The organism is Sediminispirochaeta bajacaliforniensis DSM 16054, from assembly GCF_000378205.1.
Taxonomy (GTDB): domain Bacteria; phylum Spirochaetota; class Spirochaetia; order DSM-16054; family Sediminispirochaetaceae; genus Sediminispirochaeta; species Sediminispirochaeta bajacaliforniensis.
Window position 1 is genome coordinate 115,343 of the sequence record NZ_KB899412.1, and the last position, 56,110, is coordinate 171,452.

Consider the following 56,110-nt stretch of genomic DNA (forward strand, 5'->3'; position numbering starts at 1 on the left):
GGTACCGTTCTTAAGACCATCCCCGAATTCGAAGAATTATATGAGGATGAGTTTTATCCCGAGGTGCGCTACTATCTTGCGACCGAAGAATCGCGGGATACTGTTTTGAAACATACCGAGGTCGCCGATGTTGTCGTCGATTCTCAGGTGATTCCGCTTGAGGAGCTTACTTCCGCCATTCCGAAACAGAAAATGGAGGAACATCTTCTTTCGCCGTCGGATGCCGATAAGGGGCCTGAGAAAGAGCGTGAGGTCGATGCGGCCGAGGGAGAAGATCTTCAGCCTGAAAAGAGTGAAGAGGCCGAGCCTCGATCGAAGAAGCGTGAACAGGAGATACGGAAGCAATCTGCCGGTTCTGTCCTTCGTGTGGATTCCCGGCGGATCGATAATTTGTTGAATCTTGTCAGTGAGACGGTTATTACCAAGGCCACCTTTAATCAGATCAGCGTGCAGTTCGGGGAGGCTCAGCTTTCCCTTTCCAATATTGAAAAGCAGTACCGCGAAACCCTAAAAGAGCTTTTTGATTCTTTGCCGGACTACCTGGAAGAGATTCAATCGGGTACGGCGGTAAAACAGATCAAAGCGGAGCTTCTCGACCGTTTCGGTCATCTTTATTCCCTTCTCGATCCGCTGGAAGGTTCCCTGAAGAGCAGTGTAGCCAAATTCAGGAGTACGGCCCAGAACCTTTCCCGTACGACCAGTGAGCTCCAGGAAGGGGTTATGCAGATCCGGATGGTCCCCATCAGCCAGATCTTTAACCGTTTCCCTCGGCTGGTTCGGGATGTCTCCCGTGAGCTTTCGAAGAAGGTCAAGCTCGAAATCGAGGGAGAAGATACGGAGCTTGACAAGTCGGTAATCGAGGACCTGCTTGATCCTCTTATCCACTGTGTCCGCAATTCTGTGGATCATGGAGTGGAAACCCCGGAAGAGAGGGAGCGTGCGGGGAAAGAGAAAGAGGGGCTTGTTAGGCTCAAGGCAAGCAATGAAGGGAATATGATCATCATCGAGATCATCGACGATGGTAAGGGGATTGATGTCGACGCCGTTCGAGGCAAGGCCATTGAGCGGGGGTTGATCCACCCGAATAAGAAGCTTTCCGATATTGAGGCTTTCAACTTGATTTTCGAACCTGGTTTCTCTACGGCAAAGAAGGTAACCAATATCTCCGGCCGCGGTGTGGGCCTTGATGTGGTGCGGAAACAGATCGAAAAGCTGAACGGAAACGTCAGCGTCTGGTCCGAGCACGGCAAGGGGAGTAAAATTACCATTAAAATCCCGCTGACCCTCGCCATTATTCAGGGACTTTTGATCCGTGTCGGCAGCGAAGTCTACGCCATACCTATTACCTCGGTTATCGATAGTCACCGCATCAAACCTAAAGAGATTCGTATGATTGATAATTACGAGGTTTTTAATGTCCGGGATGATGTGGTAAGTCTTATCCGCCTTAACCGCCTTTTCGGAATCCCCACGCGAGAGGATCAGGACCATCATTTTGTGGTTATTGTGGGAACCGGAGATAAAAAGATGGGGTTAGTGGTCGATTCGCTGATCGGAGAAGAGGATGTGGTTATCAAACCGCTTCGTGATAAATATACCAACGCCCCGGGTATTGCCGGTGCTACCATTCTGGGAGACGGAACCGTCGCCCTGATTATTGATGTTAGCCAGTTGCTTGATCTCGGAATGCGTCAGGAGCTTGAGAACCGTCGCCGAAGGTCCGCCACCATCGGATGAGTGAAAAAAGAGGGGAGTTGGGATGAGTACCATTCGACAAAATATTAAAGAGGAAGAGGCCTCGCGCATCGAGAATATTGATTTCAAGATGGTCACATTTTCTCTTGCCGGTAAAGAATACGGTATCGATATCATGAAGGTGAAGGAGATTTCGAAGGCAAACCGTTTCACCTTCGTACCTAACTCGGCATCTTATGTCCGCGGTGTCTACAATCTTCGTGGTGATATTATTTCGGTAATAGACTTGCGGGTTATGTTTAATCTGCCAGCTCCGAAGGTTGCCGAGGGGGTCATGGAGGATATGATTATCCTTCGTTTGGACGAGATGTTGATTGGTGTTATTGTCGATTCCATCGACAAGGTCGTCGGCATCAACTCGGAGACTATACAGCCCCCGCACCCTATTTTCGGTGATATCAATATCAAGTTCATCAAGGGAGTCGTTGAAAACGATGATCGGCTCTATCTTATTCTTGATGTCGAGAGGATCCTTGGACAAAAAGGGGAAGATCCTTCTCGCGGGCCCCGACCGCTTGCCGCCGTTGCGCCGGTGGAAGAAGAGGCCTATCCGGAAGATAAAAAACTTGATGCCGAGCCTGTAACTTCCGAAGCAAAAGTCGATTTTTCTTTTGTCGTCGAAACCTTGAATACATTTCGGCATTTTGTTGTTTCGCCTCTCAATATTGCCTGGACCGAGCACCGTTTTGAGCAGTGGAAACAAGAAAGAGGGGCAGCGGTTGAGGCAGTACAGCTTCAGAATGCGGAAGATGCGGATACTTTTCTTTTGCCTTTCTATTCCGATGCTTCAGGCCATTTCTTTCCTGCATCGCTTAAAGACTCATATGCTGCCCTTTTCCGCGGCCTGAAAACCGATCGTGGGCAGATTGCGGTCTGGAATCCGGGTTGTGGGAGAGGCTATGAAACCTATTCGCTTGCTGCGATTCTCAAAGAGTTGTTTACCGATAAAGCCGTGAAGATTTGGGCCCATGATAAGGATCTCCTATCGATATCGACGGCTCCGAATTTAATTTTCCAAAAAGAACATGTACCCAATTACCTGCTTCCCTATGTTGTGGAGGGTAAAAATGGTCTCAGCGTTGGACCGGAATTGAAGGATCTTATTCTTTTTGAATACCATGATATTTTGCATGGTAATCCGTTTCCTGAGGTCGATTTGATCGTTGCTCGTGACCTTGGTTCTTTTTTTAGCAGACAGGATCAGGACAAATTAATACGAATTTTCACGGAAAAGATGAGAACAGGCGGATTACTTGTTCTTGGTAAAAATGAGGTAATATCAGATCCCGGATGGGAAACTGTTGAGCAGGCCGGGCTGACTGCTTACCGTAAAAAAAGATAGAAAGGAGCAGCCGATGAGAGTCGAGTATATTAATCCCTTTGTCGAGTCCGCTTTCAATGTATTGAAAGAGGTCGTTGGGTCTAATGTTGAGAGAGGAGAGCTTTTCCTGAAATCCAGTTCTCAGCCGGTACTTGGTGTTGCAGCTATAGTCGGGCTTGCCGGAGATGTGGAAGGCCGGGTTCTTTTCGATATGACCAAAGACACGGCTTTGGGAGTCGCTTCCGCAATGAATGGAGAATCGCTTACTTCCCTTGACGAGCTTGTGAAAGCCACAATTACGGAATTGGCCAACATGATAACGGCCCAGGCGGTAACAAAACTTCATGAACTTGGTTTTAAGTTTGATTTGACACCGCCTGCTCTTATTACGGGAGAAAATATGGAAGTAACCGATACCGAGGTTGAAGCCCTCATTGTTCCCGTTCAGCTTGAGCAGGGAAAGATTGAGATCAATGTTGCGATCCGTGAACGAGCATAGGAGGATGCGGTCCAATGAAAACAAAAATGGATTTTCCCAGCATAAATGAGCGCAAACCTGATGGAGTAAAGCCCGATGGAACCCCCTACCGTGTGTTGATTGTCGATGATTCAATGTTTGTCAGTAAACAGATTTCGCAGATTCTTACCTCGGAAGGTTTTGAAATTGCCGGAACTGCTTCCGATGGGGAAGAGGGGCTTGAAAAATACAAAGAGCTTTATCCGAACATCGATCTTGTTACCATGGATATTACCATGCCGAAGATGGATGGGGTTACCGCTTTGGAAAAGATTATCGAATTCGACAAAGAAGCACGGGTCATTATGATTAGTGCTCTTGGTAAGCAGGATCTGGTAAAGAAGGCGCTCATGCTTGGTGCCAAGAACTATATTGTGAAACCCCTTGATCGGGCAAAAGTTCTTGAAAGGGTATTGATGAGCCTCCAGTAATATGGTATATTCCTGCCAGCTGAGGGCGGCTAGCTCAGTTGGTTAGAGCGCATGCTCGACACGCATGAGGTCACAGGTTCAACTCCTGTGTCGCCCATTTTTGTTATCCCACCGTGGTTCGGTGGGATTTTTTTTCACTTTTCTTTCTTGCTGCTCTCGTGTAGACTTGAGAGAGGTCATTATGGAAGAACGCTTTACCATTATTGCGATAGATGATGAAGAAAATATTCTTAAGGCTCTGAAACGCCTTTTTCGCAACCTCTCCATGGTGGAATGTATAACCACGACCGATCCCTACGAGGCCGAAGAGATTTTAAAAAAACAACCTGTCGATCTCATTATCTGTGACGAACGTATGCCTAAGGTCTCCGGTCATGCTTTTCTTGCTTTTGTAAAGGAACGTTATCCATTTACGGTCAGGATTATTATTACCGGCTATTCAGATCCGGAGGTGCTCACTTCGGCAATAAATAGGGGAGAGGTATACCGATTTATCCAGAAACCCTGGGACGATGAGGAGCTGCTTGTTATTGTGCGCAGGGCTCTTGAACACGGGAAGCTTTTGCGTGACCATAACCGCCTGGAAGAAGAACTAAAGAGAAAGAATCATGAACTTGAACAAATGAACAACAAACTTGAGGCCTTGGTCCAACGGCGGACTTCCGAACTCCAGAAAACACTTGAACTCCTAAAAGACTCCAGGGACCGGGCTGTCGGTGGCTTTCGAAAGTCTGCAAATCTTCTGAGCAGCATGATCCACCTGTTTCAGCGGGATATTGGCAACCATGCCCGTCGTGTGGCTCTTTTGTGTGAGCAGATGATCCCTTTGATGCAGCTTCAGGGGGAGGATGCCCGCAATTTGATGATGGCTGCCTATTTTCATGAGATCGGCAAGGTGGGACGGCAGGATACCGGAGACGAGCCGGTGGCTCAGGAACATTATGCCGAGATCGGGGAGAACCTGATTTCACAAGGCATGGGGATGAAGGATATCGGGACGATCATTCGGCACCATCGCGAACATTTCGACGGATCGGGGCAGCCCGACGGCCTTGCAGGTGAGGCTATCCCTTTGGCTTCAAGAATTCTCAAGGTTTTGGCCGAATATGATTGGATGATACACAGGGACGGGAAGAGTGTGCAGGACGCTCTTGCCTTCTTACTCCAACATAGTGAACAACTATACGACCCCTTGGTTGTCACACGTTTTCACCAATTGCTTAGGGAGAGCGGTGAAACAAACAGTTCCAGTGTCCCCCTGAAAGATCTGAAGCCGGGAATGGAGTTGATGAGTGACATCTTTCTTAAAGACGGTGTTCTTTTTCTTCCCGGCAAGACTGTGATAACTGCGGAAATCCTTGAGCGCATAGATCGGTTTCGCGACCTGATAGAGGAGCGTAAAGGATATTACATTAGACCCGAACATGAAGGAAGCGACACACATGCAGGAGAACAAAAAAAACCTTGAAACAATTGATCATGAGTTTACCTCTTCTCAAAACCGAGCGGTCCTTGAATCTTCTGTAAGCGAGATTCGACCACAGGCGGTTATCGCTCACATTTCAGGGGCACTTGACGGAGAGAATTCCACCCTTTTCCTAGGGGCGGCAAAGAAACTTATCGATGTATGCCTTGAAGAAGGACGTGAAGAATTGGTTATTGATCTGCACAGACTTACCTATGCATCTTCTGCCGGGATCGGCATCATGATGTCGATTTTGACAATGGCACGGGCGTCAGGTGTGGTGCTTCTCCTTGCAAATCCCACCGAAAAGGTTAGCTCAGTTATGAACCTCCTGGGGTTTGAGTCATTCTTTTCCATCATTTCCCTTGAATAGAAAAAGCCTTCCACTTGCTTGCAATTGCAACCTTAGTAGTCAATAATAAGTATACGATGTCAGGCAACGGTGCATGTAAAAATCATAGATTCGGCGCTTGTATGCGACTCCTCCTCGGGATAGTTGTCCTTACTCTTGTGCCGCTTTTTGTGGATAGCTTCTGGGCCCCCTACCTCCCGGTGCTCGGTTCTGCTCTTGCAGTGCTTCTGGTGTTTGTCGGAGAACGAAAAAAGGCGGATGCCAAATCTTTGCCAAGTGATGAGACGGAGGGAGAAACAGGGTCTGCCATTACGGTCGAGACCGTTGAAGAGCTCCTTGCTGAGGAGCACGGGACTGAAGAGCTTGAAAGGCGACTGCTTGATCTTGAGGAGCAATTACGTGCGTATAAGGCCGCCCTTTCGGAATTTGTCTCTGCCGTTCCCATGGAAAAACGCCTTGCCGATGTCATCGTTGAAATGACCGAGGCATCAACCCTCGAGCTTACCGAACAGGTATATGCGCTGGCTGAAAAAAGCAACCTTCTCGGAAAACAGATTCGAGAGCAATTGGAAAGCCTCACCTCTGGTGAATCCAGTTTGATGGAAGAAATTCGAACGCTGAGAAACAGCGTATCGGAAACAAAACTTGTTGTCGAACGTTTTCATGAAATACAGGACCGACAGCAATCCGATATGGATGTCGTCTCTTCCGCAGTGGAATCGGTAGGAGGATATATAGCGACCATATCGGAATTGGCCGAACAAACGGGAATCCTCGCGATAAATGCATCAATCGAAGCGGCCCGGGCCGGAGGGGTCGGTAAAGGGTTTGCCGTTATTGCAGGAGAAGTCCACAAACTGGCGGATGCTTCTCGGGACGTTGCCCAATCGATCGGATCAACCTTGGAGCTTGCCGATGAAAAGGTTAAAGAATCCTTCGAACAGCAGCGTGAACGGATAGAAGGGGCTATTGCCCGCCTTGAGCGAGGGCAGCGGGAACAAGAACGCAGGGCTGATATTCTTTCTCCCCATATCGAACGCTTGAGGAAAGGTGTTGAAGCAACAACTTCGACAAGTAGCTCGGTACAGGAGGGTTTGGATCGGATTTCAGCCAGTCTGCAGAGCCAGGATAGTGTACGGCAGATTCTCGAGCACATGATTGAATTCTTTCAGGAGCTTCGCCATGATGCTCCCGTCGGGATCGAAGATGCCGGTTCCTCGATGCAAAAAGCGCTGGAAGATCGTCTTTCAAAACGCTTTACCACAAGAGCCGAGTGGAACGCCTTTGGGCTGCATCTTGACGAATCGTTTCAGGATAGTGAAAAAAAGGAAGAGGAAGGGGATATTACTCTCTTTTCTTGAGGGAAGGATGGCTGGCATGGAAAAGAAAACGGTACTCTGCGTTGATGATTCTCCGACTATTCGAAAGTTGGTACACAAAGCCCTTGAGCCCGAAGGCTACGAGGTTGTGGATGCCGCGAACGGAAAAGAGGCTCTTGATATATCTGATGGTCGACATATCGATTTTTTCCTTGTTGATGTTAATATGCCTGTTATGGACGGATTCCAGTTTGCTGAAAGTTTGAAAAAAAGAGATAGCGGAGCTACCGTTCCCGTGGTGTTTCTTACAACGGAAAGCGGAAGTGATAAAAAACAACGGGGAAAAGAGTTGGGCGTTCGTGGTTGGATCGTCAAACCTTTTGAGGCAACTTCACTTGTGAAGTTGGTTTCCATGTTGACCGGTTGATTTACTATGCGTCGTTTAGATGATCTTATTAAACAGCTAGAAGGCTTCTCTGAAGGTGATTTGGTAACGGCCTTGGAGGCAAAAGAGGCCGCTCAGACTTTGGAGATTGAGGAACGTGAACATGAGGGGCCCTCTGCATCGTTGTTCCATGAGATTGCCGAGGTAATGAATCGTATTCTCTTGGGGCAGGAAGGCAAAGGGGAGACGCTTATTGCTTCCTATCTTTCCCGTGTCAGGGAGCTGGAGGAGGCGCCTCCGGTAGGCGAGGCTGAAGAAGCCGTTTCGGGAGAAGACGGAATTGTTATCGACGACCCTGACATCCTTTTTTCCTTTCTCCAGGAAGCCAGGGAGCATCTGGATACCATCGAGGAAGATATCCTTACCCTTGAGAGGGAATGGAGCGAAGATCTCGTTCATGCCATCTTTCGATCGATGCATACCATCAAGGGGGTTTCCGGCTTTATCGGTTTGAAAAAGATAAAGCAACTAAGTCACCGCCTGGAAAATCTTCTGGACGAGCTTCGTGTCGGGACAATTACCGTTGATTCTGATTGTATCGATATATTACTCCAAGGCAGCGACCGTCTTAATGGCCTTATTGGAAGCCTTGAGATCCAGGCTGCCGGTTTCCATTCCGACAAGGGCGGGACCGTTTACGAAAGTGGTGCCGATATTGACGATATCATCGATAAACTTGATGCAATTTTGAAAACGAATAGCCATTCCGGTGCTACCGCCTCTCAGACGACGGCTCCCCCTCCTGAAAAAGAGCAGAAGATAGTAGAGCACAAGGCTCCTGTATATGATCCCTATGCCGACGGACTGATTACTCCGGAGATGGTGCAGAAATTTGTAGAAGAATCTTCCGATTTACTCGATACAGCGGAAAATGCCGCTCTTTCGCTGGAACGGGGTAACGAGACGAAGGCCAATATCGAAGAAGCCTTTCGCGTCATTCACACTATCAAAGGGAATGCCGGTTTTTTCTGGTTCGGCACCGTTGAGGGCATGTGTATGGCCATCGAGGGGGTTCTTGACGCCTTGCGTAAGGGGGATCGAAAGGTCGATTCGAAGGTTGTTAACCTGCTCCTTGAGGGGATCGACAATCTTCGAACCAGCCTGAAGCAGATCCAGAGTGGCGATTTGAAGCCCGGCGTAGATACTGAGCATCATATCATTGCCGAAAAGGCAATGAACAGTAAAAACGCCGGAGACTATCAACCGCTGGGGGATCTTTTAGTCGAGATGGGGGTTGCCTCCCGAGAGTCGGTAGATGAAGCGCTTGAACTTCAGCAGATGCGACTGGGTGAAATTCTTGTAAAGCAGGGAAAGGCAGAACCACAGGCGGTTGAGAAGGCGCTGGAAAGCCAGGGAAAGCCTGCAGGAAAGAATGATCAGTTTGCCAACTACCGCCTCAAGCGGAAGGACATTCGGGTTGATACCGAACGTCTTGATACCCTCTTTGATTTGATGGGGGAGCTGATTACCGCCGAGGCCATGGTGCTTAATAGTCCCGATCTGGAGGAGTTTGATCATCCTAATTTTGATCGATCTGCAGCCTATCTTTCAAAGATAAGCCGTGAGCTGCAGGAAATTACCATGACGATCAGGATGATCCCGATGGATGGTTTGTTCAATAAAATGCGGCGACTGGTTCGGGATCTTTCAAAGAAGTTTAATAAAGAGATTTCTTTGGTAGTCAGCGGCGAAGAGACCGAGATGGACCGCAATGTAATGGAAGAGATCTCAGATCCTTTGGTTCATATTATTCGAAATGCCATTGATCACGGGGTTGAGGACCCCGAGAGTCGGAAGAAGGCCGGAAAGGCCGAAGATGGGACCATCGAACTGCGGGCCCGCTATGAGGGAAACGAGATATGGGTCACCATTGCCGATGACGGCGGCGGGCTTAATAAAAAGCGGATTCTCGAGCGGGCAGTGGAACGAGGCCTTGTACAAGAGGATCAGGTGCTTTCCGACAAGGAAGTGTTCCAGTTGATTTTCGAACCTGGGTTCTCCACTGCCGAACAGGTATCGGAGATATCCGGCCGGGGTGTCGGCATGGATGTTGTCAAGAAGAATCTGGAGAAACTTCGAGGCAAAATCGATATCGAGAGCCAGGAAGGGAAAGGTACTACCTTTACCCTAAAAATTCCTCTTACGCTGGCGATTATCGATGCAATTAATTTTACCGTCGGGCGGCAGCTCTATGCCATCCCCATCACCGATGTCATTCAGTTTCATAAGGCGGTCGGTTCTGAATTGACCGAAACGGAAGAGCGTCGTCAGATTATTACCTTACGCGGGCAGGTACTCCCTCTGATAAAAATGAAAGAGTTCTTTGCCGTAACAGAGGGCAAAGAGGAAGCTGAAGAGGGAATTGTTATTGTGGTCCGCTCCGGCAATCATACGGCGGCCCTGCTTGCGGATGAAATCGTGGGATATCGCCAAATGGTTATCAAAGCTCTCCCTTCCTATCTTGGAAATTTGCGGGCCGTTTCCGGATGTAGCATAATGAGTGATGGAAAGGTAAGTCTTATTGTTGATACCGGGGCATTACTCGGCACTACACTTCAATAGCCGGAGCGGATTGTGGATGGGCTGATAGAGATAAGTGAAAAAGAGTTTCGGACTCTTGCGGATCTCATTTATCGTACGGTAGGAATACATCTCACCGATAAGAAAAAGATGCTGGTTCGGGGAAGGCTGAACAAGGTAATCAGAAGGCTCGGCTTCTCATCTTTTGAGGAGTATTTTCATGCTCTCGAGTCGGATACCAGCGGAAAGAATATCAGCGAACTTATTGACAGAATATCGACGAACCATACCTATTTTTTTCGTGAAAACGACCATTTTGATTTTTTTTGTGAAACCGTTGTTCCCTGGCTAAACGAGATTATGGCAAAGAAGGGAAATCGGGATCTTCGGATATGGAGTGCAGGATGTGCTTCGGGGGAGGAGGCTTATACCCTTGCCATGTTGCTTGCCGAAACCTATGGTTCCGATTATTTTTCTGCGGGTGCTCCTATTCTTGCTACCGACGTTTCTTCTACCGCCTTGAACGCGGCACTTTTGGGATCGTACCCCTTTGAGCGGCTGAAAGATGTTCCAAAGCTTTTTTTGCAAAAATACTTCACAAAGCTGGGAGGGGATCGTTATCAGGTTAAGGAAGTTTTGAGAAGATTAGTTCTTTTTAAACGATTCAACTTCAATAACGAGCATTTCCCGTTTCGAAACGCTTTTCACGTTATTTTTTGCCGCAATGTGATGATTTACTTTGACCCTCCCACAAAGGACAGGCTGATAACGAAATTTCAGCGTTTTTTGGAGCCGGATGGTTTTCTTTTTATCGGGCATTCGGAAACTTTGGGGCGAAGTCACCCTTCGTTTCGGTATATCCGGCCGGCTACGTACCGGAAAGGAGCGGTGTGATGGTACAGCACAAGATTCGTGTCCTGATTGTCGATGATTCGGCTCTTGTCCGATCGATCTTGTCGAAGGGCCTTTCTCAGGATCCTTCCATCGAGGTGGTCGGTGTTGCTCCCGATGTGTATGTCGCTCGGGACAAAATTGTGCTCTTAAAGCCTCATGTCGTTACCCTCGATGTGGAAATGCCGAGGATGGACGGTGTGGAGTTCCTCAAGCGCCTGATGCCGCAATATCCGATTCCGGTTGTTATGGTATCGGCCATGACCGCTCCCGGCGCCCGGGTGACCTTGGATGCTCTGGAAAACGGAGCTGTCGATTTTGTTTTAAAACCCTCTTCCAGTTTTGGAAATAATCTGGAGGATATGCTGGGTGAACTTATCGAAAAGATCAAGGCTGCCTCGGTTGTCGATGTAAGTCGATTTAAGGGCCGTTTCCATGCTAAACGGCTCCGAAAACAGGTAAGCGGGGTTTTAAGTGGTTCGACAGATAAGGTTGTCGCTATCGGGGCCTCTACCGGCGGAACCGTAGCGCTTCGTCAGATTGTTGAGGCTTTTCCTTCCGATATGCCTGGAACGGTGATCGTTCAACATATGCCTCCGAAATTCACAAAGATGTTTGCCGATAAGCTTAACGAGATTACGGATGTTGAGGTAAAGGAGGCTGAAAATGGCGATAGAGTACTTCGAGGCAGGGTTCTTGTCGCTCCCGGCGGCTATCATATGGAGATAGTCCGGTCCGGCGGCCGCTATATTGTTAGGATTAAGGAGGGCGACAAGGTAAACGGGCATTGCCCCTCTGTTGATGTTTTGTTTGATTCCGTTGCCGAACATGTAGGACCCAATGCAGTGGGTGCGCTTCTGACCGGAATGGGAAGGGATGGGGCGGATGGTCTGCTGCGGATGAAGAATAACGGGGCTCGTACCATTGCACAAGATGAAAAAAGCAGCGTGGTGTTCGGTATGCCGAAAGAGGCGTGGGAAAACGGTGGAGCTGAAAAACTGGTTTCTCTTGAAGAGATTCCGAAGACCTTGGTCTCCATTTTGAAGGAGCTCGATAGATGAGGTTGGATGTGGGCATCGGAGAATTTGGGGTTAGTGCTCGTCTCGAAGATGAGATTAAAACCTATGCCCTTGGTTCTTGTGTGGCTGTTATCGCCTATGATCAGGAACGACATGTTGCCGGTTTGATCCACATAGCTCTACCCGAAGCAAAGGTTAATCTCGATAAAGCCAAAAAGCGGCCGGGATATTTTGCAGATAGCGGCTTGCCGATTTTTCTTCAAGCCTTGGAAAGGCAGGGCGCAAACAGGCGAAAGCTCAGGATAAAATTGGCAGGTGGTGCCAGCATTATGGATGAAAATCGACAGTTTGATATCGGCCGGAGAAATATGATAGCCATTAAACGTTTTCTCTGGAAAGTTGGGCTCGGCGTGCTTCGCGAGGATGTAGGCGGTACGATCAGCCGGACTGTTCGGATCGAAGTTAAGACGGGAGAGGTGACTATTTCTAATGCGAAGTCAGTATGGAGTTTATAGTTTTCGTACCGAGGGGAGTGTGAAAAGATGCAGTTGAAAAGCATTCTTATTGTAGACGATTCCGCTACTTCTAGAATGATAACAAAGCGTTGTTTTATGATGGCGGGGTTTCAGGATATTATTTTTCACGAGGCAGAGGACGGACTGAACGCAATGACGTTTTTGAACGACCGGCTCGTTGATTTGATTGTCACCGATCTGCGTATGCCGAAAATGGATGGAAAGACCTTTGTTCGGAAGTTGAACATGGGAGAACGCACTGCTTCAATTCCCGTTATCGTGCTATCGAGTATGGGCAATGAGCAGATGGAAAAAGAGTTGGGGGAAGATCAAGTCCTTGCCATCATACGAAAACCACTCTCACCTGCCAAGATTGCCGAAGTTTTGGAAGGGGAGTAGGCATGGAAACACTCTGTACTTCAGATCGTATTGAGAAAGCCCTTATTAATGCTATTGCTCTGACGTTTGCCGATATGAGTTTTCTCGATGTTCAGCCGGCTTCCGATAGCGGTGAGCTTGAAGACGGCCAGCTTCTACACATTACCTTTGTCGCTCCGATATCCGGTGGAATGATATTAATGCTTCCTCTGGAGTTGAAACGGCAAATCGTTGAGAATGTTCATGCCGCTTCATGGGAAGATTTAACTACTGCCCAGATCGACGACTGCCTTCTTGAGCTGCTGAATGTTCTTGCCGGTAATTTTCTTCAGATTCTTTTCGGCGAAGAAACGAAGATAAATCTTTCATTTCCCGAAGTGCTTTTCGAACGGTCGGAAGTGAACCACTGTGAAAGGTATTCCGATTACTATTTTAGCGCCGAGGGAACACTTCTTGTCGTTTCGGTATATGCTCATGAAACTGGAGAGTGATCATGAAAATTTTGATTGTCGAAGATGATTTTGCAAGTAGAAAGTTGATGGAAAACCTGCTGAAAGAGTTCGGCGACTATGATTCGGTGGTTGATGGAGAGGAAGCCCTCCAAGCCTTCAGAATCAGCCTTGAGGATAAAACTCCCTATGATCTCATCTGCCTTGATATCATGCTTCCGAAACTGGACGGTCAGACCGTGTTGCGGGAGGTCCGAAGGATAGAAGAGGAACGCGGCATTTTGGGACTGGACGGTGCAAAGGTGATTATGACTACCGCTTTAGGTGATGCCGTGAATGTCATGACCGCCTTTCGGAGTCAGTGTGAAGGCTATATCCAAAAGCCGATTACGAAGGAGAAGTTGGTATCAATGATGCTCGATCTGGGGCTCCTTGCCCGCTGAAGTGGCGCCAGTTGATTCCTTCTCCGTTTCTTATCGGGCATACGGCTGTTCTTCCCAAAACAAGGTCCCAGAATTGTCCCGGAAGTCCGGGCCTCATATTGGTTTCGCTGCGAAGAAGCGCAATATTTTCCGTCGTAAAAGCTTCCTTCTCTTCAATAGTTTTAATCGCCATGATCGAACGGTTCGTCGTGGCATAATACCTCTTTTCCGACCTGCTCAGCACTTTTTTTCCGTTTCCCATTACCGCTTTGACCCTTTCGGTGCCGTATCGATCGGAAAGGGTTTGCAGTACCTCCTGTGGTTCCATGCTCTGTGATTTCCTGACCTGTAATACCATGGTTCGAAACTCCGCAGGATTAAGGGCTATCGGATCGTCGAGGCCCTTTCCCTTCTTATCCAGGGTGAAGTGTTTCTCTATGACCACTGCTCCGAGGGTTGTGGCGATGACGGGGATAAGGATGGGATCTGTGGAATGGTCGGAAACTCCCACGGGAACGCCGAAGAGGGAGGATAGGTGAGGAATGATCGCAAGATTATACTCGGCGGGATCGGCCGGATAGCTTGTAACACAGTGCAAGAGCACCGTCTCTTCGGTCCCGCAGATGTCGAGGGCGGCTTCGATATCCGAAAGGGTTGAGACCCCCGTGGAAAGTATCCTTGGGATACCGGCAAGTGCTCTCAGAAGCGGAACATGGTTGAGTTCCGGAGATGCAATCTTTACCGTCCGTACCCCGATCTCCCGTAGAATTGCGGCGCTTTGCACACCAAAGGGAGAACAGAGGAACTCAACCCCGTATTTGGTACAGCGTTCTGATAGCTCCCTATAGAACTCGGGGGGGCGCTCAAGTGCTTTGAACCGCTGAAAGATCGGTGTTGCCCCCCCGGGAAGGGTGATGGATCCGCTGTCGGGATGAAGAATCTCATCGGCAATAATGAGCTGAAACTTTGCACAGTCGGCTCCCGATTCTGCCGCCGCGGCGATAAGCTCGTCCGCTTTTACCATATCACCATGGTGGGCCGAACCAATCTCCGCAACGATCCAGGGGGCGGCGTTCGTCTTTATTTTCCGTTTTCCGGCGACCACTCTTCACTCTCTTCTATCATATGTAGTTTGAGCTTTTTCAAGGCAGATGTCAGCGATACCTTATAGATATGGGGATTAATGATACGCTTATAGGTTCTATCGAATTGAGAAAGCCCATCTTTTACCCTTTGCTGTATTTCCGGCAGTGTTTCCTTGGGCGCAATAACCTTGCCCTTTTCGATCTGTTTTTTGAGTAGCGGCTTGATAGTATCGTAGGAATCCAGAATGAAATGGGCGTTTTCATACATTGGATGGTAGAACCGATAGGCTCTCCCCGGGGCAATCTGCTCTTCGTCAAGGGCTATAAGATCGGCAATCGCCATATTCTCCGCATCAAAAAATCGCCAGACCTGCTTAATACCAGGGTTCGTGGTTTTTTCGGCGTTATTTGATAGCTTTATTGTCGGTACCATCTTGCCGCCGACCTCTTTCGCACCAAGTTTATACACGCCGGCAAGGCTTGCTTCCGAGCCTCCTGTAACCAGATGGGTGCCGACACCCCATGAATCGATCGGCGCACCATCGGACATAAGCTGATGGATGATTTCCTCTGTCAGATCGTTTGAGACGGTGATGGTACAATCTTCAAGGCCCTCTTTGTCGAGTCGTTTTCGCACCTTCTGACTTAAATAGGAGAGGTCTCCGCTATCAAGCCTGACTCCGATTGATTTACCTTTTTTCTTCATCTCTTTTCCCACTATGACGGCGTTTTCGATGCCGCTTCCTAGAGCGTCATAGGTATCGATGAGGAGTATTGCGTTGTCCGGATAGGTTTCTGCAAAGCTGCGGAAGGATTCAAGCTCATTGGGGAATGCCATCACCCAGGAGTGGGCCATGGTCCCTTTTACGGGGATATTGAAAAGCTTTCCTGCCAGGGTATTGCTTGTGGCCGCTGCTCCGCCGATGAACGCGGCCCTGCTCGCCGAAACGGCCCCGTCCCAGCCTTGGGCACGTCTGAGTCCGAACTCCAGGATAAGCCCTTCCCTGGATGCATTATAGATTCTTGCCGTTTTTGTTGCGATTAGGGTCTGGAAGTTGAGGATATTGAGAAGAATGCTTTCAATAAGTTGTGCTTCTATGAGATTCGCTTCGACCCTTACTATTGGTTCTCCGGGAAAGATAACCGTCCCTTCATTCATCGCATAAAGATCCCCGCTGAAACGAAATGTTGATAAATAATCAAGAAAATCCTTCTTAAAGATCCCCAGGGAATCGAGATAATCGATCGCCTCTTGGTCGAAGGAGAAACGGCTGAGGGTCTCGATCAGATCTCCAAGACCTGCAAAAATAGAATAGCCGCCGGAAAAGGGATTGCGGCGAAAAAACATGTCGAAAGAGACCTGTGGATTGTTTCCAAGCAGATAATATCCCTGCATCATGGTTAACTCATACAGGTCGGTAAGAAGTGCTGAGTATTTCATCTTTTTAGTCCTTGAATTAGTAATGATGGCTTCTATTATAACGCTCTTTTCTTTTTTTTTTCTACTCGACAGAGGCGCATAGGTTCAGTACTATTTACAAAAGATGTCCGCGAAACCTCAGACAAGGAGTGGAGAATATGATTTCTATCGTATGTGATGTCTGCAAAAAGGCTGTACCAAATGCCATGCCGGGGAAAAATTTTATCTATGTTACCGATAAGGCGATCTGCAAAAGCTGCGAAGCGGAGCTTGAAGAAAAAACAAGGGCCGCGCTTACAAAAGATCCCCAGTACTCCCTGGCGGGTTTCCAGTCTCACTATCTTGGAATCCTCAGAAAAATGTGCGGTTAAGCCTACCTGCTGACGCAAAAAGAGGCTGCTTCTTTTATGTGAAGCAGCCTCTTTTTATCAAGAATTTTTGTTGATTTATGTTTCGCGAGCCTTGATTTCCGAAAAACCGGTGTAAGGAACCAGTTTTTCCGGGATACGTATCGATCCGTCTTTCTGTTGAAAGTTCTCCAGGATGGCGATGATTGCTCTACTTACGGCTATCGCCGTACCGTTGAGCATATGGAGGTAGCGATTACCGCTTTCGGTTTTCATTCTGACACCGAGACGCCGGCTCTGATAGTCGGTACAGTTGCTGGTGCTTGTCACCTCTCCCCATTCACCGTCATCTCCCCGGCCGGGCATCCACGCTTCGATATCGAACTTTCTATAGGCTGGGGCTCCGAGGTCGCCGGTACAGGTATCGACGATGCGGTAGGGGACTTCCAAACCCTGAAAAATTTCTTCTTCTATGGCAAGCAGCGAATGATGCATTGCTTCGCTCTCTTCCGGGGTGCAGTAGACAAACATTTCAACCTTTGTGAACTGGTGCACCCGATAGAGTCCCTTCGAAAACTGTCCCGCGGCCCCGGCCTCTCTTCTGAAACAGTGCGAGAGACCTGCCAGTTTAATGGGAAGCCTCTGCCCGTCAATCAGCTCCCCGGCATGATAGCCCCCCAGGGTAATCTCTGCGGTACCGACGAGACAGGTGCCGGTACCCTCCAGGGTGTAGATGTTGCTCTCTTCACCCCGGGGGTTGAAACCTATCCCCTCGACGATCTCTTCCCGTGCCAGATCCGGGGTGATCGTCGGGGTGAAGCCATGCCCGGTAAGGATATCCAGGGCATAGCGGACAAGGGCAAGTTCGAGAAAAACCCCTTCGTTCCGCAGGTAGTAGAATTTCTGGCCTGTCACCCGACTGGCCGTTTCAAAGTCGACGATATCAAGGGCGGAGCCCAGTTCCACATGGTCCTTTGACGGAAAATCAAAGTGAGGAACCGTTCCCCAGCGTTTGATCTCCAGGTTGTCTTTGTCCTCTTTACCGACGGGAGCATCGGGGTGGGCCATATTCGGAATAGCCGAGGTGTAACGCTGCAAGGCTGTTTCGGTCTCTTCGAGGGCTTTTTCAAGCTCGGCGATGGAGCCTTTGAGTCCCTTACCGTCTTCAATGAGCTTTGTCCGCTCCTCCTGGGATAGTTTTCCCTTCATCGCCCGGGCGTTCTCGTTCCTGGCCCTTCGTTTTTCCTCGACGGAACGCAGCAATTCATTGCGTTTGTCGTAGAGCCTGACGGCTTCGGCGGCATCAACCTTCATATGCCGGTTGATGATGTTTTGCTGAACCTCTGCAAGATGTTCTTTTACGAATTTCATTTCAAGCATATCATGCCTTTCCTTTTTCCATGGTCTCTGCTTTTTCCGTAGCACAACGTACCGCATCCATGATAAGAGAGGTAAAAGCCCCTTTCTCCAAGGCTGCAATACCCTTTATGGTGGTTCCTCCTGCGCTTGTTACCCGGGTTATCAGTTCGGCAGGGTTCGCCCCGGTCTCTTTTACCAGTTCTGCCGCCCCAAGGAGTGTTTCTACGGCAATGGTAAGGGCCTTGGGGTAGGGAATGCCATTTTCTGTCCCTCCCAGCGCCAGGGCATGAATAAAGGAAAACACATAGGCGATACCCGAACCGGAGAGCCCGGTAAATGCCGAGATAAGCGATTCGTCAAGCAATACGGCATCTCCCAAAGATCCGGCAACGGTTTGAGCCTCTTCGAGAAAATCGGGATCGGTTCCCTCGAGAGCGGCAACGGCGACGATACTTTTGCCTATTTTTGCCGCGATATTAGGCATGAAGCGGATCACCGAGCTTCCCGGAAAAAGATGTTCTATCGTCTGAATCGATCGACCCGCCGCAATCGAGATGAGCCGGAGTCCTTCGCAATCCTTGCCGATTTCCCGTGCAAGGCCTTCAAGGTGCTGTGGCTTTACGGCAAGGACCATGGTTCCCGATTCTTGTTTGACTGTCTGAATTACATCCTTCGGACTTTGGGCAAAGGTTCCGCCTATCTCTTCTGCCAGCGCCTGACCGGTCTTGCGGTTGATATCAAAGAGAACAATTCCGGTTGAGGGATGAGCGGCATGAACACCTGTTGCAATGGCCGTCCCCATCACCCCTGTACCGATAATTCCTATGGTATGCATCTTTCTCTCCTTTTAGCTAAAGAGAGTACCATGCCGATTTATCAGTGAAAAGAGGTTAATCCAATCCTCCTTTTTCCATGAGGCCGGGGAAGTCGTGTTGCCGATAGGCTTCATAGGCCATGATGGCGACGGCGTTTGAGAGGTTCAGTGACCGGGCCTCGGCGACCATAGGGATCCTGACGGTTGTGTCCCGATGCATCTTTAGCATTTCTTCGGGAAGCCCTGCCGTTTCTTTGCCGAAGAGAAGAAAGAGGCGATCGGGATAGCTGATGTGATCGTAGCGCAAGGGGGCCTTTTTCGAAACAAGGTAAAGGTTTTCGTTTCCATAGTCGTTGAGAAAGGCTTGAAGGCTGTCGTGATGATGCACCTTTAAAAGATGCCAGTAATCGAGTCCCGCTCTTTTGAGATAGCGGTCCGATGTGGAAAATCCAAGGGGATGAACGAGGTGAAGATCGGCCCCGAGAGCACCACAGGTGCGGGCGATGTTTCCTGTATTTTGTGGAATCTCCGGTTCCACCAGGACAATATGCAAATCCATGTCGCTCATTGTAACGAGCGGGGCTTCTTTCGTCCAGGAAATCGATTGCCCTCTTCTTTTTCGGTTGGTACTATAAGCTATGGAAGATATAAAGCGGTTTCGTGTAAAGAAGCAGGAAAAGGATGATGATGTCTATTTTTCCATTGCCTGGTCTCATCTCACCAAAGCCGAACGCTATACAATTTTAGGTTCGGCTCCTTCCATGGCAGGGGTCTATGAACTCTATTACCGGGAGCCGGGAGGGGCCCTGAAACAGCTTTTTTTCCAGATGGCATGGTATGGCGGTATTCGGGAACATCTGCGACGGGACATCGACCCCACACTCCTGGATGATGCCCCCATTCAAAAGGCAATTGTCGAGGTCAATTCCTGCTTTTTTCGTTATTCGCTTATGGAAGATATCCACGACATGGAGGATCTCTGTTTTTTCTTTTCCCGAAAAGCTCCTCCCGACAAAAAAGAACTGCCGAGTCACTCCGGTCGTTATCGCAAAATTTATGTTCGGGAAATAGATTCTGACCGTCTGGTTACCTTCTAGATCGCTATCGGTTTTTCTATGTTAATAGTGTCTCACAAGTCGCAGCCGTGCCACGCTGAAAAGGTCGCTTCTGTTTTTTTCCACGTTGCGTTTTTCCACGGAATTCGTGTAGCCGCTTGCTTCGAGGAGCAGAAACTCTTGTTCACTTACCGCAATAATAAGCGCGACATGGGTGATTTCCCCCGTTTCCGACTGAAAGAAGGCGAGATCTCCAGGCATCGGATCTGAAATGGGGCTGGAGTACTGGTGGGCAAGTTCCTGTGCATTTGCATCCCCGAAGGGAATGTCAAATTCCGATGCCTCCACGGCCTTGCTGTAAAGATAGACGATAAGGCCGGAACAGTCGAAGGCGGCAGGGCCCTTTGCTCCGAAACGATAGGGAGTACCGATCAGCAGGATCCCCTGTTCCACCGCCGCCTTTCGTATCCCGGCAGGGGCATCCGAGCTTATGTCGATTGGGACCAGCGTGTCGATGATGATCATGATTACGGCAAAGATGAGAAGCCCGACTACCACCATGATGTGTCGTGAACGGTCCATAAATTCTGTATACCACAATTCTCCACCATGATACAATGGCGCCGATGAAGCGTTACTGCCTTGTTGTTCTGCTGCTTGAGCTTTCCTTTTTTTCCTTATCGGGTCAAGATTGGGACCTTGCCTTGAAACTGGCTCCAAAAGATGCTCTTCTTCTCGCCGACAATGTACCTGTCTATCCTATTACGATCGAGACGCCTGAGGCGGTAAGGCTGTATCGCTTCACAGCACGCTTCCCCGAGGTGTTGAAACTCTCCGCACCGGGATATCGTGATCGCCTGCTCCGCCATCCCTCGCTTTCCGGCCCTCTTAGCAGATTGCGTCCCCGAATGGATCTCCAGGTCAAATTGGAACCTCGTTCTTCTTCGCTTGGCTTTATAGGCTTTATTCAGACGGGGAGTCAGCCGAAAAGTGTGCTTTTTGTGGAGGGGGGAAGGAGAATTGCCACGGCCCTTTTGGATGGTTCGGGAATAGAGGTTTTCGACAGCTCCAGCTTCGAAGCCGTTGCCTCCTCGTCTCCGGCCCTAAACGATGCCGATCGACTCGGTTTTGTAGAGATGGTGGAGCTACCCGAACGGCGTGAACTTTGGGTCTCACAGATGACGACCGGAAAGATTCACATCTTTGAAACCGGGGCCTATCGTTTCAAGCAATCGATTTCCGCCGGAGGCCGTTGGCCGAAGGTCCTGATTACCGATCCTTCGCATAGTAAGGTCTATGTCTCTCACTGGACCGGCCGAAGCGTTGCCGAAATAGATGTTGCCACCCGTAGGGTCCTCCGCACCTTTTCTGTGGATGGCATTCCCCGCGGCATGGCGATTTCCCCTGACGGAGAAAAGCTCTATATTGCAAATTTCAGCGATGGCAATATTGAGGTCGTCGATCTTTGCACCGGGGAGGGGCACAGTATAGAAACAGGACCGGGCGCCATGCGCCATCTTGTTATCGATACCGCCGGGCGGCGCCTCTATTTTTCCGATATGTATTACGGCAGTGTCGGAAGCATCGATACAAGGACGGAGCGGCTCCTTTGGCGGCGGAGAATCGGGTCGAATGTAAACACCATTGCCTTAGATTCGCAGGAACGCTGTTTGTACGCCTCTGTCAGGGGGAAAAACGGGCCACGAGGCTATCTTTATGCTGGAGATGAGTTCGGATCTCTTGTCCGTCTTGATGCACGATCGGGCAGGGTTCTCGACATGGTGTGGGGAGGAAATCAGCCCACGGGACTGGACCTTTCACCCGACGGATCCCTGCTTGCCTTTAGTGATTTTCTCGATCATCGTCTTGAACTTTACCAGGTCGAAGAAAACGCGCCTTAATAATCTTGTTTCCCTTCTTGCGGATATTCAATACCGCCTCTTCCACCTGTTTTTTTCGTTCCCAGGGATCTTCAAAGAGGTCGGATTGACTTGCACCATGCTCGCTTAGACCGGAAACGCCGATACCTATCAATCGGATATCCGATGTTCCGTCCCATCGCCACTGTAAAAGTTGCTGTGACAATTCAAAGAGCTCTTCGGCGGAGGAGAGTGATCGTTTAAGGGTCTTTTGTGCGGTTGTTGTTTTAAAATCGGAAAAACGCACCTTGATAAAGGCTGTGTATGCCTTTCCCTTCTCGGAGAGAAGGCGAAAGAAAACCTGATGGGAAAGATCCAGCAACACCGTGTGGATAAGCTCGTGGTCGTGGGTGTCGTGCGGGAAGGTCGTTTCGTTGCTGATCGATCGACTTTTCGGTTCGTCGGTAAAGATTCCCGGATCAATTCCACGACACGCACGATAGAGAAAGGCTCCTGTTCCATCCCCCAAAAGCCTTTTCAGATTCTGTTCCGAAAGGCTTCTAAGCTCTTTGACGGAACGGATATTCAGATCGTTAAGCCTTTCCAGGGTTTTTTTCCCCAATCCCCACAAGGCTCTCAGTGTGAGGGTATCGATAAATGCTTCTTCATCACCGGGGAGAATCCGTACCAGGCCGTCGGGTTTCCCAGCTTCCGAGGCAAGTTTCGCAAGGAAGCGGTTCTGGGCAATACCAATCGATATCGTGAGATCCGTAGTTTCCCGTACCAGCTCCTTGATGCTGCGCGCCACTGCCTCGGGCGGCCCAAAAAGCCGTTCGGTGCCTGTAAGATTGAGAAAAGCCTCATCAACAGAGATTTGTTGAATCTCCGGTGTGAATCGGGAAAACAGGGCCATGATGGTACGGCTTACCTCCTGATAACGTTTCATCCGTACCGGTAAATAATGGGCCTTGGGACAACGGCGGTAGGCTTCCGAGATAGGCATTGCGGAGTGGACACCGAAACGGCGGGCTTCGTACGAGCAGGCGGAAACGACCCCTCGTCCACCCGGAGCGGCTCCAATGATTACTGGCTTTCCCTTTAGCTCCGGCTTATCCGCCTGTTCCACCGAGGCGTAGAAAGCATCCATATCAACATGAAAAAAGATCGGTTCACACCGCCTGCTCATTTGAGTGGCACCGACTGTCGAAGTATCGTCGAAGCGTGAACATCGAAGCCATTTCTATCAAAATCGGGAAGCGGGAGTCTTGCTTCCGGATAATAGAGTTCCAACTCCAGTGTTCCCGCAAAATTCCTGGGAAGGGTAACATCAAGAGTAAAAGGGAGAGAAGGAAAATTTTCTATAAGGAAACGAACCGATTTTCTGTCGGCCGCCATTGACCACTGCCTGGACGCGTCGAGAACCGTAAATGGCTCTTCGCTTCGAATAACGGCTGTCAATGTAGCCGCCGGCCCCTCTCCCTTCATATCGATTGAATAGCTTTTTCTCGATAAGAAAGGCTCCGATTCGATCTCGACGGTAAGGGGAAAGGTTTCGACCGATTGTGTAATAACGTCTTCGGTCCCTTCGATGGTATGGCCGTCGATCTGAAAAGCGGGTATTGGAATAGGGCTGGTAAAGATGAGATCGGCTTGTTTCTCGTTCGGCAAGAGTTCCTGTTCGATATTCAAGGGCAGCTTACTATTCTTGGGAAGAGGCGAGGCCTTAAGAATGTATATTCCGGAGATAACGGCGGAACTCATTGCAACAAGTTCCAGGCCGATTGTTATCGCTTTCGTGATTTTGGGTGAAGGATGATGAAAAAGGTAACGTATCCTGATAGTCATCAACAGATAGGGTAAAAGATGGACCGCCATAATGAGATTTCCCAAAAACGGTGAGAGAAGAAGAAACTGTACGGCCCTGTAGGCTGGAAGCGTAAAGATACCGTAGAGCCCCAGGACCATGGGAAATAACGACAGCAGCAGAAAGCAGAGTTTGAGCATTCTGTGACGGACGATGGTAAAGAAAAAAACGCAGACAAAGGTCGAGATGATAAAAGAGGTAAGGCCTATATCGAAGAATGAGATGATTATAATATCGGCCAGAAGAAAGAAAAGGGCCGATGCCGAATAAAAGCTTCCTCTTCGACTAAAGGGCAAGCGTCCGAAAAGACGGTGATTGAGAAAGAACAAAAGACTTGCAATTGAAATTTTAAACCAGAGAAAGGCCGATGGATGGACCCTCCAGAGCTGATCATTGTCGCGAACTATTCCTGCGACTCCAAGAAGAAGCGTTGAGAAAAGCAAAAACACAAACAGGGCGGTGACCAAGAGAGGAATGGACCACACATGTCGCAAAAGGGTCTTTAGATACTTTTTGAAGCGGCCTACCGCTATGAAGGGATAGGTAAGAATGCCGGCAAAAACAACAAGGAGAAAGAGCAGGTAGTTTCGTTCCGAAATAATGAGGCTTTTATGACGATTTCCGAGTATGAGGTAGTGATTATCCTGGTATGAAGGAATCGGCTCCTTCCCTGTAAGCGAGCGGAGAAAGAGGGCCACGTTCCCTTCTTCCCAATGCCCTGTTCCCTTTCCCCGAATTTCGATGGCGGGGTAACCCGCCTGAAGATATGGATCGATGGGGGAGGGCCCGTCCTGTAAGTCGAGGCGGTTGAGTCTCGTCTGTGCATCGGCAAAATACCAGGGGGAAGCCGAATCATTCAGGGCTTTCCTGATCTTGGCATACAGCCATGAGGGGGAAGGCTTCCCCGATCCTGCCGGTATAACGGCCAGCGTTGCCGGAGGCGTGGGAAAGGAGAGGTAGACGAACATGACCGGCTCTTTGGGATAGAAGGTTTCGAGAAAGGTCAGAGAACCCGCAGGAAGGAATCCCTTCCCGTCGGGGCCAGGTTCTGTCTCTTCGGTCGATCGCAGGAAAAGCCGGTCGGAAAGGGGATCAGGAGGAGGAAACTCTCCTCCGAGAAAAAGTACCTCGACACTTTTTGCCCCGGGCTTCGATGCCGCCTCTTTCACTATCTCCAGTCCCGCCTCTATACCTGCGGAATAATCTTGTTCCTGCGTTGCTCGATAGGGATGATTGAGGGGGACAAGAAAAATAACGGTTCCCAGTCGCGGCTCACTTCCTTGGATATGTACCGAAATCGAAACGCTTTGGGAAACAACAGGCCCCTCTTCCTGCGTAAGCAACTTGGGATCCGTCCCGTAGCTACGGAGTATCTCCAGCAGGGAGGCGACGGCTCTTTTTTCTCCTTCGCTATTTTCATAGCGCGGAAAGATTGACATGTGATAAGATTGCACCGGGAAAGAGATGAGAAAAAAAAGAAAGGGCAAAAGAAGCTGCTTGCTTTTCATTTTTTCTAACCATACGGGGTTGATGCCTTGAGGTCAAGCGGATAGGATGGAAGATATGCAGGTGTTGCGGGAAATCGCAGAAAGACGGACAACAAGGGGTTTTATTGATGAGGTACTGGATCAGGAGACCATAGATAGAATCCTTGAAGCCGGCAGACGGGCTCCATCAGCAAAAAACCGGCAACCGTGGCGTTTTATTGTCATACGTTCCCAAGCCGTTCGGGAAAAGCTCTACGATGCCGCCTACCAGCAGGATCATGTCGGCGAGGCTCCGGTTATTATTGCACTTTGTTCCACCAATGTAGACTACAGAATGCCCAACGGCCACGATTCCTATCCCATGGATATCGCCATTGCCGCGTCGTTTATGATGGTTCAGGCCGAGGCCGAGAATGTGGGAAGCCACGCTTTAGGGACCTACAATGAGACCATTGTTAAGGAAATCCTTTCGGTCCCTTATTCCATGCGGGTGCCCCTTCTTTTGCTTCTGGGAAAGAGCCGCCACCGCCCCCCCCTCGGAGAGCGGAAGCCCCTGTCTCAGATTGTTGCTTACGACCACTGGTAGGATTTTGCCGCTCGTATCTTGTGACGATCGGCAGCGAGATGCAGTAGCCTTGTTAACAGCTCCCCATAGGCCACACCCCCGTTTTCACACATCTTGGGGAACATGCTGATTTTCGTAAAACCCGGTATGGTATTGATCTCGTTGAGAAGCACTTTTCCCGTTGTCTCTTCATAAAAGCAGTCTACCCGTGCAAAGCCCTCAGCCTCCGCGACCCGATAGGCCCGTGCACTGATCTGTCTCACCATTTTTTGCTGCTCCTCGTTGAGGGAGGATGGGATGAGTAAATTTGCCCCATCCGGATCACGATACTTGGCATCATAGTCGTAAAAATCGTGAGACGGGATGATCTCTCCCGGAGCAAATGTAGTAAGTTCCTGATTGCCGATAACCGAACACTCAATCTCTTTAGCCTTTACCGCGGGTTCTATCAAAAGCTTGTCGTCGAAGGAGAAGGCCTTTTCTATTGCCTCATACAGCGCCTCTTCCGTTTCGCAGCGGGAAACCCCGACCGAAGAACCTGCTCTTGAGGGTTTTACAAAAAGCGGAAAGGAGAATCGATCGAGGGCCCTGCGAACGGACGCTGCCGCACCTTTTGAGCGCTTCCAGCTGGCCTCCCTCAATTCTTCAAAAGGCACCACCGGTAAGCCTGCCTGAATCCATATGCGTTTGACGGCGGCTTTATCCATACAAAGGCTGCTTCCAAGCACGCCCGCTCCCGCATAAGGAAGATCGCAGAGTTCCAGAAGCCCCTGTACGGTTCCGTCTTCTCCGAATGTTCCGTGCAGGACCGGAAATACAAGCTCGATATCCAGCGGTTTATCCATTGTACGAAGGCCTCCAGCGGGAACAGCATATACCCTGTTCTTTTCTTTTCGCTCTACCGCGAAACCGCCCTCTTTATCGTCATACAGGGGCTGCGGTTGGAAAAACCACGCCCCATCCTTGTCTACGGCAATGAGAAGGACATCGAATCGTTCTGTATCTATATGCTTGAAAACCGATGCCGCCGATACCAGGGAAACCTCGTGTTCTCCCGATTTTCCACCGAACAGCAGCGCAACTTTGATCTTTTCCATGGCATTGACATTCCTTTTCTTTGTGTATGACTATTAGGTAGGATGAATCGTCAAAAAAAGCAAGGGGGCTGTGTGGCTGAACCAACCGATCGTTACTTAGTTCGTGTAAAAAAAAGAAGGGCCAAACTGAAAACAGCTTTCGATCCTGCTGGTTTGGCAATCTTAGCCTATTTCCTTCTCTTTTGTCTTGCCTATATCTTAAGTCCGACCATTACCGGTGCTCTTACCCTCGGATGGTACCTTTCCCTGATTATCGAAGTACCGGCCCGAATACTTTACAAGATCAAGATTTTTCCCTACCGTCTCGCCATCACTCTTTCTTCCCTTATTATCTTTTCGATTCTCATTTTCGGTATAAGCGGGATTATTCCCATCATCCTTGATGAAGGACGTAAGCTCTTTCCTGTTCTTCGCGATTCCTTTAGCTCCTTCTCCGTTCCGGATTTTTTTCGGCAGAATCCCTTTGGCCAGGAGCTTATGGACGGCATCAGGCAGGCCGTTTCCAGCTTAATGCAGAAAACCGCCGAGTTGGGGGTGAGCATCGTCAATGGTATCTTTCAGCGCCTGCCGGGGATCTCAACTTCGCTTATTATTTTTGTCATTACCGCGGCCTACTTTACCTCCCTCTTACCGGTTTTTAAGAAGAACCTTTGGCGTTTTCTACCCGCCTCGGGCAGAGAGCGTGCACGCTCCTTCCTCTCTGAGGTCTACGGTGATATCCGTCATTTTATCGCGGGACAGATGATTGTCGCCCTTTTTGTCGGTATAGCCGTCTGGCTGGGAATGCTTTTTGTAGGAATCCCCTATGCGATGTTTATTGGATTCCTTTCCGCTCTTACCAATTTTATTCCATATATGGGGATCATTGTGGCCGCCGTCCCTTCTCTCATTCTTGGTCTCAGCCACGGCGGATTGATCGGGCTTTTAAAGGTGACGCTGGTCCTCGTTGCGGTCAATCAGTTCGAAGGATGGGTTTTGAGCCCGAAGATACAGGGAAGCAGGATGAAGCTCAACTGGTTTGCCATCATCCTTGCGATTTTGCTTAGCGGAACGCTACTCGGAGTCGTCGGTATTCTCATTGCGATCCCTTTGGTCGTCTTCTTTAAACGTTTCTGGGTGTGGTATGTCCAAGAGGCCTTGCAGAGAATGTGACCGCCTATTCCCCTTTCCCGGTAAGCTCTCGCAGGAGTTCTCTCGCCCTTTCCTCCTCGTCCCAGGGGACCGGGCCGTCTGCATAGATGATGGATCCTTCATGTCCTTTTCCCAGAAGAAGGATGCAGTCATCCTGCTTCATCATGGAAAAGGCGTAGCGCATTGCCTCTTTTCTATTCTCGATCAAAAAGAGGTTTTTCCCTTTCGTTTTGTTGCGGCACCCCGAAGCGACTTCCTGCAGAAGGGCCATCGGATTTTCTCCCCTCGGATCTTCGTCGGCCAGGACGATGACATCGCAATACTCGTCGGCTATGGAGCCGAGAATGGGCCGTTTTTCCAGATCTCGTTCTCCGGCCGAAGAGAATAGGGCAAAGAGCCGGCCCCTGACAAGGGGGCGAATGGCCGGAAATAATCGCCTAAAGGCTCCCGGAGTATGGGCATAATCGACGATAACCTGAAACGTTTGTCCCTCGTCCACCGGAACCATTCGTCCTTTCACCGCTTTGAGTCCCGGAAAAAGCGGCTCCAATGCCTTAGGCTCAATCTCTTCCAGCTCGCAGAGGGCCGCGCTTGCCGCAAGGATGTTGTCTACATTAAACCGTCCCGCCAGGTTGAGCTCGACTCGTGCCTCGCCTGCCGGGGCCTCTAAGGTAAAGGCAATGGATGCCGGGGTTTCTTCGATACCACGGGCCCTGTAATCGGCCTTCATTGCTCCCGCTGCGCTATAGAAGGAGATCGACCTGCAGCCGGATGCAGCTCCGGCAAAAAGATTGTGGTTCGTATCGTCGATATTGATAACGGCTATACCCTGGTTTTTTCCCGTCATGCGGAAAAGGTTGGCCTTGTCGTCCATATACTGTTCCATGGTGCCGTGAAATTCCAGATGTTCATGGCTGATGTTCGTGATCACCGCCGCATCGTAACGGATGTCTCCCAAACGATTGTTTTTGGGAGAGAGACCGTGGCTGGTGGATTCAATGACCGCGTGGCTGCAGCCTGCCTTCACCATGGACCTGAGGGCCTTGTGGATCTCGGTGGCCTCGGGAGTCGACTGCCGAAAATGGTTCTTTACCGATTCTCCCCCCGTATTGAACTGGACCGTGGAGAGGAAACCGCATTTCAGCCCCATACCGGTCAGGAGTTGATGAAGAAAGGAAACGGTCGAACTCTTTCCGTCGGTACCGGTAACCCCGATCACCTTCAGAGCCTCCGAAGGATAATCGTAGAAGGCCGCCGCTATCGGACTCATGGAGGTCCTGCTGTTCGTTACCTGCAGATATGCGATCTCCGGGTGATAGAGGGGAAGGGGAACCTGATGGACTACCGCTCTTGCCCCCGCGGCAATTGCTTGTTCGACAAAGGCATGGCCATCCGCATGAAGGCCGGGAAGGGCAAAATAAAGGTCTCCCTCGCATGTATTCCTGCTGTCGTAACTTAGCCCACTGATGAGGGCGTCGGTTTTACCGTTTCGTGCTTCTATGTTGATATCACCTGTGATTGCTGATAGGCTCTTTTTCATATTGGCATCCTATCAGCTGCTTGTGCTTTGAGCAATAATGGGGGAGTGAGTGTGCACGAGGCTTATGTGACAGATCAGCTTATTGCCTACATCGGAAATAAACGGCGCCTTCTTCCTTTTTTTAATGATGTATTTGCAGAGCTTGAGAAGCTTACCCCGATTAGAAACTTTCTCGACCCCTTTGCCGGTAGCGGAGCGGTGAGCCGGCTTGCAAAAAGCAGGGGCTACCGTGTCCTCGCCGGTGATCTTGAGGAGTATTCAAGGCTTCTTGTTTCCGCTTCAGTGGCTCCTTCCCCTAAGGTGGCCGAGGAGCTGCTTGCTCCCTTCGGCGGCTTTTCATTGTATGCGACGCTTCAGCGGATTGGAGAACAGGAAAGCCCGAGCTTGCAGTCCTACATCAGTCGCTATTATGCTCCCGCGTCCACAGAACATGCCGATTATCGCCGCGAGCGGCTTTTCTATACCAGAGAGAATGCCCTTTTCATCGATAGGGTTCGTGAGCATATCGAAACCCTGATCCCTGGCAATCCTACCGAGCCGAACCTGCGTCTGGCCAAGGATCTGATGATTGCCCCGCTCTTGTACGAGGCTGCTACCAAGGTCAACACATCGGGGGTGTTTAAGGCGTGTCATAAGGGTTTCGGAGGCCATGGCCGGGATGCCTTGAAGCGGATCACCTCGCCGTTGCGTCTCTCCGTCCCTCCGCTTATCGCCGGGCCTTCCGGCTCGGCTGCCTTTCGCTGCGATGCAGCAAGGCTCTTATCCGAATATCCCTTTGATCTCTGCTACATCGACCCTCCCTACAATCAACATCAGTACGGTAGCAACTATCATCTGCTCAATACCATCGCCCTCTGGGATAAACCCCCGATCGGAAACGATTTGGATGCAGCAGGGCATCTTATTCATAAGGCGGGAATCCGTTCCGACTGGAAGGCCACCCGCTCGGCCTTTTGTTCGAAATCCACGGTGGCAGGGGCTTTTCGGGAACTTATGGAACTATCACATGGCCGTCTGATGGCTTTTAGTTACAGCAGTGATGGAATTTTTCCCCTTGAAGAACTCTTCGATCTCTTGAGCCAATATGGATCGGTATCGGTCTACAGCAGCGACTACACCGTTTACAGGGGAGGGAGGCAAAGCCCGACAAAGTCGAATCGAAATATCGAGCTTCTCTTTGTCGTCGACAGGGGATCGGGCGGATCTCGGAACCCTGCCGGTCATAATCTTTTACACCGGCTCCTCCTTCTCCGGGAAGTCGAATCTCTATTGTCCGAGGCCTTTGTTCCTCAGCGGCTTATCTCCTGTTTTCGTACTTCAGCGGATCAGGTGGAACTGTGTTCCGGATTCTCGATAAAAAGCGACCGCCTTTACCGTTTCTCCCTTTTTCCTGGTGAAACACTGGACCGTCTTCGTGAAGAGAAGCTGGAGCAGGTGATAAAAGGGCTGAAAGATGCTCGATGCAGAGACAGGATGGAAGAGGCCGAAGTCCTTCGACGGCTGATCATTGAGCAGCCGAAACGGGGAGATGAACGTCGACTTATTTCCTGCTTGAGAAAAATGGCCCATAAAAAGTATCGGGCCCTCTGGGAAACGGAAGTGGCAAAGACAAAAGAGCTTATCGTCGAAGATCCGATTCGTTTTTCCTCCCTGAAAGCGGAGCTTTCGGCTCTCGAGGCTCTTGCCCATCGCCGGTTCTCCGGCTGATCACCAGGATTCGGTACACTATGGGGAGCACAAAAAAACCGGCGGCAAAAGCCGCCGGTTCTACTCTATTCCGAAAGCGACTCTATCGCCCGTCCTCGTTGTAGAGATAATTGAAGTATTCCATATCTGTGCTGAGTGTCTTGTTGAATTTCGGAAGGGTCTTTCGATAGCTTTCGATGCTTCTCCAGAAATTAAAAAAATTAGGATCGGTCTCATAAGCATCTGCATAGATCGTCGTTGCCGTTGCGTCTGCGGTACCCTTAATGGTCTCCGCCTCTTCGTAGGCCTTGGAAAGGATCTGCTTTTTCTCGTTTTCAAGACGTCCAAGCAGAATCGCTTTCTGCCCTTCACCGTAGGAGCGGTAGGCTTCGGCAATCTGGTTTCGTTCCTTTTTCATTCTTTCATAGACGCTGTTGGTCAACTCATCGGAATATCGTATCTGACGAAGTACCACATCTATCAACTCTATTCCGAATTGAGGCATAAGTTCCGCCGTCGCACTGAACATATCCCGACTGAGCTGCTCTCTGCCCCTGCTTACTTCCTCATAATTTTGATTCGTAAAGGTAAGCTTTTTCAACTCTTCAAGGTTAACTTCATCCTGGCTGACCGCACTATCTCCCTGGCCAATAGTGGGAACGCGGTCGATATCGTTGATGATATTGCTGTTTCGCACAGCTTCCCGTAGGTTGTTCTGACTGATAACGGTACGTACCGAAGAGTCGATGATGCCGTCAAGCCTGGAGTATCCTCCCTCAAGGGTGGAAAGTGATTCGTAGAATTTTTTGGGATCATTGATACGCCATCGAGCGGTGGTGTCGACCCAAATAAACTGATTCTCTTTTGTGGGAATCCGCTGTGCATCTCCATCCCAACCAAGTATTCGTTTCGGATACTTAACCACGTTATCGATCAGAGGGATCTTAAATTTCAGGCCCGCATTCTGTTCCACATCCACAATGGCTCCGAATCGAGTGACTACAGCCTGTTCCCCTTCGTTGATCACATAAAAGGGGCCGATGAGCACGAAAATGATAAAGGCGATAAATACGACGACCAAAACTGTTACAAGCTTTTTCACTGCTGACCTCCCGCCTGCTGGAGGCTCTTTAAAGGAATGAAGTTTTGGAGATGCTTATCAATCAGGTCGGTACCCTCGGCATCGGCAAAGGTGTCTTCCATCATTTCGATGTAAAGGCGCCGTTTGGTGATTTCAGGACTCTTTCTGTATTCACGCTCCACCGAGAGAAATCGGGCAACATCACCGTTTGCCTGGTTCTCGCGTTCCGCCGCATAACCATGGGCTTCCTGGGTTATCCGTTGAGCCTGTCCCCGTGCCTTGGGAATTTCCTTGTTGTACTGCTCTTTCCCCTCGTTGATGAAGCGTTCCATGTCCTGAACCGCCGCATTCACATCCTCAAAGGCTTCCTGTACCTCTCCCTCAGGGGGTACGGTATTTTGCAGTTTGACCGTAGTCACCGTTATGCCGAGGCCGTACTGATCATACTTCTGCTGCATCAGCTCTTGGGCCTGGATTTCGATATTACTCCGTTCCGAACCGATGACATCAAGGATGGCTCGGTCTCCCACAAGCTGGTTGATTATCGATTGGCTGATATCCCGAATCGTCTGGTTTTGATCGTTTACGTTGAACAGCCACGCCTTGGGATCGGAAATGCGGTACTGGATGATCCATTCGACATCGATGATGTTAAGATCCCCGGTAAGCATGATCGATTCTTCTGGAAAGTCTCCAGGGGCATAGATTGTATCGATTCCCGACCGCTGCGTTCGGAAACCGAACTCTTTTTTCTGGACAACCTGGGTCGGTACATTATAGTTATGTTCGATTCCGAAAGGCATTTTAAACTGGAGCCCCGGCCCTACAATCCTATTAAATTTACCGAGCCTTAAAACGACAGATTGTTCGCTTCCGTCGACTTTGAAAAAGCTCGACATAACGCTGCCTACAACGGCGATCACAATGATCGCAATAATCACCAGACGGGGACTGAGAGTGATTTGCGGCCCCTTGCCTGGCGTAACATCGCGTTCTGGCATACTACCTCCTTTGGTCAGAGTATTCCTTTTTACAAGGTAGCTTCTCATAAGGTCATAGTCAAGGAAAGCTCTGCAATATTGCGTTTGTCCTTCCTGGGCGATATTGCATAGCATGCCTTCATCGCGCTATAGTTTTGCTACTATGAAGAAGAAACGACTGATTACCTCGGCTCTCCCGTACGTAAACAATATTCCTCATCTTGGAAACCTCATTCAGGTTCTCTCTGCAGATGTTTTTTCACGATTTTGTCGCTTAAGGGGCTATGAAACCCTTTATGTCTGCGGTACCGATGAATATGGGACCGCTACGGAAACAAGAGCACTTGAAGAGGGTGTTTCCCCGAAAGAGCTCTGTGACCGTTATTACAAAATCCATTCGGAGATCTATTCTTGGTTTAATATTGCCTTCGATCACTTTGGAAGGACATCGACCCAATGGCAGACCGATATTGTCCAGGATATTTTTAAAAAGGTCGATGCCGCCGGTTATATTACCGAACAGACCATCGAGCAGCTCTACTGTGAATCCTGCGACCGCTTTCTTGCCGATCGCTTTGTAAGGGGCACCTGTCCCCACTGCGGCTATGAAGATGCCCGCGGCGATCAGTGTGAGAACTGCGGCAAGCTGTTGGATCCCACGGACCTCATCGATCCACGCTGTGGCTTATGCGGTCAGACACCGAAACTCAGGTCGACCCGCCACCTCTATCTCGATCTGCCGAAGATCAGGCCGAGGCTTGAGGAATGGATCGATAAAGCGTCGGTCGAGGGCTTCTGGGCTCGTAATGCGATTCAGATGACCCGCAGCTGGATACGGGACGGCCTCAAGGAGCGTTGTATCACCCGGGACCTGAAGTGGGGAATTCCCGTGCCGAAGCCCGGCTATGAGGGAAAGGTCTTTTATGTCTGGTTCGATGCCCCTATCGGATATATCTCCATTACCGCAAACCTCACCGACGAGTGGGAAACGTGGTGGAAAAATCCCGATGAGGTTGACCTGTTCCAGTTTATAGGGAAGGATAACATCCCTTTTCATACCGTTATTTTCCCCTCATCACTCATTGCCAGCGGGGACAACTGGACCCTTCTGCACCATATGAGCAGTACCGAATATCTCAATTATGAGAGCGGGAAATTTTCCAAGAGTAAGGGGATCGGCGTATTCGGAACCGATGCCCGGGATACCGGTATTCCTGCGGATGTATGGCGTTTCTACATCTTTTACAACCGTCCGGAGAAGTCAGACGCTCTCTTTACCTGGAGCGATTTTCAGGAAAAGGTGAACGGCGAATTGATTGGCAATCTGGGGAACCTGGTCAACAGGACCCTGACCTTTGTCAGTCGTTTTTACGATGGAAGGCTTCCTCAGGCTGCAATAGATGCGGATATGGCAGCGTGGATACGTGAACGTGAGAGCGAAATTACCGATCACTTTGAGAGGGCCGAGCTTCGTGATGCATTCCGGAAGATCTTTGCCCTTTCTTCCTATGGAAATAAGGCATTCCAGGAGGGTGAGCCTTGGAAGCTTCGCAAGGAAAACCCTGATGCGGCGGCTTCCCTTCTCTCCACTCTTGTTTACCTGGTACGGGATCTCGGGGTAATGGTGGAGCCTTTCATCCCCGGGACAAGCGGCCGCATGCTGACCTTTTTCGGTATTGATAAGGCCGATTGGGAAATCCTCGGTGATTTTAAGGGTATTACCTCCATTGAGAAACCTGAGATTCTTTTCGAACGCTTGGAGGATGAGCGTATCGCATCTTTGCGTGAGCGTTTTTCCGGAAGTCAGAAAGAACGAGAAGCACGGGAGAAGGAGAAAGAGATGGAAGAAAAAACGGAGCAGGAGAAGCCTCTTGCTGAACGATTCGCCGAGGCTGTCGATATCCGGGTGGCGAAGATTACCGAGATTGAACGCCATCCCGAGGCCGACAAACTCTATATTGAAAAGATTGATTTGGGTTACGAACAGCGTACCATCGTAAGCGGTCTGGTCCCATATTATAAAGAAGAGGAGCTTCTCGGCCATAACATCCTTCTTGTCTACAATCTTAAGCCTGCGAAGCTGCGGGGAGTGAAGAGCGAAGGAATGCTTCTTGCCGCCGATGATGAAACTGCTCCCGAAGGAGAGCGCTCCATCGAGGTTCTTTTTGCCGACTGGGCTGAGCCTGGTAGTAGGGTTGCTCTTACCGACCTGGGCGCACCCGAAGGTGACGACCTGAAACGGATATCTGCCAATACCTTTTTCTCCATGCCCATTGGTGTGGAAGAGCACATTGTCAAGGTCGACGGTAAGCATCTCGAAGTTGCCGGAAAGGCAATCAAAACGAACAAGGTTAAAAAGGGAAGCGTCGGCTGATCTTTATGTCCGTTAACACAGATACTATAGAAGTTCGTCCGATCCCCCTCGAATCTTTTGAGGGGGATCGGCTTTTGCAGAGCCGTTTCTGGGCTCGTCTTAAAGGCCTTTATGGATGGAAGGCTTTCACATTCCGGGTAACGGCTGTTTCATGGAAGACCCCGGTCTCAATCCTTGTACTCTACCGTCATTTTATGCCGGGAGCTGCAATTGCCTATGCTCCGCATCCTTCCCTTCCTTCTGGATCGGGGGCGTTGTTGGCCAATCTTTCCAGGGCCCTAAAGGAATATCTTCCTTACGACACGCTCCTGCTTCGCTGGGACCTCCCATGGCCCCTGGATACAGGCTCCGGATCGGCGGCAATAGAGGGGCTACGTCCCTCTCCTGTCGATATACAACCCCCGAATACGGTGCTTATCGATCTTAATCCGGACGAAGATCAGCTTTTATCCGAGATGAAGTCGAAAACCCGCTACAACGTTCGTCTTGCTTCCAGAAAGGGGGTTGAGGTTTCTTCCGAAGGGGTAGGCGGCCTTAGCACCTGGTACGATCTCTATCGGGAGACAGCCGAGCGGGACCGCATCGCCATCCATCCCGAGTCCTACTATCGAAGCCTCTTTCGCCTCGTAAAGGAGCATCCACAGGATGGTGTGGATCTTGAGCTTCTCATGGCACGGACCGAGGGGCGGGCCATCGCCGGCATCATTGTTTCTCGATTCGCCGGAAAAGCAACCTATCTTTATGGGGCTTCCTCAAATAGTGACCGCAATCTCATGCCTGCATATGCCCTACAGTGGCGGGCAATGACCGATGCAAAGGCCTCCGGCTGTGTCAGCTACGACCTGTTCGGAATTCCTCCCGCAGACGATCCTTCCCATCCCATGCATGGCTTGTATCGATTTAAAACCGGTTTCGGGGGGATTATCCTTCATCGCTTCGGCTCTTGGGACTATGCCCTGCGTTCCATTCGTGCCGGGGTGTACCGAAGCCTCGAGCGCCTTCGACGCTGGTATTTTCTTGAATACAAAAAGCGAAAATAGGACGAGAGGCTGTCTAAAGTGAACCGACCAGAGCCTTGAATTGATCTCCCCTGTCAAATTCATTCAGAAACATCCCGAAGGAGGTTGCGCCCGGGGAAAAAAGTACTACATCGCCGGGAGCGGCCTCTTCCTCGGCGCATCGGACGGCCTCTTTGAGGGAGCCAAAAGGACCTGAGAAGGGTAGGTCCCTGCTTTTTAGAATATCGGCCATCTTATCCGAGGCGCTTCCTTCCAAAAGAATCATCTTCTTCGGGACGGCCGCATAGCTTTCGAGGGGAGAAAAATCGAGATTTTTATCGGTCCCTCCGGTGATAAGTATCAAGGGAGCGGAAAAGCTCTTCACCGCCACGGCCGTGGCTTCGGGGATGGTTGATGCGCTGTCGTTGTACCACCGAACCTGCCGCTTTTCCGTAAGTAGTTCAAGCCTGTGGGGTATACCCCTAAAACCTGCCAACCTTTCTTTTATATCGCTGCCTGTTATACCGAAAAGTTTCAGCACCAAGGCCGCGGATAGAAGATTTAGCCGGTTGTGTTCCCCGCAAATGGCTATGTGCGCAGGCAGAATTTTTTCTTTACCCGACGTATCCCTGTACCAACCGCTTCCGTCCTCGGCAAGCCAGGCCGAGACTCCCCTGGCAGCGTTCTCGTCCCGAAAAAAAGGGATTGGCTTTGCAGGGGTTTCGGAAGCAAATTCTACAGACCACGGGTCGTCTCCGTTTATTACGGTATAGGCCTCCTTGGTCTGGTCCGCATAGATGATCTTTTTGTCGGCAACGTAGGCCTCCATGCTGTCGTAGCTGTTTTGATGATCATGCATAATATTGGTGATGAGCGAAACCACGGGCTTTAAAAGTCCCTTTCCCCGCAGGTCTGCAAGTTGCCAACTCGAAAGTTCAAGTATAACAGGCGCGTCACTTTCTGTTCTGCATTCGTCGATAAAGGTGAGGGGGCTGACTGTGATGTTTCCGCCAAGCCGGGCCTCAGGATAACGAACCTGTATGGCATGGAACATTGCGGAGACCACCGTTGATTTTCCTTTACTGCCGGTTACAGCAATGATGGGCCGATTATTGTGACGCAGGAAAATTGAAATATCGCTTTCCACCCTTGCCGCCGTTTTCAGGTAGGGACTCGAAGCAGGAACAGCCGGATTTTTGACAACGATATCGGCTTCCGAAAAATCGCTCATTTCGTGTCGTCCTAGGACAAAACGAACGGGGAAAGGGGTGAGTTTTCTGATGCTCGGGCCGAGAATCTTTTCGTCCCGGAGGTCTGTGACCGTTACCTCTGCTCCTTCCTCTATGAAAAATCGAGCCGAAGCAAGGCCTCCTCCGTGGAGCCCAAGCCCCATGATGGTGACCTTCATTCCCTCGTATTCAGTCATTGAACTCAACCAGGAACTCCTTCATATCGTGTTCATTAAGATAGGGTTTTACTATAAGGGGTTCCCATATTTTGTTCCAGTACTCCGGAATCTGCTCCTTGATCTGACTGAATTGCGGTAGGTTAACGGAAAAGGTTTTCCGTTTTAGGGTTTCCTGCATCGTCTCAATGTGTTGAGCCAAAACGGATCGTGCCTGAACGGCAATGTGAAGGTGGCGTTTCCTCCCTTCGGGCGAAAGGTTGAGCACGGAATGGCAGATCGATCGGTGTTTACAACTGAAAGGGTAGTAGGGGTAACTTTTTTTGCCGTTCGGAAGCATCAGTTTGGAAAAGAATTTCGTGAGGTCGTGATCCATCCATATTCCCTGAACGATGTAGCCTCTGCCGCTTTCGCCTATCCATGTTTGGCTGACCGATTGCTCTATGCTACAGCCAACCACTTTGCCTTCTTCTATTGCCAAGCCGGAAAGAGGAATCAGATCACACTCCAAAAAAAGCTTCCGTGACTGGAAGCAGTGACTTAGGTCGTTGTCTCCCTGTTCTATGATGGAGGCCTCACTGGGACGATAACGAAGATCGAGCCGAACGAGATAAAGATAATATGCCTCGTTTATTTTGTAGATATGAAAAAACAGGGGACGAAAAATCTCCGTCGGATCGAAGACATAACTCAGATGTGTAAAAACCGAAGGACAAAGCGGCAAAATTTGTTCTAAAAGGCCGATCACTGCACTCCTGTAGCTATCCGAAGGTCCCGGATTGTCGACATCGTGATGGATGGGGAATTGCGGTACCTTGAAAGGGCCCTGAAGCTTGAGAAAGAATTCTTCATTCTGGTTGAAATGAAGCGTGTAGCCTACTTCCTCCGATGAGATACTTTTTAGCATGTTGTTTATCTGGGGATCGGCCCAGCCGAATGTGAATTCCCCCGGTGCCCCTTGCATCAGTCCTATCATACGATACGCTTTAAACCATTGCAACGTGTTATGAAGCGAGGTCTCCCCTTGACGAGTTCGGAGTCAATGGTCATAATTGCCAAAGGACTACAGGAAAGGAGTGTGACGAGGTGCCCTGCGGAAGAAAACGTAAACGACATAAAATCGCCACCCATAAGCGCAAAAAGAAATTGCGCAAGAATCGGCATAAGAAAAAATAGGGACACGGCGTGACCGGGTACGGAAGCTTACGTTCAAGTTTTGGTCGGTTTATTCTCATACTTTTAGTTGGACCGATGGTGCTTGGCGCCGAGTCTCTCTGGAAGCCCGGTTTTCCCGGATACGCCGCTGCTGGCGGCGGTCACGGGATGGGGGACCTTATCTCGGTTCTTCTTGATGCCGATACCGTACTTTCTCTCAATTCGGTTCAAACTTCCGACGATACAACGCAGTTGAGCTTTTCCGGCGGAGACGCCGGAGAGCTTACTTCGTTTTTGCCGTCTGCCGATTCTTCATCGAATCGGTCGGTAGAGGCGAAGCATGATCTTTCTTTCTCAACCTCCCTTGCAGCAAGGGTTATTGGGAAGGATGATAGTGGTGCGCTTCTGATCAGCGGTCGACGGCAGATACTCATTAATGGCACAAGGGAGGAAGTTTCCATTGAAGGAACGGTTGCTCCCGATGCTGTTGTAGAGGGGGGCGTCCGATTCGAGGATATAGCCGATGCCAAGCTTGTCTATCTCACGAATGCTTTTCCTGCCGGAGAGGTATTGGGTGAGAATGATCTTCGCTATGACACCGTTCCTCCTGTTGTCGCTTCTGATGGGGCTCAAGGGGCGGCGGATCAATCCGTCTCTGGTGAAAATTCCCGTCCTTCCCTTAGTCAGCAGCGGCAAAGAGAACTTCTCCGTGCATATATGAACCGTTTTCTGCAGCTTCTGTTTCCCGTCGATTCTCCCCCTTCTGTTCCCTGATTTTGTTTTGTTTTCTCAGGAGGTTTTTCGCCTTATGCGGGCCGAACAAAACGGCTATCTTCATGCTATTCACTCGCCGGACGATCTTAAACGGCTGCCTTCGGGGTCGCTTCCCTTTCTTGCAAAGGAAATCCGTGAGCGTATCATTCATGTTGTTCAGAAGAACGGCGGCCATCTTGCATCCAACCTTGGGGTGGTTGAGTTGACCATTGCCCTTCATAGGGTTTTTTCTACTCCGAAGGATAAGATTATCTGGGATGTAGGCCATCAATGTTATACTCACAAGCTGCTTACCGGCCGTGAGGATCGTTTCGATACCATTCGGAAGAAGGATGGTTTAAGCGGTTTTCCAAAGCGGAGTGAAAGTATTCACGACGCCATGGATACGGGCCACTCCTCGACCTCGATTTCGGCGGGTTTAGGAATCCTTACCGGCATGCGGCTTTCCGGTGATTCAGAAGGAAAGGTCGTTGCTGTTATCGGTGACGGTGCAATGACCGGCGGCATGGCATTTGAGGCACTGAACCACGCAGGAGACCTTGCAAAAGACCTTATCGTCGTCTTTAACGATAACAACTGGTCTATCAGCCCTAATGTCGGGGGCCTTTCGGTTAATTCAAATCTAAGTAAACTATCCGCATCGGTTTCCAAATTAACGACGACAAGGTTTTATCAATCCCTTCGCAAATACATCGACCGCGGATTACGGGGGATCCCTTTTCTCGGCTACAAGCTTTACGAACTTTTTATACGGTTTAAGAAAGCCTTGAAAGCTGTTGTCTTTAAAGAGACGATTTTTTCCGAACTCGGCTTTGAATATGTTGGGCCCATAGATGGCCATTCGATCAGCAGGCTTACCGAGGTTTTTGAGGCTGTCCGCCATCTGCATAAGCCGGTGATTGTGCATGTGATTACGCAGAAAGGACGGGGCCACTCTCTTGCCGAGGTAAATCCCACGGCCTATCATGGGGTTTCTCCCATGGTTGCGGTGGATGGAAAGATCGAGCGAAAGAGTGTTATGACCTTCACCGAGGTTTTTGCCGAATCCTTGATGCGTGAGGCTGAACAACGATCCGAAATTGTCGCAATCACTGCCGCCATGTGCGAAGGAACCGGGCTTTCTTCTTTTCGTGAAAGCTACCCCGATCGTTTTTTTGATGTCGGAATCAGTGAGCAGCATGCTGTTACCTTTGCAGCGGGACTTGCAGCATCGGGAATGCGACCTGTTGTGGCCATCTATTCCACCTTCATGCAAAGGGCGGTGGACCAGGTGATCCACGACGTAGCACTTCCCTCACTTCCTGTGCTGTTCTGCCTCGATAGATCGGGACTTGTCGGTGCCGACGGTGAGACTCATCAGGGGCTTTACGACCTTTCGCTTTTTCTCTCGGTTCCCGGGATGACACTCCTTGCCCCTGCAGGAAAGGAGGAACTCCCTCTCATGCTTGCATATGCCCTTACCCTTGACGGCCCCTGTATGATACGGTACCCCAAAGACGCCTGTCTTCCTCTTGGAGAGGCTTGTTCCCGTCCTATTGAAAAGGGACGCGGAGTATTCCTGCGAGAGGAAGGCGGAGACGTGCTTATTCTATCCTACGGCGCGAGCTGTGCACAGTGCGTCGGAGCCGCCGATCTTCTGGAACGAGAGGGGGTTGGGGCCGATGTTTGTAACATACGTTTTGCCAAGCCCATTGATGAAGAGTGGCTGCTCGACAGTTGTGCCAGTTATCGTACACTCATTATTGTAGAAGAGGCATCATCAATCGGGGGTATTGGAGAGTACCTGATTGCACTTATATCAAGATATCATGCAGATATTGATCTTTTTCACTTTGGTGTTCCCGATCGTTTTTTGCCGCATGCCTCTCGAAGAGAACTTTTGTCTTCCGTTGCCCTTGATGCCGAGGCAATAGCCGGAAGGGTCCGACTCTGTCTTGCCGAACGGGAGACATTCGGCAGCAAATCCGAAAGCTGGGGCTATCAAGGTAAGGAGTAGACAACGGTGAATTCTCACTTGATTATCATTCCTCTCATAGTATATAGTAGTCCAGAGACTCACAAGGAGGAACGTCATGGCTTACAAAATTACCGATGACTGCACCAACTGTGGTGCTTGCGAAGCCGAATGTCCTGTTGAAGCTATTAGCGAAAAGGACGATCATCGTTGGATTGATCCCGATCAGTGTACGAGTTGCGGCACCTGTGCGGAAGTTTGCCCCGTTGAGGCTATTCTCGCCGACTAATTGACGTAATTCGATAAGGGAAAAGGGGGGCCTCTGAAGAGAGACCCCTTTTTTAGTTGTCGGAGTTGTGTTCTAATTGGAAAGCCTTCGATAAAAGCAGCTTTTTGCCCCGGTATGACAAGCCGGCCCCGTCTGTTCCACTATGTAGAGGATGGTATCCCCATCGCAGTCGATGAGAATTTCCCTGACCTTCTGGATATGGCCACTGGTTTCTCCCTTTTTCCACAGCCTGTTCCTGCTTCTCGAATAGTAATGGGCATATCCCGTTTCCATCGATAAAGAGAGGGCCTCTTTGTTTACCCAGGCAAGCATCAGCACCATTCCTGTTTCCCATTCCTGTACGACCGCCGGGACTAAGCCGCCTCCCTTTTCGAAATCGATCGCTTCTTTTGGGTCTGCTCCCGAAAGGGGAGGATGAAATTCCCCAGGGTTGTATTGTTTTTCCATAATGATGTCTATGTCTCCTCTTGCGGTATCCATCTGCCGTTTTTCAGTGTAAGCCCATATTTTGATGAAAGGCCTCTGCATAGCCCGGCATTCAGCACCTTACCAAGCTCTCTCAATGAGCTTGATCCCTTTGAAATATCGGGAAAATTGGGATCATCTAACCCAATTCCGCTGGTAAGAAGGCTTTCGGTGAGAAGCTTTGCAGCAAGAAATCGTTCGCTTTTTTTTACTCCGAAAATCAGGGGATGATCGAGCATGCCAATCACCTCCCAGGTTACCTGCTCCGCCTGACTATAGCAGCCCGCATCTTTTTTCTGATCAGAGAAGCGCAGCGGAAGCTCTTTGATAATGGTATCCAGACGTGAACAAAGCTTTTTTAGGTCGAAAAGGGCGCTGGCGCAGTTGAATAGTATTGGTTTTCCCGAAGCTTCCACCCTTTGGAGCTCTTCGGGGGATATCGCCGGCCCGATATCGGCACAGTTTAACCGATCCTGTTCATCACGAATGAGTATGCCGCCTTTAACATCTACGGCGGTCTTGAAGGAGAATTCGAAGGCAGCCTGGGCGTCGCTCAAAGCAAAGAAGCCGAGTTGCAGAGGATCGGGACTGGCACCAAGGTTATCGACATTTCCAAGCCATGCAAAGCGGTATCCCCTTGCCAGAAGGGAGTTGTACACCTCTTTTAATGCAATGAAATTTTGTCCATGTCCACCGGGCAGGGGGAGCAGTCTATCTTTTTCTCCGAAGGCCTGGGTGAAAAGCCCTTTGGGCCTGCCCTGATTACTGTGGGTATAGGCGGCAATCAGCGGCTGTATCCCCGACAGTGCCTTGGTTCCGTCTATTCCTGTCTCCTTGATGAGCGATGTCAAAAACGGACTGTTCCGATATTCCGCATAGGCGGCGAGAATCTGATCGTTGTTATATTTACTTGTCATCTGGAAAAGCGGCAGAGGAATTGCATGCTTATCCCCTGTGCGTTGTCTGTAGGCCCGGGCACCAAGCAGTAAGGCCCGCATCTTCAATTCCATGAAACTTGGGCCCAAACTACCATCCGGATGAATGAATGCGGGGGTTATCCCCTTTGCCTTGCCCGCGGCATTGGGGGTTATCTCTTCGAAAATAGTGCGATACCATTCAAACAGGGAGGGAGCAAAGTCCCGGTTCTTTTTTTCGTCGACATAACTTGTGGCCGATCCCCCGTTAAGAACACCAAAGGCACTCTTGGCGTACAATACGATTCCAATCCGCTCGAGTTCTCTTCGGGAAAAGGTAAGCATTCCCTTCTTGTTTACGTTATCCGGAATATATTCTTTATAACGAGGCCCTATGAGAGATTCCAGCCGTTTTTCGGCTGTCTTTCGGGGAACGGAAAGGCTCACATGCTCTTTTTCACTCATATCGATGATACGCTTTCCATCCGGTTCGGGAATGGCGCGGACCGTTGCAGGTGTGAAATGATCAAAATTGCCCCGATTGAACCCATCAAGTATTGAAAGGGTGAGGGATCGGTCTATGGAGTGGATACGAAACTGTTCTTCAATGCGGCTTGAGAATTGCTGTTCCATGCAAAAAGTATACTATGCATCGTCACTTTCCATAAAGAGGTATTTAAACTCCTCGGAGCTGATTTGGTCCACATCGCCGTCGACTTCCGGAACGATATCCGTGGAAGCAAGAAGCACTGCAGCTTCATTTTTCTTTTTTAATCCAAGTTCCTGGAAATAGTCGGAGTGTGGGGATAGACCTATTTGGGAACCTAAAGTGCCGTCGGCGATTGCATTCATAAGCTCAGAAAAGGCAATCTGGGTCTTGTAAAGGAATCGAATATAGCGATTTCGATCAAGGAGAAAGGTACTTGAAAGAAGTGCGGAAGATAATCCCGAAAGCCGTTCATCCAGAAACCGTATCTCATCGAGTACCTTTTCGGAGAAATAGGCTGCATCAACCTCAAGTGCAAGGTTTCGCTTCAAAAGATGGATGGTATCCATCAAAAAGAAAATGTCTGCCTCATAGTGGATCCATTGTCCCATACTCCTCTTTTCGGCAGAATCAGGGCTTATCTTGACATCGGATAGCCATTATGATAATCTCCCATGACCTCTTTATCCGTCCGAGAAGAGACGGATCAGTATGTCCATAAGGAGGATACATGAGAACATACGAGCTGACTACTATCTTTAGAATGTCGGACGAGGAGTTCTCCAAAGGCAAGGAATTTGTGTCCGCCGAGCTTGAAAAGGCTGGCGCCACGATAAAAAGCCAGGAGGACAAGGGCATTCGCGAATTTGCGTACTCCATTAAGAAAGAAAAGCGGGGCAGATATCTCTATCTTGAAACCGAACTTGATCCCACAAAGGTTATTGATCTTGAGCGGGCTTTCTTGCTCTCCGATTCCGTACTGAAGTTTCTCTTTGTAAAAAAAGAATCTTAGGCGATTGTCATGGCCAACGATATTAATTCAGTAATTCTTGTCGGGCGGCTTACCCGGGATGCCGAGATGCGTTACACCAATAGTGGTATGGCGATTTGTAAATTTTCCGTTGCTGTAAACCGAAGAAAGAGGTCCGGTGATCAGTGGACGGATGAGGTGAATTTCTTCGACATCACCCTGTTTGGGAAAAGTGCCGAAGGGGTTCATCAATATCTCGTAAAAGGGAAACAGGTGGCCATACAGGGAGAGCTGCGTCAGAATCGCTGGGAGCAGGACGGACAGACGAGAAGTAAAGTGGAAATCGTTGCACAGAATTTGGAGCTTTTGGGCGGGGGAGGGTCTTCTCCTTCTGGAGGAGGAGCTGTTCGCCAGGGGGCAAAGCCCTTTGAACAGTACAATTCAGGTCCCGGGCCGGAAGATTTTGATGACGATATACCCTTTTAAGTTGTTAGAAACGAGGAGAATAGTTCATGGCTGACGAGAATAATAGAGATTACAGATCCAAGGATAGGGATGATAGCCGCGATTCCGGCAACAGGGGCGGTAGGTCTTCCTTTCGTGGTGGTAAACGTCCCTTTTTCAAGAAGAAAGTATGCAGATTCTGTACCGGTAATATGGTGGCGGATTATAAGGACCCCGATGCACTCGGTCGCTTTGTAACCGAACGGGGAAAAATTCTTCCAAGAAGAATTACCGGCACATGTGCCAAACATCAGCGACTTCTTGCGAAGGAGATAAAGCGGGCCCGTGTGCTTGCCTATCTTCCTTTTGTGAAAAAATAATACGTCGGATATGGTACAGGAAAAGTATTCAGCGGTAAGAAGTGACATAGTAAAAGGAGCGATCACGCTTGTGGTCTCTTTTGTCCTGTTTCAGTTTCGTGCCGTTTTTTTCCTTTTTCTGATACCGCTGTTTTTATATGGTATGAGACGCAGTTGGGAAAAAACTGCACTTGTACTCTTGGTTTTGTGGACCGCGCTGTTCGTACAGACGATGGTTCTGACTGCGGGAATTGATGTGCCGGGAATCGACAGAAAACTGCTTGTGCTGGTTGATTTGTCCTACCCTTCATTCCTTCTCGCAGGTATTCTGGGCTTTTTCTTGTTGAAAGGAAGGGCCCTGAAGCGATTTTTGATTGTTTCGGTTGCGGCCGGTTGCGTAAGTGTTCCTGTCATTCTTGCCGTTGCGGCGAATCAGAGCTTTACCGGTTTGCTTCGGGAACAGATCATCGCAATAACGGAGTTGTTACGCCAGCCCCTGTCTGATAGCGGAAGCTTTGAATCTTCGCTTTTAATGGCGCAACTGGATCCTCAGACGATGGTGGAAACGACGAAGGATCTTTTCTTCAGGTTTTCCCTTGCCGCTTACTGCGGAAGTCTTGTCTTTGGTTATGCTGTTGCCAGGGGAATACGGGCCCGGTTCCTTGGAGAGTCGCCTGTTGATGTGGCTGCCTTTCGGGTGCCGGATCGATGCATCTGGGGACTTTTGGTGGTTTTGCCGATAGTGGCCCTGGATCTTTTTGTTGATATTGGCTTTTGGGCTTATCCTTTCTGGAATGCCGCTACGGTGCTGCTGCTGATCTATGCATTCCAGGGGTTTGGGATCATTCGGTACCGAATGCTTCGTTCTCCGCGTCTTAGGAGAGCAAGGTTTTTTCTGACCGTATTGTTCCTGATGCTGTTGTTTCTGCCCGGGGCGAACATTGTCGCGTTATTGGCGATCCCCCTGCTCGGAGTTTCCGAGTTGTGGGTTCGGTATCGAGAAGTTTAGTAAGGAGAATAAAATATGAGCGGAACAAAGGTTATTCTGAACCAGGATGTCTATAACCTCGGAGAAGAGGGGGATGTCTGTGAAGTTGCCAAGGGATACGCCCGGAATTACCTTATCCCCAAAAAGCTTGCCGTTCCCTATAGTAAAGAAACGGTAGCGATTTTTGAGAGTCGCAGAGAGGCGATTGAGAAGCGCAAGGAAGAGAAACGACGGAGTGCTCTCGGCCTGAAGGGGCAGCTTGAGGGAGCCAGCATTGTTCTTTCCATGACTGCCGGTGATTCCGGAAAGCTTTTTGGTTCGGTAACCAACACCATGGTGGTGGAAGAGCTGAAAAAGATGGGCATTGAGGTCGAAAAGAAAAAGGTTGAGGTTCCCAGCAGTGCAATCAAGATGCTTGGTGACTATACCATTCGTGTGAAGCTCTATGAAAATGAGGTCGCCGAAGTAAAGTTGACTGTCAAAGATGTTCATGCCAAGAAAGAGGAGGCCGAGGCAAAAGAGGCGGCCGCCCGGAAAGCTGTTCAAGAAGTCTTTGAGGAAAGCGAAATTGACGATGAGGACAGCATAGAAGATGAAGTTGATGAGGAAGAGGAAGTGTCCGACGAGGAAGAATGAACTCTCCATCGTTAAAAGATAAGGTACCGCCTCATAACAGTGAGGCGGAGGCTGCTACACTCGGGGCAATGCTTCTTGATCCCGAGGCAGTCGGTATTGTCCTCCGGCATTTACGGCCGGAGGATTTTTATTCTGGCTATAATCGTAACATCTACTCGGCAATCCTTTCGCTCTTTAACAAGGGGCAAGAGGTTGATTTGATCACCCTTACCGATGAGCTTCGGGCCAAGGGAAAGCTTGAGGCAAGTGGAGGGGCTGCCTATGCCACAACCCTTACCTCAGTAGTTCCGACCAGTGCAAATGTCGAATACTATGCGAAAATTGTCAAGGATTCTAGTATCCGTCGCTCGCTTTTAAAGATTGCCGCCGAGCTTACCTCTCAGAGTCACGATGAATCGATAGACAGTCGGGAACTGATTGAAGAGGCCGAACGAAAGATTTTCGACATTACCGATAACCAGCAAACAGGAAGTTATCGCGGGGCCAATGAGATCATTAACGAAACGATTGCAGCAATTGAGAAACTTTATCACACAAAAAACAGCTATACCGGTATTCCCAGCGGATTTCCGGATCTTGATAATATGACAAGTGGCTTTCAACGAGCCGAGTTTATTGTGATAGGGGCCCGTCCCTCGGTAGGAAAGACCGCCTTTGCCCTTTCCATGGCGGCGAACATGAGCATAAAGAAAAGCGTTCCCATCGGTTTTTTTACCCTTGAGATGTCGGCGCAGGCCCTTATGCAGCGTCTTGTTTCGAGTGAAGCAAGGATCAATTCCCGGAACCTGCGTACCGGTTTTCTCAAGCCTTCCGATTTCTATAACCTTACCGAGGCTGCCGGGCGAATCTATGAGGCTCCGCTTTTTATCGATGATACACCCAATATCAAGTTGCTTGATCTTCGGGCCCAGGCGCGAAGAATGCGAAGCAAGGAAGGGGTGGAAGCACTTTTTATCGATTACATTGGCCTGATCGAGCCGGAAAACAAGGGGAATGTTCCCCGCCATGAACAGGTGGCTGAGATTTCCCGTTCTCTCAAATCCCTGGCTCGGGAACTCGATATTCCCATTATCTCTCTTTCCCAGGTGGGGCGGCAGTCCGAGGGAAAGGCTCCGACCCTTGCCGATCTCCGCGAATCGGGTTCAATAGAGCAGGATGCCGATGTCGTTATGTTTCTGCACCGGGAACGGGAAAGCGGCAAGGATGGAGAGCAGCAAACCAGTGTTAAGACCGAGCTTATTGTGGCAAAACAGCGAAACGGACCTGTCGGTACTATCGAAATTGCTTTTATTCCCCATTATACTAAATTTGAATCCCTTGCAAGGGAATGATTTGTATTATGTTAATCAGGAGGATTGCCGATGAGTTTGAAAGAACGATACAACTTTGAATATCTTGCGAATGAGGCCGAGCGGCTGGTCCTTGAGAAGCTGGAGTACCATTTGAGTAGCGAAGAGTTTTCTTCGGTGTGTAAATGTCAGGATTGCGTTTTGGATATGGCAGCTTACGCCTTAAATAATGTCAGGCCCCTTTACCGTGTTTCTCTTATGGGGACGCTTTATGCCCACAATGTCGACGACACCGACTATTCCCGTGACGTCGAAAAGAGTGTTCTTGAGGCAATTCGAAAAATTTCGGCAAATCCGTCTCACGATTAACACGCACTTTTACATAGTATTCATTGGGGAATCGGGTCGGGAGTAGTGGCCTTTTTACCACCAAAATTCCTAACACTACGTTGGGGTAAAAACCGCAACCAGCCATGTCAATCGATATTGTTCTGGTTGCGGTTTTTTGTTACTTTGTATGCAAAAGCTTCTTTGCTTCTGGTGATGAAAAGGTGGCACCATCCTCATAAACAGCAGCCCAATTACTGTCATCGAAAAGGTAAAATGTCAGAAGTGCCCTGCCGTCATTCTTTGACCACATCGAAATTGAGTAGTCTCGGTTCAGGGAGAAAAGTAAGTTTTTATGCAGGGCAAGCCTTCTGGGAATGTGCTCGATCCGTCCAAGAGGGGTAAAACCGTCCCACTTGAGCAGCAAGACCCCTGAGTAGCCGAGGGAGGTGTAAAGATCGGTACCGTTGGGATCGGCTACGAAGGAAGCATCAGGATCTTCTCCGGGGTAGGTAAGAAGGGTGAATTCCCTCTCGAAGGCGTGACCGTCATGACTTTTCAGCACCGTACGAAGTTGCCCCCGCCGTTCCTCATATCCTAATGTGTAGAGACTCTTTGTTATATCGTTGTACGTGGTTCGAAAGACAAGGATGTCTTTGTTTGCAACGGGAACAGTCTCTCCGGTTTCCATGTCGATCCTTAAAAGGGAAGAGGAAAGGGTTCCGGTATTGCTGCGGCCCGCAATGATATTGGTATCGGATACCTTTGCTGCCGAGCGTATTCCGAAGGAACTTTGTGAAAGATTTTTTCTTCCGGAAGGGGACAAAATGGAAACCCTCCCTGATGCCTCCACCAGCATGATATTTCCTTCCAGATCGGCATTACCCGCCTCGACAACGGGGCTTTGTACCTCTCCGATCCTGGTAAAAGTCCCGAGAGAAGGATCAAGACGAAAAAGCGGGGCCGGCGCGCTTGCAGTTGGGAAGACCAGAAACGATCCATCTTTCAGGACAACGGCTCCGGCAGCTGCGTTGTAGGGTGCGTTCAAACGCTTTGTACGGAAAAAACTTGCCTGATTACCGTTTGTTGAAAAGAGATCCGATTCGATAAGGACCATTTCACCGCTTTTAAGGCTCAATAACATTCCCCGTTCCGAAAAATCAAAATCGGCTATGGCAGCGATTCTCGGTCTTGCAAAGACAACGGTTTCTCCCGAATAGAGCTGGTGAAGCAGGATTTCTCCCTCATTGTCGCCGGAAAAAAGCATCTCATCCCGAAAAGAGATGATGTGGGGGATGTAGCGTCCCGTTTTGATCGGCAGATTGCGCTTTTCAAAGCGAAGTGAGCCACTATCCCGGATAACACTGAAAATGCTAAGCTCCGTTTCCGCTGCCTGCTGAGAAAGCACCGCCATATTCGAACTATCAGGATCATAGGAGATCGACAGAAGACCCTTGATATCCTGTTTTGCAACAATCGATCCGTTTACAAGGCTTACGGCATAGAGCGTATTCCCCTCTTTTCCGAAGAGAAAGAGTCCGTCATCGGTGAACTGTACCTGATTGAGCCCACTCTTTGTTCTTATGGGATTGGCCTTTGCCTCTCCTGTCGAGAGATCAAAGTATCGCAGGGTTCCCGAGGGAGTGTAAGCAAGCAGTGTTTTTTCCGATGCCGTTATAAAGACGGCGGAAACAATGCCGAAGCCTTCCTTTATTTTGTGCTCTTCGAATCCTTTTTCGGCGTTGAGAAAGATGAGGCTTTGCCAGTCGGTTTTTGCATATATGAGAAGAGAACCGGAGGGAGAGAATGCTATAAAAAGAGGGATCTCCTCGATTTTCTTTGAAAATATCTGTTCTTTTGTTTCCCAATCCCACAACTCCAGTCTGAAGGTGTTGATTCCGTCGGTCGTCACTAATGCAACCCTCGGAAGCTTCGGATGGATGGCAAGTTTTGGGATCGCCAGATGACTTGCCTGGATGGAAGATACCAAAAAGCCTTCGCGAGTGTTCCATATCTTGACCGATCCGTCTTCCGACGTCGTGGCAAGAAGATCATCCATCCGTCGCTCCATCGAGCTTATACTGGCGGTATGGCTGCTGCGAACGGTTACTTCTGCAGGAAGCTGCAAGATCGATCCGAGGATGAGAACAAGAGTGAGGAAAAGAAAAGGCGATAATCTACGGATCACGATGCCACCTCCATGCTGATTTTTGTTACTGACACATATGGCGGTTCTAGTATTTCACGAAAGGGATCCTCTTTCAACCTCTTGGGAATATCGGCCTCGACTTTTTGGTACAGGGCCCAGGGAATCTTGCTTATACCGATTTTATCACTTCTCAGGCCATGGATATGGAATTCGATCTTTTCCTTTTCCATTTGGGAGAAAAAGATACGTACGCCGTCATTTGCTTCCATCTTCTCCAAAAGGAGATACTTCAGAATTTCAACGGCCCGATCGTCAAGTTTCACCTTGTGCAAGGCAACTTTTTCCATGAGTTCTGCCATACCGATGGCGATACGGCCACCCGAGTACGATCGTTTTCCCAATAGATAGGCATCACGTTCAAGCTCCGGAATGAACTGAATATCGGCGTAGCCGCAACATCCGGCGGAAAACCCGATGATTCTGACGGGAAACTCGGGTTTTAAGAGCGTTCCACACTTGGGACATCGAATCGACAAAAAACTACCGTTTAAAATACTTTCTTCGATATCGCCGGTTTTAGAAATATCGTAGCTATCCGGAATATCAGCCTCAAACATATGTTCACAGTGACAGGTCAATGAGCGTTTCATCCTCTTTTACTCCTTCATCAAAAAGGTGATATCACCAAACGTTGCAAAAATCAGGATCATAAGGATAATCACGAAGCCAATCGACTGATACCTGTAGAAGGCGCGAGGAGAAACATGAATTCCCTTGAATAATTCAACGGCAGTGATGAGAATGAGGCCTCCATCAAGGGCCGGAATCGGTAGCAGGTTTCCAAAACAGAGCGCGATACTGATAAAACTCAGGAAACGGAATAAGGTGGTGATTCCCGTGGCAAACCCCTCGCTGAAACCTCTGCCCGCGACCTCACCCACAAGATAGGTGATACGTACCGGGCCCGATACGGCATCTCTGACCCGTACTCCGGAAAAGAGACTTTTAAGTCCTTTGATTGTTAGAAAGAAGGTTGAGATAGCCTCTCCCGATCCCTTCTTTATGGCCCCTATGGGAGAGTAATTCGGAGAATGTACGGTGATTCCGGAGAAGGCGAGGCCGAGGTGGGCGTTTCCGTTTTCGTCGTAGGACGGGATGAGAACGGTTGTTGTTTCCTGCCCGTCACGAATAAAGGAGAGCGTGACTTTCCCGGGAGATCTCTCAAGAACATTGAGCAGGTCAAGGGTATGGCGGACCGGCTGCCCGTCGATGGCCGTAATGGCGTCGCCCTCTCTCAGACCTGCAAGATAGGCACTCGATTCCGGAGCAACTTCCGATACAACGGGATCGATCCAGGCCGAAACTCCGATCATGCCGATTCCGCTTGCCTTATCCAGCTCCGGGGTAATCGGCATACGCTTTTCAACACCTTCTCGTAAAACGGTGACGGAGATTTCTTCCCCGGCAAGGGGGGCAACCGCTTCCTGTAGTTCGGAGTAATTGGTAACAGGCCTTCCTCCTATTGCGACAATAAGGTCTCCGGTCCGAAGTCCTGCCTTTTCCGCTGGTGTTTCTCCCTTATGAAAGAGGGTGGGGTAGTCGGAAAGCATGATGACCTTGTTATTGAATGTATGGATTGTAAAGCCCGCATACCAAAGGATTGAGAGAACGATCATAGCAAAAAGGAGATTGGCCAGGGGGCCAGCTGCATAGGTTATGATACGCCGTAGCGGAGATACGGAAAAGAGTGAACCCTTTTCCGAAGGTATCCGGTCAGCCTTCTCTTCAAGGGCTTTTTTGAAAGGTTCTTCTCCTTTCATCTTACAATAACCACCGATCGGGAAGATACCAATTCGGTATTCTGTTTTGCCTATTTTTTTTCCGACCAAGGGGCGTCCCCAGCCTATGGAAAAAGCCTCCACCTCGACTCCGACTGCCTTGGCCGCAAGGAAATGGCCTAACTCGTGGACAAACACTACGATGCCAAGGCCGAAGAGACCTAGTAGTATACCCATTATCTTCCTCCGAAATTTTTCAGAATCTCTCCGGCAATAGTTCTCGCCCGCTGGTCCGTTTCGAGAACCTCCTCGAGAGATACCGGGCTACTGCTCCAATCCCTTTCGAGCAGCTGTCGTACCACTTCGCTGATTGTACAATAGCCTATCTGATGTTCTACAAAGGCCTGCACCGCAAGTTCATCGGCCGCGTTGTATGCAATTGGATAAGCACCTCCTGCTTTTATCGCATCTATGGCGATGAAAAGAAGCGGATATCGCTTTTCCTGCGGCTCATGAAACGAAAAACTGGCCCCTGCCAACTCAAGCCTGCCGAATGGGCAAGAGATGAGCTGGGGATAGGAGAGTGCATTCTGAATTGGAATACGCATGTCAGGCCTACTGATTTGAGCGAACAGCGAACCATCTGTGGTCCGTATCAAGGAATGAACCATGCTTTGCGGATGGATGACCACCTTGATATGATCGGGGTCTACGTCGAAAAGGTAGTGAGCCTCTATAAACTCAAGGCCCTTGTTTGCCATGGTTGCCGAGTCTATGGTGATTTTCCCACCCATGTTCCATGTAGGGTGTTTGAGGGCCTCCTCGGGACGTATGGAGGAGAAACTTTCCAGGGGGCGATGGAGGAAAGGCCCTCCACTCGCGGTAATAACAAGTTCCTCGACAAACTCCGGCTCCTGGTGCTCAAGGAGGTGAAAGATGGCCGAATGCTCGGAATCGACGGGTAGGATTTTTCTCTGTAGCTTTCTTGCCTCGTGCCTGATCAAGGGGCCTGAGGTGACGATGGTTTCCTTATTTGCAAGGGCAAGATCCTTTCCCGACCGTATTGCACGCCAGGAGGGTTCGAGCCCCGCCGCCCCGGCAATTCCGTTTACCACGATATCTGCATCGACTTCTTCTATCATCTTGAACAAACCCTCGCGACCCCGATAGAAACGAAGGGATGGAAAGCTTTCGGAAAGGTCGACGTTTCGAACGGGGCCTGAAAGCGTGGCTGCCTTCGGGCCGAACTCACGAACCACAGTCTTGAGAGCTTCCTCGGAACTATGTGCGGAAGCAGCGACAAGGGTGTAAAGATCGGGATGTGATCGGAGAATATCGAGCGTCGCGGAGCCAATCGATCCACTGGCTCCGAGTAGCATAACCTTTTTTGTGTGCATGCGTTAATCCTCAGCGGCAGAATAGAAGGACAATATAATAAAAAAACGGTGCACTGAAAAGGACGGAATCTGTAGAGTCGAGAACGCCTCCTCTGCCAAGCATGAAACGTCCCGAATCTTTTACGCCTGCCGCACGCTTGCATGCGGACTCGACAAGGTCGCCGAGATTTGCCGTGCACGCGATCAGGAAAAAAAAGGGCAGGGCAGTCGGAAGAGAAAAGGGTAGGGCTTCGGGCGCAAGGAAGAGGAATAGGGAACCTGCTGCCGCCGAACCGATGAAGCCGCCGATGAAACCCGCGACGGTTTTATTCGGACTGACGGCAAATGGGTGGCGTGAACGTTTGCCGAAGCTTCTGCCCGCAAGATAGGCAAATGTGTCGTTACTAAAGATGAGGGTGAGAAAGAGAAGAATCTTCAATCTTGGATATTGCAGAGAGGAAATTTTGACAAGGAAGATCAAAAACATGCCGGGATAAGCCAATAGTGCGATCCTCGATACGGTCCCCGCAATCAATGATGGAAGGTCTTTTAGGCCTGCTAAGGCAACGGGGATAAGGAGAAAAAGCAGAAGGATAATGAGCGTGGGAATGACGAACTCGAAGGCCTGAAAAATCAGTTCGAAAAAAGCCGATGCCGTCAAAAGGGCTATGGTGAGTCCGGAGAGGATTACCTCTTGTTTTTTCAACTCGGGGCGAAAAAGTAAGGCTGCTTCCGACCCTGCAATGCCGGAAAAAATAACGACGAGAAGATTCCAAAGCGGAAGCGGCTGATTCGGAAAGAGTAGAATCGAGGCCAGAAGCGCCGGAATCCCAATGAAAAAGAGGATGACCCGTTGTACGAAATTATTCACCCGACACCACCGTATTTTCGTTTTCTGCCGCGATAGAATTCGATGGCCTTCGACAACTCCTCTCCGTCAAAATCGGGCCATAGTACCTCACTGAAATAGTATTCCGAATAGGCACTTTCCCATAACAAAAAATTACTCATCCGCTGTTCTCCCGCCGTTCTGATAATAAGATCGGGAGAAGGGGCCTCCGGCAGATCAAGATAGACGGAAAACTCTTCAAAGGTGGGAGCGGCCGAGATGGTTTCTCCCTTTTCGAGTTTAGCCGTAACCCAACGTTGAAAGCTTCGGAGAATTTCGTCTCTGCCTCCATAATTGATGGCGAGAGCGAGATGGAGGCGATCATAGTGGCTGGTTGCCTCACTTGCTTCTACGATTTCGCGACGAATTTCTTCCGGAAGTCGTTCAGGATCTCCCAGATGATGCAAACGGATCTTGTTTTTATGGTAAAAGGGGGCCTCTGACTTCATGTACCGCCGAATAAGTTCCATGAGAAAACGAACCTCGCGCTCCGGACGTTTCCAGTTCTCGGTGGAAAAAACATAAAGGGTGAGCCATTCGATTCCCATTTCAATGGCACTTGTTATGACCTTTTTGGCGGTATCTGTTCCGCTCTTATGACCGAAGGAGCGGGGTTTACCCCGGCGTTCCGCCCATCGGCCGTTCCCATCCATAATGATCCCAATATGTTTGGGAATCGGACGCAACTGATCCACTATACCTCCATGATCTCCTGCTCTTTTGTTTCAAGCAGTTTTCCCGCCTCTTCAACATATTTGTCGGTAAGCTTCTGGATTTCGTCGGCACCACGCTTTTCTTCGTCTTCGCTGATATCGCCGCTTTTCTGGATTTTTTTTAGCTCTTCATTTGCATCCCTGCGGATATTTCTGATGGCAACCTTACACTGTTCGGCCTGATTCTTGGCAACCTTAACCAGTTCCT

The 56,110-nt window shown here is 49.6% G+C and carries 57 protein-coding genes and 1 tRNA gene (2 of these 58 cut by a window edge); 34 read left to right on the top strand and 24 right to left on the bottom strand.

Annotated elements, in window-relative coordinates; translation table 11 throughout:
- The 16 genes from F459_RS0108325 to F459_RS0108400 form a co-directional block, all read left to right on the top strand.
- Nucleotides 1-1,737, top strand: the 3' portion of a protein-coding gene (locus F459_RS0108325) for a chemotaxis protein CheA (protein WP_020612276.1). The gene continues 627 nt to the left of window position 1, outside the view; the window shows 1,737 of its 2,364 coding nt (coding positions 628-2,364); its start codon lies beyond the left edge, outside the window; it ends in the stop codon at nt 1,735-1,737.
- A gap of 22 nt (nt 1,738-1,759) precedes the next feature.
- Nucleotides 1,760-3,097, top strand: a complete 1,338-nt coding sequence (locus tag F459_RS0108330) for a CheR family methyltransferase (RefSeq protein ID WP_020612277.1) — start codon at nt 1,760-1,762, stop codon at nt 3,095-3,097.
- 13 nt (nt 3,098-3,110) lie between these two features.
- Nucleotides 3,111-3,575: a chemotaxis protein CheX gene (locus F459_RS0108335; protein WP_013255482.1), complete on the top strand. Its 465-nt coding sequence runs from the start codon at nt 3,111-3,113 to the stop codon at nt 3,573-3,575.
- Between the two features lie 14 nt (nt 3,576-3,589).
- Nucleotides 3,590-4,024 carry a response regulator gene (locus F459_RS0108340; RefSeq protein WP_020612278.1) on the top strand — a complete coding sequence of 145 codons (435 nt, stop codon included), beginning with the start codon at nt 3,590-3,592 and terminating at the stop codon, nt 4,022-4,024.
- Between the two features lie 23 nt (nt 4,025-4,047).
- Nucleotides 4,048-4,121 (top strand) — tRNA-Val (locus F459_RS0108345).
- Nucleotides 4,122-4,205: 84 nt separating this feature from the next.
- A complete protein-coding gene (locus tag F459_RS0108350) occupies nt 4,206-5,492 on the top strand; it encodes an HD domain-containing phosphohydrolase (RefSeq protein WP_020612279.1) in 1,287 nt (428 codons plus the stop codon).
- Nucleotides 5,467-5,862 (top strand): STAS domain-containing protein, encoded by a 396-nt coding sequence (locus F459_RS0108355; protein ID WP_020612280.1) that lies wholly within the window; start codon nt 5,467-5,469, stop codon nt 5,860-5,862. Before F459_RS0108350 ends, F459_RS0108355 begins: the two co-directional genes overlap by 26 nt.
- A gap of 101 nt (nt 5,863-5,963) precedes the next feature.
- Nucleotides 5,964-7,202 carry a methyl-accepting chemotaxis protein gene (locus F459_RS0108360; RefSeq protein ID WP_020612281.1) on the top strand — a complete coding sequence of 413 codons (1,239 nt, stop codon included), beginning with the start codon at nt 5,964-5,966 and terminating at the stop codon, nt 7,200-7,202.
- A gap of 16 nt (nt 7,203-7,218) precedes the next feature.
- Nucleotides 7,219-7,587: a response regulator gene (locus F459_RS0108365; protein WP_020612282.1), complete on the top strand. Its 369-nt coding sequence runs from the start codon at nt 7,219-7,221 to the stop codon at nt 7,585-7,587.
- A gap of 6 nt (nt 7,588-7,593) precedes the next feature.
- Nucleotides 7,594-10,167, top strand: coding sequence for a chemotaxis protein CheA (locus tag F459_RS0108370; RefSeq protein ID WP_020612283.1), 2,574 nt, complete (start codon nt 7,594-7,596; stop codon nt 10,165-10,167).
- 12 nt (nt 10,168-10,179) lie between these two features.
- Nucleotides 10,180-11,019, top strand: coding sequence for a CheR family methyltransferase (locus tag F459_RS0108375; RefSeq protein WP_020612284.1), 840 nt, complete (start codon nt 10,180-10,182; stop codon nt 11,017-11,019).
- Nucleotides 11,019-12,077, top strand: coding sequence for a protein-glutamate methylesterase/protein-glutamine glutaminase (locus tag F459_RS0108380; RefSeq protein ID WP_020612285.1), 1,059 nt, complete (start codon nt 11,019-11,021; stop codon nt 12,075-12,077). Before F459_RS0108375 ends, F459_RS0108380 begins: the two co-directional genes overlap by 1 nt.
- Complete coding sequence (locus F459_RS0108385) at nt 12,074-12,550, top strand: chemotaxis protein CheD (RefSeq protein WP_020612286.1); 477 nt, start codon at nt 12,074-12,076, stop codon at nt 12,548-12,550. The genes F459_RS0108380 and F459_RS0108385 overlap by 4 nt, the downstream gene beginning before the upstream one ends.
- A 27-nt stretch (nt 12,551-12,577) precedes the next feature.
- A complete protein-coding gene (locus tag F459_RS0108390) occupies nt 12,578-12,949 on the top strand; it encodes a response regulator (RefSeq protein ID WP_020612287.1) in 372 nt (123 codons plus the stop codon).
- Nucleotides 12,950-12,951: 2 nt separating this feature from the next.
- On the top strand, nt 12,952-13,419 hold the full coding sequence (locus tag F459_RS0108395; RefSeq protein WP_020612288.1) for a chemotaxis protein CheX: 468 nt from the start codon (nt 12,952-12,954) through the stop codon (nt 13,417-13,419).
- Nucleotides 13,420-13,421: 2 nt separating this feature from the next.
- Nucleotides 13,422-13,820: a response regulator gene (locus F459_RS0108400; protein WP_020612289.1), complete on the top strand. Its 399-nt coding sequence runs from the start codon at nt 13,422-13,424 to the stop codon at nt 13,818-13,820.
- Here F459_RS0108400 and F459_RS0108405 read toward each other — a convergent pair.
- Nucleotides 13,765-14,904, bottom strand: a complete 1,140-nt coding sequence (locus F459_RS0108405; protein ID WP_020612290.1) for an N-acetylneuraminate synthase family protein — start codon at nt 14,902-14,904, stop codon at nt 13,765-13,767. The two genes, F459_RS0108400 and F459_RS0108405, sit on opposite strands and share 56 nt — an antisense overlap.
- Nucleotides 14,880-16,325, bottom strand: a complete 1,446-nt coding sequence (locus F459_RS0108410; RefSeq protein WP_020612291.1) for a nicotinate phosphoribosyltransferase — start codon at nt 16,323-16,325, stop codon at nt 14,880-14,882. The genes F459_RS0108405 and F459_RS0108410 overlap by 25 nt, the downstream gene beginning before the upstream one ends.
- Nucleotides 16,326-16,462: 137 nt before the next feature.
- Here F459_RS0108410 and F459_RS0108415 point away from each other — a divergent pair, with 137 nt between their 5' ends.
- Nucleotides 16,463-16,675, top strand: a complete 213-nt coding sequence (locus F459_RS0108415) for a hypothetical protein (RefSeq protein WP_020612292.1) — start codon at nt 16,463-16,465, stop codon at nt 16,673-16,675.
- A 75-nt stretch (nt 16,676-16,750) separates the two neighbouring features.
- Here F459_RS0108415 and serS read toward each other — a convergent pair whose 3' ends face one another.
- Genes serS through F459_RS0108430 form a run of 3 tightly spaced genes read right to left on the bottom strand, consistent with a single transcriptional unit; the run spans nt 16,751 to nt 19,383 of the window.
- A complete protein-coding gene (gene serS / locus F459_RS0108420; RefSeq protein ID WP_020612293.1) occupies nt 16,751-18,031 on the bottom strand; it encodes a serine--tRNA ligase in 1,281 nt (426 codons plus the stop codon).
- Between the two features lies 1 nt (nt 18,032).
- On the bottom strand, nt 18,033-18,845 hold the full coding sequence (gene proC / locus F459_RS0108425; protein WP_020612294.1) for a pyrroline-5-carboxylate reductase: 813 nt from the start codon (nt 18,843-18,845) through the stop codon (nt 18,033-18,035).
- 55 nt (nt 18,846-18,900) lie between these two features.
- Nucleotides 18,901-19,383, bottom strand: a complete 483-nt coding sequence (locus tag F459_RS0108430) for a tRNA (cytidine(34)-2'-O)-methyltransferase (RefSeq protein WP_020612295.1) — start codon at nt 19,381-19,383, stop codon at nt 18,901-18,903.
- A gap of 79 nt (nt 19,384-19,462) precedes the next feature.
- Between F459_RS0108430 and F459_RS0108435 the strand changes: the two genes are divergently transcribed.
- Entirely contained in the window at nt 19,463-19,921 is a 459-nt protein-coding gene (locus tag F459_RS0108435) for a hypothetical protein (RefSeq protein WP_020612296.1), read from the top strand.
- Nucleotides 19,922-19,942: 21 nt separating this feature from the next.
- Here F459_RS0108435 and F459_RS0108440 read toward each other — a convergent pair whose 3' ends face one another.
- Nucleotides 19,943-20,461: a C40 family peptidase gene (locus F459_RS0108440; RefSeq protein ID WP_020612297.1), complete on the bottom strand. Its 519-nt coding sequence runs from the start codon at nt 20,459-20,461 to the stop codon at nt 19,943-19,945.
- A gap of 44 nt (nt 20,462-20,505) precedes the next feature.
- Between F459_RS0108440 and F459_RS0108445 the strand changes: the two genes are divergently transcribed.
- Nucleotides 20,506-21,780: a hypothetical protein gene (locus tag F459_RS0108445; protein WP_020612298.1), complete on the top strand. Its 1,275-nt coding sequence runs from the start codon at nt 20,506-20,508 to the stop codon at nt 21,778-21,780.
- Here the strand turns inward: F459_RS0108445 and dinB are convergent.
- The gene (gene dinB, locus F459_RS0108450; protein ID WP_020612299.1) at nt 21,722-22,924 is read right to left on the bottom strand and encodes a DNA polymerase IV; all 1,203 of its coding nucleotides are present in this window, start codon (nt 22,922-22,924) and stop codon (nt 21,722-21,724) included. The two genes, F459_RS0108445 and dinB, sit on opposite strands and share 59 nt — an antisense overlap.
- Nucleotides 22,921-25,041, bottom strand: a complete 2,121-nt coding sequence (locus F459_RS0108455) for a hypothetical protein (RefSeq protein ID WP_245540124.1) — start codon at nt 25,039-25,041, stop codon at nt 22,921-22,923. The genes dinB and F459_RS0108455 overlap by 4 nt, the downstream gene beginning before the upstream one ends.
- A gap of 124 nt (nt 25,042-25,165) precedes the next feature.
- Between F459_RS0108455 and F459_RS0108460 the strand changes: the two genes are divergently transcribed.
- On the top strand, nt 25,166-25,675 hold the full coding sequence (locus tag F459_RS0108460) for a nitroreductase family protein (RefSeq protein WP_026294959.1): 510 nt from the start codon (nt 25,166-25,168) through the stop codon (nt 25,673-25,675).
- Here F459_RS0108460 and F459_RS0108465 read toward each other — a convergent pair.
- Complete coding sequence (locus F459_RS0108465; RefSeq protein WP_020612302.1) at nt 25,660-26,751, bottom strand: D-alanine--D-alanine ligase family protein; 1,092 nt, start codon at nt 26,749-26,751, stop codon at nt 25,660-25,662. The genes F459_RS0108460 and F459_RS0108465 overlap by 16 nt on opposite strands.
- A gap of 72 nt (nt 26,752-26,823) precedes the next feature.
- Between F459_RS0108465 and F459_RS0108470 the strand changes: the two genes are divergently transcribed.
- Nucleotides 26,824-27,903: an AI-2E family transporter gene (locus tag F459_RS0108470; protein WP_020612303.1), complete on the top strand. Its 1,080-nt coding sequence runs from the start codon at nt 26,824-26,826 to the stop codon at nt 27,901-27,903.
- Nucleotides 27,904-27,907: 4 nt separating this feature from the next.
- Here F459_RS0108470 and F459_RS0108475 read toward each other — a convergent pair whose 3' ends face one another.
- Nucleotides 27,908-29,422, bottom strand: a complete 1,515-nt coding sequence (locus F459_RS0108475) for a UDP-N-acetylmuramoyl-L-alanyl-D-glutamate--2,6-diaminopimelate ligase (protein ID WP_020612304.1) — start codon at nt 29,420-29,422, stop codon at nt 27,908-27,910.
- 66 nt (nt 29,423-29,488) lie between these two features.
- Between F459_RS0108475 and F459_RS0108480 the strand changes: the two genes are divergently transcribed.
- Nucleotides 29,489-31,129, top strand: coding sequence for a DNA adenine methylase (locus F459_RS0108480; RefSeq protein WP_245540125.1), 1,641 nt, complete (start codon nt 29,489-29,491; stop codon nt 31,127-31,129).
- Nucleotides 31,130-31,211: 82 nt separating this feature from the next.
- Here the strand turns inward: F459_RS0108480 and hflC are convergent, their stop codons facing one another.
- Both hflC and hflK read right to left on the bottom strand, forming a co-directional pair.
- The gene (gene hflC / locus F459_RS0108485) at nt 31,212-32,210 is read right to left on the bottom strand and encodes a protease modulator HflC (protein ID WP_020612306.1); all 999 of its coding nucleotides are present in this window, start codon (nt 32,208-32,210) and stop codon (nt 31,212-31,214) included.
- Nucleotides 32,207-33,190, bottom strand: a complete 984-nt coding sequence (hflK, locus tag F459_RS0108490; RefSeq protein ID WP_020612307.1) for an FtsH protease activity modulator HflK — start codon at nt 33,188-33,190, stop codon at nt 32,207-32,209. Before hflK ends, hflC begins: the two co-directional genes overlap by 4 nt.
- A gap of 142 nt (nt 33,191-33,332) precedes the next feature.
- Between hflK and metG the strand changes: the two genes are divergently transcribed.
- Both metG and F459_RS0108500 read left to right on the top strand, forming a co-directional pair.
- Nucleotides 33,333-35,543, top strand: a complete 2,211-nt coding sequence (metG, locus tag F459_RS0108495; protein WP_020612308.1) for a methionine--tRNA ligase — start codon at nt 33,333-33,335, stop codon at nt 35,541-35,543.
- 5 nt (nt 35,544-35,548) lie between these two features.
- A complete protein-coding gene (locus tag F459_RS0108500; RefSeq protein ID WP_020612309.1) occupies nt 35,549-36,583 on the top strand; it encodes a lipid II:glycine glycyltransferase FemX in 1,035 nt (344 codons plus the stop codon).
- 13 nt (nt 36,584-36,596) lie between these two features.
- Here F459_RS0108500 and murD read toward each other — a convergent pair whose 3' ends face one another.
- Both murD and F459_RS0108510 read right to left on the bottom strand, forming a co-directional pair.
- Nucleotides 36,597-37,967, bottom strand: a complete 1,371-nt coding sequence (gene murD / locus F459_RS0108505) for a UDP-N-acetylmuramoyl-L-alanine--D-glutamate ligase (protein WP_020612310.1) — start codon at nt 37,965-37,967, stop codon at nt 36,597-36,599.
- Nucleotides 37,960-38,910, bottom strand: coding sequence for a hypothetical protein (locus F459_RS0108510; RefSeq protein WP_245540126.1), 951 nt, complete (start codon nt 38,908-38,910; stop codon nt 37,960-37,962). The genes murD and F459_RS0108510 overlap by 8 nt, the downstream gene beginning before the upstream one ends.
- Nucleotides 38,911-39,131: 221 nt before the next feature.
- Here F459_RS0108510 and F459_RS0108515 point away from each other — a divergent pair, with 221 nt between their 5' ends.
- From F459_RS0108515 to F459_RS0108525, 3 genes are all read left to right on the top strand, one after another.
- Nucleotides 39,132-39,875, top strand: coding sequence for a flagellar basal body L-ring protein FlgH (locus F459_RS0108515; RefSeq protein ID WP_020612312.1), 744 nt, complete (start codon nt 39,132-39,134; stop codon nt 39,873-39,875).
- A 34-nt stretch (nt 39,876-39,909) separates the two neighbouring features.
- On the top strand, nt 39,910-41,871 hold the full coding sequence (dxs, locus tag F459_RS0108520) for a 1-deoxy-D-xylulose-5-phosphate synthase (RefSeq protein WP_020612313.1): 1,962 nt from the start codon (nt 39,910-39,912) through the stop codon (nt 41,869-41,871).
- Between the two features lie 76 nt (nt 41,872-41,947).
- On the top strand, nt 41,948-42,118 hold the full coding sequence (locus F459_RS0108525; protein WP_013255445.1) for a 4Fe-4S binding protein: 171 nt from the start codon (nt 41,948-41,950) through the stop codon (nt 42,116-42,118).
- Between the two features lie 72 nt (nt 42,119-42,190).
- Here F459_RS0108525 and hisI read toward each other — a convergent pair whose 3' ends face one another.
- Genes hisI through F459_RS0108540 form a run of 3 tightly spaced genes read right to left on the bottom strand, consistent with a single transcriptional unit; the run spans nt 42,191 to nt 44,595 of the window.
- Complete coding sequence (gene hisI / locus F459_RS0108530) at nt 42,191-42,598, bottom strand: phosphoribosyl-AMP cyclohydrolase (RefSeq protein ID WP_245540127.1); 408 nt, start codon at nt 42,596-42,598, stop codon at nt 42,191-42,193.
- Nucleotides 42,574-44,130: a UTP--glucose-1-phosphate uridylyltransferase gene (locus F459_RS0108535; protein WP_020612315.1), complete on the bottom strand. Its 1,557-nt coding sequence runs from the start codon at nt 44,128-44,130 to the stop codon at nt 42,574-42,576. The genes hisI and F459_RS0108535 overlap by 25 nt, the downstream gene beginning before the upstream one ends.
- Before the next feature lie 12 nt (nt 44,131-44,142).
- Nucleotides 44,143-44,595, bottom strand: a complete 453-nt coding sequence (locus F459_RS0108540) for a hypothetical protein (RefSeq protein ID WP_020612316.1) — start codon at nt 44,593-44,595, stop codon at nt 44,143-44,145.
- Between the two features lie 119 nt (nt 44,596-44,714).
- Here F459_RS0108540 and rpsF point away from each other — a divergent pair, with 119 nt between their 5' ends.
- From rpsF to F459_RS0108575, 7 genes are read left to right on the top strand one after another with little or no spacing between them, the layout of a single operon-like run.
- On the top strand, nt 44,715-44,996 hold the full coding sequence (rpsF, locus tag F459_RS0108545) for a 30S ribosomal protein S6 (RefSeq protein ID WP_020612317.1): 282 nt from the start codon (nt 44,715-44,717) through the stop codon (nt 44,994-44,996).
- A 9-nt stretch (nt 44,997-45,005) separates the two neighbouring features.
- Nucleotides 45,006-45,440, top strand: coding sequence for a single-stranded DNA-binding protein (locus F459_RS0108550; RefSeq protein WP_020612318.1), 435 nt, complete (start codon nt 45,006-45,008; stop codon nt 45,438-45,440).
- Nucleotides 45,441-45,466: 26 nt separating this feature from the next.
- Nucleotides 45,467-45,778, top strand: coding sequence for a 30S ribosomal protein S18 (gene rpsR / locus F459_RS0108555; RefSeq protein ID WP_013255439.1), 312 nt, complete (start codon nt 45,467-45,469; stop codon nt 45,776-45,778).
- Between the two features lie 10 nt (nt 45,779-45,788).
- Nucleotides 45,789-46,766 carry a DUF2232 domain-containing protein gene (locus F459_RS0108560; protein WP_051086162.1) on the top strand — a complete coding sequence of 326 codons (978 nt, stop codon included), beginning with the start codon at nt 45,789-45,791 and terminating at the stop codon, nt 46,764-46,766.
- Between the two features lie 15 nt (nt 46,767-46,781).
- Nucleotides 46,782-47,381: a 50S ribosomal protein L9 gene (gene rplI / locus F459_RS0108565; RefSeq protein ID WP_020612320.1), complete on the top strand. Its 600-nt coding sequence runs from the start codon at nt 46,782-46,784 to the stop codon at nt 47,379-47,381.
- On the top strand, nt 47,378-48,712 hold the full coding sequence (gene dnaB, locus F459_RS0108570; protein ID WP_020612321.1) for a replicative DNA helicase: 1,335 nt from the start codon (nt 47,378-47,380) through the stop codon (nt 48,710-48,712). The genes rplI and dnaB overlap by 4 nt, the downstream gene beginning before the upstream one ends.
- 30 nt (nt 48,713-48,742) lie before the next feature.
- Nucleotides 48,743-49,039, top strand: a complete 297-nt coding sequence (locus F459_RS0108575) for a late competence development ComFB family protein (protein WP_020612322.1) — start codon at nt 48,743-48,745, stop codon at nt 49,037-49,039.
- A 139-nt stretch (nt 49,040-49,178) separates the two neighbouring features.
- On the opposite strand, the gene F459_RS0108580 is transcribed toward F459_RS0108575, so the two are convergent.
- The 7 genes in view from F459_RS0108580 to frr are tightly spaced (at most 10 nt apart) and all read right to left on the bottom strand, a layout consistent with a single transcriptional unit that may run on beyond the window.
- Nucleotides 49,179-51,185, bottom strand: a complete 2,007-nt coding sequence (locus F459_RS0108580; RefSeq protein ID WP_020612323.1) for a WD40 repeat domain-containing protein — start codon at nt 51,183-51,185, stop codon at nt 49,179-49,181.
- Complete coding sequence (locus F459_RS0108585; protein WP_020612324.1) at nt 51,182-51,796, bottom strand: CpXC domain-containing protein; 615 nt, start codon at nt 51,794-51,796, stop codon at nt 51,182-51,184. Before F459_RS0108585 ends, F459_RS0108580 begins: the two co-directional genes overlap by 4 nt.
- Before the next feature lie 6 nt (nt 51,797-51,802).
- Complete coding sequence (rseP, locus tag F459_RS0108590; protein WP_020612325.1) at nt 51,803-53,161, bottom strand: RIP metalloprotease RseP; 1,359 nt, start codon at nt 53,159-53,161, stop codon at nt 51,803-51,805.
- The gene (gene dxr, locus F459_RS0108595; protein ID WP_020612326.1) at nt 53,161-54,321 is read right to left on the bottom strand and encodes a 1-deoxy-D-xylulose-5-phosphate reductoisomerase; all 1,161 of its coding nucleotides are present in this window, start codon (nt 54,319-54,321) and stop codon (nt 53,161-53,163) included. The genes rseP and dxr overlap by 1 nt, the downstream gene beginning before the upstream one ends.
- 10 nt (nt 54,322-54,331) lie before the next feature.
- Entirely contained in the window at nt 54,332-55,171 is an 840-nt protein-coding gene (locus F459_RS0108600) for a phosphatidate cytidylyltransferase (protein ID WP_020612327.1), read from the bottom strand.
- The gene (uppS, locus tag F459_RS0108605) at nt 55,168-55,884 is read right to left on the bottom strand and encodes a polyprenyl diphosphate synthase (RefSeq protein ID WP_020612328.1); all 717 of its coding nucleotides are present in this window, start codon (nt 55,882-55,884) and stop codon (nt 55,168-55,170) included. The genes F459_RS0108600 and uppS overlap by 4 nt, the downstream gene beginning before the upstream one ends.
- A protein-coding gene (frr, locus tag F459_RS0108610) for a ribosome recycling factor (RefSeq protein ID WP_020612329.1) crosses the window boundary here: on the bottom strand, nt 55,884-56,110 show its final stretch. 328 nt of this gene lie beyond the right edge of the window; only the last 227 of its 555 coding nucleotides appear in the window; its start codon lies beyond the right edge, outside the window; its stop codon occupies nt 55,884-55,886. The genes uppS and frr overlap by 1 nt, the downstream gene beginning before the upstream one ends.

What these genes read in the sequence shown, in the direction of transcription:
- F459_RS0108330 (WP_020612277.1), top strand. Translation starts at nt 1,760, where the DNA reads ATGAGTACCATTCGACAAAATATTAAAGAGGAAGAGGCCTCGCGCATC.
- F459_RS0108335 (WP_013255482.1), top strand. Translation starts at nt 3,111, where the DNA reads ATGAGAGTCGAGTATATTAATCCCTTTGTCGAGTCCGCTTTCAATGTA.
- F459_RS0108340 (WP_020612278.1), top strand. Translation starts at nt 3,590, where the DNA reads ATGAAAACAAAAATGGATTTTCCCAGCATAAATGAGCGCAAACCTGAT.
- F459_RS0108350 (WP_020612279.1), top strand. Translation starts at nt 4,206, where the DNA reads ATGGAAGAACGCTTTACCATTATTGCGATAGATGATGAAGAAAATATT.
- F459_RS0108355 (WP_020612280.1), top strand. Translation starts at nt 5,467, where the DNA reads ATGCAGGAGAACAAAAAAAACCTTGAAACAATTGATCATGAGTTTACC.
- F459_RS0108360 (WP_020612281.1), top strand. Translation starts at nt 5,964, where the DNA reads ATGCGACTCCTCCTCGGGATAGTTGTCCTTACTCTTGTGCCGCTTTTT.
- F459_RS0108365 (WP_020612282.1), top strand. Translation starts at nt 7,219, where the DNA reads ATGGAAAAGAAAACGGTACTCTGCGTTGATGATTCTCCGACTATTCGA.
- F459_RS0108370 (WP_020612283.1), top strand. Translation starts at nt 7,594, where the DNA reads ATGCGTCGTTTAGATGATCTTATTAAACAGCTAGAAGGCTTCTCTGAA.
- F459_RS0108380 (WP_020612285.1), top strand. Translation starts at nt 11,019, where the DNA reads ATGGTACAGCACAAGATTCGTGTCCTGATTGTCGATGATTCGGCTCTT.
- F459_RS0108385 (WP_020612286.1), top strand. Translation starts at nt 12,074, where the DNA reads ATGAGGTTGGATGTGGGCATCGGAGAATTTGGGGTTAGTGCTCGTCTC.
- F459_RS0108390 (WP_020612287.1), top strand. Translation starts at nt 12,578, where the DNA reads ATGCAGTTGAAAAGCATTCTTATTGTAGACGATTCCGCTACTTCTAGA.
- F459_RS0108395 (WP_020612288.1), top strand. Translation starts at nt 12,952, where the DNA reads ATGGAAACACTCTGTACTTCAGATCGTATTGAGAAAGCCCTTATTAAT.
- F459_RS0108400 (WP_020612289.1), top strand. Translation starts at nt 13,422, where the DNA reads ATGAAAATTTTGATTGTCGAAGATGATTTTGCAAGTAGAAAGTTGATG.
- F459_RS0108410 (WP_020612291.1), bottom strand. Translation starts at nt 16,325, where the DNA reads ATGAAATACTCAGCACTTCTTACCGACCTGTATGAGTTAACCATGATG.
- F459_RS0108415 (WP_020612292.1), top strand. Translation starts at nt 16,463, where the DNA reads ATGATTTCTATCGTATGTGATGTCTGCAAAAAGGCTGTACCAAATGCC.
- serS (WP_020612293.1), bottom strand. Translation starts at nt 18,031, where the DNA reads ATGCTTGAAATGAAATTCGTAAAAGAACATCTTGCAGAGGTTCAGCAA.
- proC (WP_020612294.1), bottom strand. Translation starts at nt 18,845, where the DNA reads ATGCATACCATAGGAATTATCGGTACAGGGGTGATGGGGACGGCCATT.
- F459_RS0108430 (WP_020612295.1), bottom strand. Translation starts at nt 19,383, where the DNA reads ATGGATTTGCATATTGTCCTGGTGGAACCGGAGATTCCACAAAATACA.
- F459_RS0108435 (WP_020612296.1), top strand. Translation starts at nt 19,463, where the DNA reads ATGGAAGATATAAAGCGGTTTCGTGTAAAGAAGCAGGAAAAGGATGAT.
- F459_RS0108440 (WP_020612297.1), bottom strand. Translation starts at nt 20,461, where the DNA reads ATGGACCGTTCACGACACATCATGGTGGTAGTCGGGCTTCTCATCTTT.
- F459_RS0108445 (WP_020612298.1), top strand. Translation starts at nt 20,506, where the DNA reads ATGAAGCGTTACTGCCTTGTTGTTCTGCTGCTTGAGCTTTCCTTTTTT.
- dinB (WP_020612299.1), bottom strand. Translation starts at nt 22,924, where the DNA reads ATGAGCAGGCGGTGTGAACCGATCTTTTTTCATGTTGATATGGATGCT.
- F459_RS0108455 (WP_245540124.1), bottom strand. Translation starts at nt 25,041, where the DNA reads ATGTCAATCTTTCCGCGCTATGAAAATAGCGAAGGAGAAAAAAGAGCC.
- F459_RS0108460 (WP_026294959.1), top strand. Translation starts at nt 25,166, where the DNA reads ATGCAGGTGTTGCGGGAAATCGCAGAAAGACGGACAACAAGGGGTTTT.
- F459_RS0108465 (WP_020612302.1), bottom strand. Translation starts at nt 26,751, where the DNA reads ATGGAAAAGATCAAAGTTGCGCTGCTGTTCGGTGGAAAATCGGGAGAA.
- F459_RS0108475 (WP_020612304.1), bottom strand. Translation starts at nt 29,422, where the DNA reads ATGAAAAAGAGCCTATCAGCAATCACAGGTGATATCAACATAGAAGCA.
- hflK (WP_020612307.1), bottom strand. Translation starts at nt 33,190, where the DNA reads ATGCCAGAACGCGATGTTACGCCAGGCAAGGGGCCGCAAATCACTCTC.
- metG (WP_020612308.1), top strand. Translation starts at nt 33,333, where the DNA reads ATGAAGAAGAAACGACTGATTACCTCGGCTCTCCCGTACGTAAACAAT.
- F459_RS0108500 (WP_020612309.1), top strand. Translation starts at nt 35,549, where the DNA reads ATGTCCGTTAACACAGATACTATAGAAGTTCGTCCGATCCCCCTCGAA.
- murD (WP_020612310.1), bottom strand. Translation starts at nt 37,967, where the DNA reads ATGACTGAATACGAGGGAATGAAGGTCACCATCATGGGGCTTGGGCTC.
- F459_RS0108510 (WP_245540126.1), bottom strand. Translation starts at nt 38,910, where the DNA reads ATGCAAGGGGCACCGGGGGAATTCACATTCGGCTGGGCCGATCCCCAG.
- dxs (WP_020612313.1), top strand. Translation starts at nt 39,910, where the DNA reads ATGCGGGCCGAACAAAACGGCTATCTTCATGCTATTCACTCGCCGGAC.
- F459_RS0108525 (WP_013255445.1), top strand. Translation starts at nt 41,948, where the DNA reads ATGGCTTACAAAATTACCGATGACTGCACCAACTGTGGTGCTTGCGAA.
- hisI (WP_245540127.1), bottom strand. Translation starts at nt 42,598, where the DNA reads ATGGATACCGCAAGAGGAGACATAGACATCATTATGGAAAAACAATAC.
- F459_RS0108535 (WP_020612315.1), bottom strand. Translation starts at nt 44,130, where the DNA reads ATGGAACAGCAATTCTCAAGCCGCATTGAAGAACAGTTTCGTATCCAC.
- F459_RS0108540 (WP_020612316.1), bottom strand. Translation starts at nt 44,595, where the DNA reads ATGGGACAATGGATCCACTATGAGGCAGACATTTTCTTTTTGATGGAT.
- rpsF (WP_020612317.1), top strand. Translation starts at nt 44,715, where the DNA reads ATGAGAACATACGAGCTGACTACTATCTTTAGAATGTCGGACGAGGAG.
- F459_RS0108550 (WP_020612318.1), top strand. Translation starts at nt 45,006, where the DNA reads ATGGCCAACGATATTAATTCAGTAATTCTTGTCGGGCGGCTTACCCGG.
- rpsR (WP_013255439.1), top strand. Translation starts at nt 45,467, where the DNA reads ATGGCTGACGAGAATAATAGAGATTACAGATCCAAGGATAGGGATGAT.
- F459_RS0108560 (WP_051086162.1), top strand. Translation starts at nt 45,789, where the DNA reads ATGGTACAGGAAAAGTATTCAGCGGTAAGAAGTGACATAGTAAAAGGA.
- rplI (WP_020612320.1), top strand. Translation starts at nt 46,782, where the DNA reads ATGAGCGGAACAAAGGTTATTCTGAACCAGGATGTCTATAACCTCGGA.
- dnaB (WP_020612321.1), top strand. Translation starts at nt 47,378, where the DNA reads ATGAACTCTCCATCGTTAAAAGATAAGGTACCGCCTCATAACAGTGAG.
- F459_RS0108575 (WP_020612322.1), top strand. Translation starts at nt 48,743, where the DNA reads ATGAGTTTGAAAGAACGATACAACTTTGAATATCTTGCGAATGAGGCC.
- F459_RS0108585 (WP_020612324.1), bottom strand. Translation starts at nt 51,796, where the DNA reads ATGAAACGCTCATTGACCTGTCACTGTGAACATATGTTTGAGGCTGAT.
- rseP (WP_020612325.1), bottom strand. Translation starts at nt 53,161, where the DNA reads ATGGGTATACTACTAGGTCTCTTCGGCCTTGGCATCGTAGTGTTTGTC.
- dxr (WP_020612326.1), bottom strand. Translation starts at nt 54,321, where the DNA reads ATGCACACAAAAAAGGTTATGCTACTCGGAGCCAGTGGATCGATTGGC.